General features: G+C 69.0%; 51 protein-coding genes and 4 pseudogenes (1 of these 55 running past the window's edge). 23 read left to right on the forward strand and 32 right to left on the reverse strand.

Going from position 1 to position 55,650, the window contains the following annotated elements:
* Positions 1-32: 32 nt before the first annotated feature.
* From MJQ72_RS04870 to MJQ72_RS04880, 3 genes are all read right to left on the reverse strand, one after another.
* Positions 33-794, reverse strand: a complete 762-nt coding sequence (locus MJQ72_RS04870) for a glucose 1-dehydrogenase (RefSeq protein WP_240597947.1) — start codon at positions 792-794, stop codon at positions 33-35.
* A gap of 17 nt (positions 795-811) precedes the next feature.
* A complete protein-coding gene (locus tag MJQ72_RS04875; protein WP_240597948.1) occupies positions 812-1,696 on the reverse strand; it encodes a 3-oxoacyl-ACP reductase in 885 nt (294 codons plus the stop codon).
* Positions 1,697-1,767: 71 nt separating this feature from the next.
* Positions 1,768-1,959 (reverse strand): ferredoxin, encoded by a 192-nt coding sequence (locus tag MJQ72_RS04880; RefSeq protein WP_038516236.1) that lies wholly within the window; start codon positions 1,957-1,959, stop codon positions 1,768-1,770.
* 103 nt (positions 1,960-2,062) lie between these two features.
* Between MJQ72_RS04880 and MJQ72_RS04885 the strand changes: the two genes are divergently transcribed.
* From MJQ72_RS04885 to MJQ72_RS04900, 4 genes and pseudogenes are all read left to right on the forward strand, one after another.
* A complete protein-coding gene (locus tag MJQ72_RS04885) occupies positions 2,063-3,244 on the forward strand; it encodes an acyl-CoA dehydrogenase family protein (protein WP_240597949.1) in 1,182 nt (393 codons plus the stop codon).
* A gap of 9 nt (positions 3,245-3,253) precedes the next feature.
* A complete protein-coding gene (locus MJQ72_RS04890; protein WP_240597950.1) occupies positions 3,254-4,327 on the forward strand; it encodes an acyl-CoA dehydrogenase family protein in 1,074 nt (357 codons plus the stop codon).
* Positions 4,324-5,834: pseudogene (locus MJQ72_RS04895) on the forward strand (long-chain-fatty-acid--CoA ligase). Before MJQ72_RS04890 ends, MJQ72_RS04895 begins: the two are co-directional and overlap by 4 nt.
* 97 nt (positions 5,835-5,931) lie before the next feature.
* Positions 5,932-7,029, forward strand: coding sequence for an alpha/beta hydrolase (locus MJQ72_RS04900; protein ID WP_240597951.1), 1,098 nt, complete (start codon positions 5,932-5,934; stop codon positions 7,027-7,029).
* On the opposite strand, the gene MJQ72_RS04905 is transcribed toward MJQ72_RS04900, so the two are convergent.
* Complete coding sequence (locus MJQ72_RS04905) at positions 6,981-7,586, reverse strand: TetR/AcrR family transcriptional regulator (RefSeq protein WP_240597952.1); 606 nt, start codon at positions 7,584-7,586, stop codon at positions 6,981-6,983. The two genes, MJQ72_RS04900 and MJQ72_RS04905, sit on opposite strands and share 49 nt — an antisense overlap.
* Positions 7,587-7,649: 63 nt before the next feature.
* Here MJQ72_RS04905 and MJQ72_RS04910 point away from each other — a divergent pair, with 63 nt between their 5' ends.
* On the forward strand, positions 7,650-8,075 hold the full coding sequence (locus MJQ72_RS04910; protein ID WP_240597953.1) for an SgcJ/EcaC family oxidoreductase: 426 nt from the start codon (positions 7,650-7,652) through the stop codon (positions 8,073-8,075).
* 28 nt (positions 8,076-8,103) lie between these two features.
* Entirely contained in the window at positions 8,104-9,015 is a 912-nt protein-coding gene (locus MJQ72_RS04915) for a hypothetical protein (protein ID WP_240597954.1), read from the forward strand.
* Here the strand turns inward: MJQ72_RS04915 and MJQ72_RS04920 are convergent.
* The 3 genes and pseudogenes from MJQ72_RS04920 to MJQ72_RS04930 all read right to left on the reverse strand — a co-directional run bounded on the left by MJQ72_RS04920 (position 9,008) and on the right by MJQ72_RS04930 (position 13,780).
* Positions 9,008-11,701: a bifunctional GNAT family N-acetyltransferase/acetate--CoA ligase family protein gene (locus MJQ72_RS04920; protein ID WP_240597955.1), complete on the reverse strand. Its 2,694-nt coding sequence runs from the start codon at positions 11,699-11,701 to the stop codon at positions 9,008-9,010. The genes MJQ72_RS04915 and MJQ72_RS04920 overlap by 8 nt on opposite strands.
* A gap of 2 nt (positions 11,702-11,703) precedes the next feature.
* Positions 11,704-12,875, reverse strand: a pseudogene (locus tag MJQ72_RS04925) (acetoin utilization protein AcuC).
* Positions 12,876-12,931: 56 nt separating this feature from the next.
* Entirely contained in the window at positions 12,932-13,780 is an 849-nt protein-coding gene (locus MJQ72_RS04930; RefSeq protein ID WP_240597956.1) for a sulfurtransferase, read from the reverse strand.
* A gap of 108 nt (positions 13,781-13,888) precedes the next feature.
* Between MJQ72_RS04930 and MJQ72_RS04935 the strand changes: the two genes are divergently transcribed.
* The 3 genes from MJQ72_RS04935 to galE all read left to right on the forward strand — a co-directional run bounded on the left by MJQ72_RS04935 (position 13,889) and on the right by galE (position 16,857).
* Positions 13,889-14,608 (forward strand): metal-dependent transcriptional regulator, encoded by a 720-nt coding sequence (locus MJQ72_RS04935; RefSeq protein WP_016332755.1) that lies wholly within the window; start codon positions 13,889-13,891, stop codon positions 14,606-14,608.
* Positions 14,605-15,786 carry a galactokinase gene (gene galK / locus MJQ72_RS04940; RefSeq protein ID WP_240597957.1) on the forward strand — a complete coding sequence of 394 codons (1,182 nt, stop codon included), beginning with the start codon at positions 14,605-14,607 and terminating at the stop codon, positions 15,784-15,786. Before MJQ72_RS04935 ends, galK begins: the two co-directional genes overlap by 4 nt.
* A gap of 117 nt (positions 15,787-15,903) precedes the next feature.
* Positions 15,904-16,857, forward strand: coding sequence for a UDP-glucose 4-epimerase GalE (gene galE / locus MJQ72_RS04945; protein WP_396426975.1), 954 nt, complete (start codon positions 15,904-15,906; stop codon positions 16,855-16,857).
* Here the strand turns inward: galE and MJQ72_RS04950 are convergent.
* From MJQ72_RS04950 to MJQ72_RS04960, 3 genes are all read right to left on the reverse strand, one after another.
* Positions 16,832-17,896 (reverse strand): DUF4192 domain-containing protein, encoded by a 1,065-nt coding sequence (locus tag MJQ72_RS04950; protein ID WP_240597959.1) that lies wholly within the window; start codon positions 17,894-17,896, stop codon positions 16,832-16,834. The genes galE and MJQ72_RS04950 overlap by 26 nt on opposite strands.
* A 148-nt stretch (positions 17,897-18,044) precedes the next feature.
* Positions 18,045-18,899, reverse strand: a complete 855-nt coding sequence (locus tag MJQ72_RS04955; RefSeq protein WP_038516271.1) for a M23 family metallopeptidase — start codon at positions 18,897-18,899, stop codon at positions 18,045-18,047.
* A gap of 243 nt (positions 18,900-19,142) precedes the next feature.
* Entirely contained in the window at positions 19,143-20,954 is a 1,812-nt protein-coding gene (locus tag MJQ72_RS04960) for a Xaa-Pro dipeptidyl-peptidase (RefSeq protein ID WP_240597960.1), read from the reverse strand.
* An 82-nt stretch (positions 20,955-21,036) separates the two neighbouring features.
* Between MJQ72_RS04960 and MJQ72_RS04965 the strand changes: the two are divergent.
* Positions 21,037-22,601 (forward strand): annotated as a pseudogene (locus MJQ72_RS04965) (DUF4139 domain-containing protein).
* Positions 22,602-22,687: 86 nt separating this feature from the next.
* Here the strand turns inward: MJQ72_RS04965 and MJQ72_RS45005 are convergent.
* From MJQ72_RS45005 to MJQ72_RS04970, 3 genes are all read right to left on the reverse strand, one after another.
* Entirely contained in the window at positions 22,688-23,149 is a 462-nt protein-coding gene (locus MJQ72_RS45005) for a helix-turn-helix domain-containing protein (RefSeq protein WP_396426929.1), read from the reverse strand.
* Positions 23,052-23,453, reverse strand: a complete 402-nt coding sequence (locus MJQ72_RS45010; RefSeq protein WP_396426976.1) for a helix-turn-helix domain-containing protein — start codon at positions 23,451-23,453, stop codon at positions 23,052-23,054. Before MJQ72_RS45010 ends, MJQ72_RS45005 begins: the two co-directional genes overlap by 98 nt.
* Positions 23,454-23,543: 90 nt before the next feature.
* Entirely contained in the window at positions 23,544-23,855 is a 312-nt protein-coding gene (locus MJQ72_RS04970) for a hypothetical protein (protein ID WP_240597961.1), read from the reverse strand.
* A 485-nt stretch (positions 23,856-24,340) separates the two neighbouring features.
* On the opposite strand from MJQ72_RS04970, the gene MJQ72_RS04975 reads away from it, so the two are divergent.
* Complete coding sequence (locus MJQ72_RS04975) at positions 24,341-25,285, forward strand: hypothetical protein (protein ID WP_240597962.1); 945 nt, start codon at positions 24,341-24,343, stop codon at positions 25,283-25,285.
* Between the two features lie 22 nt (positions 25,286-25,307).
* Here MJQ72_RS04975 and MJQ72_RS04980 read toward each other — a convergent pair whose 3' ends face one another.
* Entirely contained in the window at positions 25,308-26,180 is an 873-nt protein-coding gene (locus MJQ72_RS04980; RefSeq protein WP_240597963.1) for a 1-aminocyclopropane-1-carboxylate deaminase/D-cysteine desulfhydrase, read from the reverse strand.
* Positions 26,181-26,893: 713 nt separating this feature from the next.
* On the opposite strand from MJQ72_RS04980, the gene MJQ72_RS04985 reads away from it, so the two are divergent.
* The 4 genes from MJQ72_RS04985 (at position 26,894) to MJQ72_RS05000 (ending at position 31,412) form a co-directional block, all read left to right on the forward strand.
* On the forward strand, positions 26,894-28,204 hold the full coding sequence (locus MJQ72_RS04985) for a hypothetical protein (RefSeq protein WP_240597964.1): 1,311 nt from the start codon (positions 26,894-26,896) through the stop codon (positions 28,202-28,204).
* Complete coding sequence (locus tag MJQ72_RS04990) at positions 28,194-29,678, forward strand: type IV secretory system conjugative DNA transfer family protein (RefSeq protein WP_240597965.1); 1,485 nt, start codon at positions 28,194-28,196, stop codon at positions 29,676-29,678. The genes MJQ72_RS04985 and MJQ72_RS04990 overlap by 11 nt, the downstream gene beginning before the upstream one ends.
* 65 nt (positions 29,679-29,743) lie before the next feature.
* Positions 29,744-30,640, forward strand: a complete 897-nt coding sequence (locus tag MJQ72_RS04995) for a replication-relaxation family protein (protein WP_396426930.1) — start codon at positions 29,744-29,746, stop codon at positions 30,638-30,640.
* Between the two features lie 496 nt (positions 30,641-31,136).
* On the forward strand, positions 31,137-31,412 hold the full coding sequence (locus MJQ72_RS05000; protein ID WP_240597967.1) for a hypothetical protein: 276 nt from the start codon (positions 31,137-31,139) through the stop codon (positions 31,410-31,412).
* A 67-nt stretch (positions 31,413-31,479) separates the two neighbouring features.
* Here the strand turns inward: MJQ72_RS05000 and MJQ72_RS05005 are convergent, their stop codons facing one another.
* The 4 genes from MJQ72_RS05005 to MJQ72_RS05020 form a co-directional block, all read right to left on the reverse strand.
* Positions 31,480-33,042 carry a recombinase family protein gene (locus MJQ72_RS05005; protein ID WP_240597968.1) on the reverse strand — a complete coding sequence of 521 codons (1,563 nt, stop codon included), beginning with the start codon at positions 33,040-33,042 and terminating at the stop codon, positions 31,480-31,482.
* Positions 33,043-33,104: 62 nt separating this feature from the next.
* Positions 33,105-33,536: a CBS domain-containing protein gene (locus MJQ72_RS05010; RefSeq protein ID WP_037304170.1), complete on the reverse strand. Its 432-nt coding sequence runs from the start codon at positions 33,534-33,536 to the stop codon at positions 33,105-33,107.
* 47 nt (positions 33,537-33,583) lie between these two features.
* Positions 33,584-34,066 (reverse strand): hypothetical protein, encoded by a 483-nt coding sequence (locus MJQ72_RS05015; protein WP_240597969.1) that lies wholly within the window; start codon positions 34,064-34,066, stop codon positions 33,584-33,586.
* The gene (locus tag MJQ72_RS05020; RefSeq protein WP_240597970.1) at positions 34,063-34,983 is read right to left on the reverse strand and encodes a neutral zinc metallopeptidase; all 921 of its coding nucleotides are present in this window, start codon (positions 34,981-34,983) and stop codon (positions 34,063-34,065) included. Before MJQ72_RS05020 ends, MJQ72_RS05015 begins: the two co-directional genes overlap by 4 nt.
* An 85-nt stretch (positions 34,984-35,068) precedes the next feature.
* On the opposite strand from MJQ72_RS05020, the pseudogene MJQ72_RS05025 reads away from it, so the two are divergent.
* Positions 35,069-37,074: pseudogene (locus MJQ72_RS05025) on the forward strand (prolyl oligopeptidase family protein).
* Positions 37,075-37,120: 46 nt separating this feature from the next.
* On the opposite strand, the gene MJQ72_RS05030 reads toward MJQ72_RS05025, so the two are convergent.
* Positions 37,121-37,435: a multidrug efflux SMR transporter gene (locus tag MJQ72_RS05030; protein WP_240597971.1), complete on the reverse strand. Its 315-nt coding sequence runs from the start codon at positions 37,433-37,435 to the stop codon at positions 37,121-37,123.
* A complete protein-coding gene (locus MJQ72_RS05035; RefSeq protein ID WP_240597972.1) occupies positions 37,435-38,082 on the reverse strand; it encodes an FMN-dependent NADH-azoreductase in 648 nt (215 codons plus the stop codon). Before MJQ72_RS05035 ends, MJQ72_RS05030 begins: the two co-directional genes overlap by 1 nt.
* Before the next feature lie 94 nt (positions 38,083-38,176).
* Between MJQ72_RS05035 and MJQ72_RS05040 the strand changes: the two genes are divergently transcribed.
* Positions 38,177-38,761 carry a TetR/AcrR family transcriptional regulator gene (locus tag MJQ72_RS05040; protein ID WP_240597973.1) on the forward strand — a complete coding sequence of 195 codons (585 nt, stop codon included), beginning with the start codon at positions 38,177-38,179 and terminating at the stop codon, positions 38,759-38,761.
* Here MJQ72_RS05040 and MJQ72_RS05045 read toward each other — a convergent pair whose 3' ends face one another.
* Positions 38,762-39,160 carry an SRPBCC domain-containing protein gene (locus MJQ72_RS05045; RefSeq protein ID WP_240597974.1) on the reverse strand — a complete coding sequence of 133 codons (399 nt, stop codon included), beginning with the start codon at positions 39,158-39,160 and terminating at the stop codon, positions 38,762-38,764.
* A 55-nt stretch (positions 39,161-39,215) separates the two neighbouring features.
* On the opposite strand from MJQ72_RS05045, the gene MJQ72_RS05050 reads away from it, so the two are divergent.
* Genes MJQ72_RS05050 through MJQ72_RS05060 form a run of 3 tightly spaced genes read left to right on the forward strand, consistent with a single transcriptional unit; the run spans position 39,216 to position 41,279 of the window.
* Positions 39,216-39,815: an ABATE domain-containing protein gene (locus tag MJQ72_RS05050; RefSeq protein ID WP_240597975.1), complete on the forward strand. Its 600-nt coding sequence runs from the start codon at positions 39,216-39,218 to the stop codon at positions 39,813-39,815.
* Between the two features lie 18 nt (positions 39,816-39,833).
* Positions 39,834-40,883 (forward strand): DUF2293 domain-containing protein, encoded by a 1,050-nt coding sequence (locus tag MJQ72_RS05055; protein ID WP_240597976.1) that lies wholly within the window; start codon positions 39,834-39,836, stop codon positions 40,881-40,883.
* A gap of 39 nt (positions 40,884-40,922) precedes the next feature.
* Positions 40,923-41,279: a DoxX family protein gene (locus tag MJQ72_RS05060; protein ID WP_240597977.1), complete on the forward strand. Its 357-nt coding sequence runs from the start codon at positions 40,923-40,925 to the stop codon at positions 41,277-41,279.
* On the opposite strand, the gene MJQ72_RS05065 is transcribed toward MJQ72_RS05060, so the two are convergent.
* The 4 genes from MJQ72_RS05065 to MJQ72_RS05080 form a co-directional block, all read right to left on the reverse strand.
* Positions 41,267-41,917 carry a hypothetical protein gene (locus MJQ72_RS05065; RefSeq protein ID WP_240597978.1) on the reverse strand — a complete coding sequence of 217 codons (651 nt, stop codon included), beginning with the start codon at positions 41,915-41,917 and terminating at the stop codon, positions 41,267-41,269. The genes MJQ72_RS05060 and MJQ72_RS05065 overlap by 13 nt on opposite strands.
* Positions 41,918-41,997: 80 nt before the next feature.
* A complete protein-coding gene (locus MJQ72_RS05070; RefSeq protein WP_240597979.1) occupies positions 41,998-44,814 on the reverse strand; it encodes a vitamin B12-dependent ribonucleotide reductase in 2,817 nt (938 codons plus the stop codon).
* 34 nt (positions 44,815-44,848) lie between these two features.
* Complete coding sequence (nrdR, locus tag MJQ72_RS05075) at positions 44,849-45,337, reverse strand: transcriptional regulator NrdR (protein ID WP_240597980.1); 489 nt, start codon at positions 45,335-45,337, stop codon at positions 44,849-44,851.
* Between the two features lie 300 nt (positions 45,338-45,637).
* The gene (locus tag MJQ72_RS05080) at positions 45,638-46,132 is read right to left on the reverse strand and encodes a LysM peptidoglycan-binding domain-containing protein (RefSeq protein ID WP_240597981.1); all 495 of its coding nucleotides are present in this window, start codon (positions 46,130-46,132) and stop codon (positions 45,638-45,640) included.
* A gap of 318 nt (positions 46,133-46,450) precedes the next feature.
* Here MJQ72_RS05080 and lexA point away from each other — a divergent pair, with 318 nt between their 5' ends.
* Positions 46,451-47,167 (forward strand): transcriptional repressor LexA, encoded by a 717-nt coding sequence (lexA, locus tag MJQ72_RS05085; RefSeq protein ID WP_037343289.1) that lies wholly within the window; start codon positions 46,451-46,453, stop codon positions 47,165-47,167.
* Positions 47,168-47,243: 76 nt separating this feature from the next.
* Here lexA and MJQ72_RS05090 read toward each other — a convergent pair whose 3' ends face one another.
* The 4 genes from MJQ72_RS05090 to MJQ72_RS05105 form a co-directional block, all read right to left on the reverse strand.
* Positions 47,244-48,257 (reverse strand): esterase-like activity of phytase family protein, encoded by a 1,014-nt coding sequence (locus MJQ72_RS05090; RefSeq protein WP_240597982.1) that lies wholly within the window; start codon positions 48,255-48,257, stop codon positions 47,244-47,246.
* Positions 48,258-48,368: 111 nt separating this feature from the next.
* On the reverse strand, positions 48,369-48,620 hold the full coding sequence (locus MJQ72_RS05095) for a hypothetical protein (RefSeq protein WP_240597983.1): 252 nt from the start codon (positions 48,618-48,620) through the stop codon (positions 48,369-48,371).
* Between the two features lie 72 nt (positions 48,621-48,692).
* Complete coding sequence (gene hflX / locus MJQ72_RS05100) at positions 48,693-50,129, reverse strand: GTPase HflX (RefSeq protein WP_240597984.1); 1,437 nt, start codon at positions 50,127-50,129, stop codon at positions 48,693-48,695.
* 43 nt (positions 50,130-50,172) lie between these two features.
* Positions 50,173-50,670, reverse strand: a complete 498-nt coding sequence (locus MJQ72_RS05105) for a transcriptional regulator (protein ID WP_240597985.1) — start codon at positions 50,668-50,670, stop codon at positions 50,173-50,175.
* A 61-nt stretch (positions 50,671-50,731) separates the two neighbouring features.
* Between MJQ72_RS05105 and MJQ72_RS05110 the strand changes: the two genes are divergently transcribed.
* Positions 50,732-51,976, forward strand: coding sequence for an MFS transporter (locus tag MJQ72_RS05110; protein ID WP_240597986.1), 1,245 nt, complete (start codon positions 50,732-50,734; stop codon positions 51,974-51,976).
* Here the strand turns inward: MJQ72_RS05110 and dapF are convergent.
* From dapF to MJQ72_RS05125, 3 genes are read right to left on the reverse strand one after another with little or no spacing between them, the layout of a single operon-like run.
* On the reverse strand, positions 51,973-52,797 hold the full coding sequence (gene dapF, locus MJQ72_RS05115) for a diaminopimelate epimerase (protein WP_240597987.1): 825 nt from the start codon (positions 52,795-52,797) through the stop codon (positions 51,973-51,975). The genes MJQ72_RS05110 and dapF overlap by 4 nt on opposite strands.
* Before the next feature lie 10 nt (positions 52,798-52,807).
* On the reverse strand, positions 52,808-53,710 hold the full coding sequence (gene miaA, locus MJQ72_RS05120) for a tRNA (adenosine(37)-N6)-dimethylallyltransferase MiaA (RefSeq protein ID WP_240597988.1): 903 nt from the start codon (positions 53,708-53,710) through the stop codon (positions 52,808-52,810).
* Entirely contained in the window at positions 53,707-54,396 is a 690-nt protein-coding gene (locus tag MJQ72_RS05125; RefSeq protein ID WP_240597989.1) for a class III extradiol dioxygenase subunit B-like domain-containing protein, read from the reverse strand. The genes miaA and MJQ72_RS05125 overlap by 4 nt, the downstream gene beginning before the upstream one ends.
* A gap of 235 nt (positions 54,397-54,631) precedes the next feature.
* On the opposite strand from MJQ72_RS05125, the gene MJQ72_RS05130 reads away from it, so the two are divergent.
* A protein-coding gene (locus MJQ72_RS05130; RefSeq protein ID WP_240597990.1) for a DUF349 domain-containing protein crosses the window boundary here: on the forward strand, positions 54,632-55,650 show its 5' portion. 295 nt of this gene lie beyond the right edge of the window; 1,019 of the gene's 1,314 nt are visible here — the first part of the coding sequence; its start codon is at positions 54,632-54,634; its stop codon lies beyond the right edge, outside the window.

The raw sequence follows: 55,650 nt of genomic DNA on the forward strand, positions 1-55,650 counted from the left end.
GCGGTGTTCACTTTGCTCTCGGCACCTCCGCGTCAGAACTTGAGAGCGTGCGTCGCGGTCGCGCCGCCGTCGGCGACGAACTCCGCGCCCGTGCTGTACGAACTTTCGTCACTGGCCAGGAACAACACGAGTTTCGCGATGTCCTCCGGCTGCCCGACGCGGCCGAGGGCGACCTTCTTGCCCACCCACGACATGTCGACTTTCTGCCCGCCCGCGGCGGCGGCGACCATCGGGGTGTCGATCGCGCCGGGGTGGACCGAATTGACCCGGATGTTCTTCGCGCCGAGTTCGAGCGCGGCGACCTTCGTCATCCCGCGGATCGCGAACTTGCTCGCGGTGTAGGCGACGAGGAACGGCATCCCGGCGAGCCCCTCCACTGAGGACACGTTGACGATGGAGCCGCCTCCGGCCCCGGTCATCGGTTCAACGACCGAACGCATCCCGAGAAACGCCCCGATCTGGTTGACCCGGATGACGCGTTCGTAGTCGGCGAGCGTGGTCTTGCCCAGTTCCGAGAAGTGCAGGATGCCCGCGTTGTTCACCAGCACGGTCGGCGGGCCGAACTCCGCGCGGGTGCGCTCGATCGCGGCGTCCCATTCGGCCTCGTCACCGACGTCGAGGTGCTGGTAGACGGCCGATTCGCCGAGTTCCGTGGCGAGCTTCTTGCCGTCGAGGTCGTTGATGTCGGCGATCACCACGCGCGCGCCCTCGGCGACGAACAGCCGCGCGGCCGCCTCGCCCTGCCCGCGGGCGCCGCCGGTGATCAGCGCTACCTTGCCGTCGAGCCTGCCCATCGTCTATCTCCTCCGGTTCACGGCAGCGACATGATCTCGGACGCGGAGAACATCCGTTCCGGATCGCGGTCGGCGAAGTAGCCGCCCACGCTGGTGGCGAGTTCTTCGGGGGTCCAGGTGCCGTTGGCGGTGTCGAACCGCTGTTCCACCGACGGTGGCCGCATCAGCGCGACCATCCCGCCGTAGACGAGGAACACCTGGCCGTTGACGCGATCGGCGTCCGGCGAGCAGAGGAAGGACACGAACGGCGCGACGTGGTCCACCGAAAGCGGGTCGATCCCCTCCGGCGCGTCGGCGCCGAAGACGCCTTCGGTCATCGCCGTGCGGGCACGCGGGCAGATCGCGTTGGCGCGGACGCCGTAACGGGACAGGCCGCGCGCGGTGGAGACGGTGAGCGCTGCGATGCCCGCCTTGGCCGCGCCGTAGTTCGGCTGGCCGGGAGCGCCGAGCAGGAACGACTCCGACGCGGTGTTGACCACCCGGCCGTACACCGGCGCGCCGTCCACTTTGGACTTGTCGCGCCAGTACGCCCCCGCGTTGCGAGAAAGCAGGAAATGCCCGCGCAGGTGGACGCGGAGCACCGTGTCCCATTCGTCGTCGGTCATCGAGAAGAGCATCCGGTCGCGCAGCACGCCCGCGTTGTTGACCAGGACGTGCAGCCCGCCGAAGTGGTCGACGGCGGCGGTGAGCAGCGCGTCCGCGGTCGAGGACTCCGACACGTCGCCGGTGACCGCGATGGCCTTGCCGCCCTCGGCCTCGATCTCGTCGGCCACCGCCCGCGCCGCGGCCGACACGTCGTTGACCACCACCGACGCCCCCGCGGCGGCCAGCGCCAGCGCCTCGGCCCGGCCGAGTCCCGCGCCGGCGCCGGTCACGATGGCCGTCTTGCCGTCCAAACTCACTCCGGGCCTCCTTGTCTCTTCCCACACACTAGAATCTGTTCTTGCTCGATGCAAGCGGCAAATAAACGGTGCTAACCGCGTATGAGCAGGGCGTTTTTCGGACAGCTCGCCACGGCTTGAGTAACACGTTCTACCTGATTCTGCGGAACTTCGTCCGACGCGAGGACAAGCTCCTCGTCGTCGTCGAGATCGAAGACCTCGGGCGCGAAGCCGACACAGATCGCGTTCGCCTCGCAGAGCGAGCGGTCGACGTCGATCTCCATATTCCCTCCTCGCCGCCATACCTGGTACAACTAGAACAGGTTCTACCTTAGCGCCGCGAGCGGCCATGGCACCAGTAACGAGCACCGACGGCAGAGGTGACGGATGCGGATCGACTACACGCCGGAGCAGCGGGCACTGGCAGGCGAACTCCGGGAGTACTTCGCCGGGCTGATGACCCCGGAACGCCGCGAAGCCCTCGCAGGCGACGGCGGCGAATACGGCAACGGCCTGGTGTACAAGGAGATCGTTCGCGACCTCGGCAGTTCGGGCTGGCTCGCGATCGGCTGGCCCCGCGAGTACGGCGGGCAGGACCGGCCGATGCTCGACCAGCTCATCTTCACCGACGAGGCGGCCGCGGCCGGGGTGCCCGTCCCGTTCCTCACGGTGAACACCGTCGGGCCGACCATCATGCGCTACGGCACCGAAGAACAGAAGGCGTTCTACCTGCCGAAGATCGCCGCGGGTGAGCTGCATTTCGCGATCGGCTACTCCGAGCCGGGCGCGGGCACCGACCTGGCGGCCCTGCGCACCCGCGCGATCCGCGACGGCGACGACTACGTCATCAACGGCCAGAAGATGTGGACGAGCCTGATCGAATACGCCGACTACATCTGGCTGGCCGCCCGCACCGACCCCGAGGCGCATCGGCACAAGGGCCTGAGCATGCTGATCGTGCCGACCTCGGCCCCCGGTTTCTCCTGGACGAAGGTGCACACCGTCGCCGGCCCGGGCACGAGCGCGACCTACTACGACGACGTCCGCGTCCCGGTGACCTCCCGGGTCGCCGGGGAGAACGAGGGCTGGCCGCTCATCACGAACCAGCTCAACCACGAGCGGGTCGCGCTGACCTCGGCCGCGCCGATCCAGACGTCGCTGCGCGAGGTGCGGACCTGGGCGCAGACCACGAAGCTGCCCGACGGCACCCGCGTCGCCGACCAGCCGTGGGTGCGGCTGCACCTGGCGCGGATCCACACGCACGCCGAGTACCTCAAACTGCGGAACTGGCGGATCGCCTGGGCCGCCGCGAGCAGCGAGCTGGGCCCCGAAGAGGCGTCGGCGACCAAGGTGTTCGGCACGGAGTTCGCGACCGAGGCCTACCGGCTGATGATGGAGATCCTCGGCGCGGGCGCGGTGGTCCGCGAGGGCTCCCCCGGCGCCCAGCTGCGCGGCCGGATCGAACGGCTGCACCGCTCGTCGCTGATCCTCACCTTCGGCGGCGGCGCCAACGAGATCCAGCGGGACATGATCGCCGCGACCGCCCTCGGCCTGCCCGTCACGCGCTAGGAGATATCGATGGACTTCACGCTCACCGAAGCGCAGCGAGACCTCGCGTCGCTCACGCGCCGGATCCTGACGGACAAGGTCACCCCCGACGTGCTGGGGCCGCACGGTTCCGGCGGCTTCGACGCTCCACTGTGGACTTCGCTGGCCCAGGCCGGCGTGCTCGACGCCGCCCTTCCGCAGTCGGTCGGCGGTGGCGGCTTCGGACTGCTGGAGCAGTGTTCCGTACTCGCCGAGATCGGCCGCGCGGTCGCGCCCGTGCCGTATCTGACGTCGGTGGTCATGGGCGCGGCGGCGGTGGCCGCCTTCGGAGACGGGCGGCTGGCCGAGCGCTGGATCGTCCCGGTCCTGCGCGGTGACCACGTCCTCGCGGTGGCTCTGCCGGACTACGGCGTGCCGTGCGGGTTCACCGCCGAGGCCGACGGCGACGGCTGGCGGCTGACCGGCGCGCAGACCGCGGTGCCGTCGGGCGCGTTCGCGCACGGTTTCCTCGTCGAAGCCGCCATCGACGGCGGGCGTCAGGTGTTCCTGCTCGACCGCGACGCGGTGACGGTCTCGCCGCAGCGGACCGTCGACCACGCCGACGCGGCACTAGTCGAACTGTCCGGCGCGAAGGCCACGGCCTCGCTGGGCGACGTCGGCGAATGGCTGCGGCTTCGGGGCACGATCGGTGTCTGCGCGCAGCAGCTCGGCGTCGTCGAACGGGCACTGGAGCTGACCGCGGCGTACGCGCGGGAGCGCAAGCAGTTCGGTCATCTGATCGGGAGTTTCCAAGCCGTGCGGCAGCGGCTGGCCGACGCCTACGTCGACGTCGAAGCCGTCCGGCTGACGTTGTGGCAGGCCGCCTGGCGGCTGAGCGAAGGACTTCCGGCGGCCGAAGAGGCCGCGACGGCGAAGTTCTGGGCGGCCGAGGCGGGACATCGTGTCGCGCACACCGCCGTGCACATCCACGGCGGGGTCGGCATCGACGTCGACCACACCCTGCATCGCTACTTCGTCGCGGCGAAGCGGCTCGAGTTCACCTTCGGCGGGGCGACCGCGCAGCTGAGCGGGCTCGGCGATCTCCTGGCCGCGGATCCGGCATGACCCCCACGGTCACGGAACTCCTGCTCGCGCGGGCGGAGGACCACTCGACCGGGTTGCTGTTCGAGGACCGGCGCTGGACCTGGGCCGAGCACGTCCGGGCCTGCGCCGGATACGCGGCCGCGCTCACCGGGATCCTGCGTCCCGGCGGGCATTTCGGGGTGCTCGCGGACAACGTCCCGAGTTCTCGTTCCTGCTCGGCGGTGCGGCGCTCTCGGGACACGTGCTGGTCGGCCTGAACCCGACGCGCCGGGGCGCGGCGCTGGCCCGTGATATCGCACTGGCCGACTGCGAGCTGGTGTTCGCTGAGGAAAAGTACCTCCCGCTGCTGTCCGAGGCCGGTGTGCCGGTGCTGCCGCTGAGCGATCTCGAGCCGGCGCGGGAGGCCGTCGTCCCCGTCGCCGCGAAACCCGAAGACCTGCTCATGCTGATCTTCACCTCCGGCACCAGCGGAGACCCGAAGGCCGTCCGGTGCACCCACGGCAAGATCGCCTATCCCGGCGAGATGCTGGCCACCCGGTTCGGTCTGTCCACAGAGGACACCGTCTACGTGTCGATGCCGATGTTCCACTCCAACGCCGTCATGGCGGGCTGGTCGGTGGGGCTCGCCGCGGGCGCGGGGATCGCGCTGCGACGTCGGTTCTCGGCCTCCGGTTTCCTGCCGGACGTCCGGCGGTTCGGGGCGACCTACGCCAACTACGTCGGCAAGCCGCTGTCCTATGTGCTCACCACTCCCGCACGGGACGACGACGCCGACAATCCGCTGAAACTGGTCTATGGCAACGAAGGCGCGGAAGCCGACCTCTCCGCTTTCGCCACGCGATTCGGCTGTCACGTGGTCGACGCCTTCGGCTCGACCGAGGGTGGCGTGAACTTCGGCAGGGACGCCACCACCCCGCCCGGTTCGCTCGGCCGTCTGCTCGACGGCGTCGCCGTCCTCCACCCGGAGACCGGGAAACCCTGTCCCCCGGCGGAATTCGGCGAAGGCGGGAAGCTGCTCAACGCCGCCGAGGCGGTCGGCGAACTGGTCAACACCGGTGGTCCCGGGTTCTTCGCCGGGTACTACGGCGATCCCGCCGCCGAAGCCGAGCGGATGCGCGACGGGATGTACCACACCGGCGACCTGGCATACCTCGACACGGACGGCTACTGCTATTTCGCGGGCCGGTTGGGCGATTGGCTGCGCGTCGACGGCGAGAACCTCGGCACCGCCCCGATCGAACGCGCGCTCCTGCGGCATCCCGCCGTCAGCGAGGCCGCCGTGTACGGCGTCCCGGATCCGCGCGTCGGCGACCAGGTGCTGGCCGCACTGGTCTGCCGGGAGCCGATCGACGCGCACGAGTTCGCCGCTTTCGTCGCCGCACAAGGAGATCTCGGGCCGAAACAGCGGCCGAAGTTCGTGCGGGTGCTCGAAAGCTTGCCGCGGACGGCGACGCACAAGGTGCTCAAACGAGAGCTGGCCGCGGACGGCACGACCAACGCCTGGGAAGTCCGCTACCCCCGCGTTTAGTCCTCTGAATGCGGTGCTCACCCCGGGGCCGATCCCAGGGTCGCCACCGGTGATCTTCCCGATGTCCAGGACCGGTTCGCTCCCTAAGTTCGGTGCCATGAAACGAACTTCGCGCCGGATCGGCGTACTGGCGACCACTCTCGCCCTGCCCGCCGTCCTCCTCGCACCGTCCGCGTCGGCGTCGCCCGTCCGCTTGAGCCTTCCCGCGCCGACGGGCCCGTTCGCGGTCGGCAGCACCGACCTCCACCTGATCGACCATTCCCGCCAGGACCCGTGGGTTCCCGGTACGGCAAGGGAATTGATGGTCACCGTGCGGTACCCGGCGCTGCCGAGCGGAAAGCCGAAAGCGCCGTACATGGCGCCGGGTGTCGCGAAGGTGGTGGCCGAAGGCGACGCCGTCAAACTGGGGATGCCGCCGGATCGGCTCGACTACCGCTTCCCCACCCACTCCCGGATCGGCGCGCCCGCGATCGGCGGCAAGCGGCCTGTCGTGCTGTATTCGCCCGGCGGCACGTTGTCGCGTTCGCACGGCACCACCCACCAGGAACAGCTCGCGAGCGAGGGCTACGTCGTGGTGGCCATCGACCACACCCACGAAGCGGAAGCGGTGGAGTTCCCCGGCGGCCGTGTCGCGAAGAAGGCCTTGCCGCCGTCGAGTATCGAGGTGTCGAAGCGCGTGATCGAGACCCGCGTGCAGGACACGCGTTTCGTCCTCGACTCGCTCGGCCTCGCCCGGGCCGGCATGTTCGGTCACTCCGCCGGCGGGTTCACCGCGGGTGAGACGATGGTGAGCGATCGGCGCATCGTCGCGGGGGCGAACCTGGACGGCAGCATGGCCCACTCGCAGTCGCAGCGGATCTTCGGCCGCGTCGCCGACGAAGGGCTGGACCGGCCGTTCCTGCTGATGAGCGCCGGCGACCACAGCGCGGCGTCGGACGCGTCCTGGCAGGAATTCCAGCGCAATCAGCGCGGCTGGACAGGGGAAACGCGCCTGCCGGACGGTGAGCACTTCAGCTTCACCGATTACCAGACGCTGTTGCCGCAGCTGGGGAACGCTCCGGCCGCGTTCGTGGGCACCATCGACCCGGCGCGGAGCGTCGCCGTCCAGCGCGCCCGGCTCACGGCGTTCTTCGACGACCACCTGCGTCACCGAAGCAGCGACACGACCAAGGTCTCCTTGAGCCAGGCTTCGTAGTCGTCGTGACTCCACCCGGCCTCGGTGACGAGGCTGGTGTGGACGTCGGCGCTCATCAGGGCGACGGCGATGTCCGTGGCCCTGGGCACCAGGGTGCGGCCGCTCTTCCCGACGCGGTCCATGAGCATCTCGACGCCGAGCCGGTTGCGCCGCGCGCCCTCCGCCTGGGTCGCGGCGATGTCCGGATCGACGGCGGCACCGGAGCTCAGCATCGCGACGATGTCGCCGCAGCGTTCCCGGACTTGGCGGGCGACCGTGGCCAGCAGGCCGAGCAGCGCGACCGGATCCTCGGTCCGCTGCGCCTCGGCGACGACGTCGGGAATCCCGGCCTCGTCGTCGAGGAGGTCGACGAGACCGCCGAGGACGCCGGCCTTCGAGCCGAAGTGGGCGTAGATGGTCTGAGGGGAGACCCCCGCTTCCTGGGCGATGAGGCGGATCGGCGTCCGCGCGTACCCACGCTCGGCGAACAGGCCGCGGGCCGCCGTCAGGATCGTGCGCAGCGTCAGCGCCTCACGGCGATCGCGCAACCGGACGATGCCGGGAAGGTCCGCCGACATGTATGCTCCTCGAAAGTTGGAACGTTGTTCTAACAAATGGATCGTTGTTATAGGAGGATAGCGATGACCACCGAAGAGATCATCACCGCACTGGAACGTGCCTGGAACGCGGGCGACGGCGAGGCCTGGGCCGCGAACTTCGCCGAGGACGCGGACTTCGTCGACGTCGTCGGCCGGATCCAGCGCGGCCGGGCGACGATCGCGCGCGAGAGCCAGAACATCTTCGACACCATCTACCGGGGCAGCACGCTGCGGATCCGCCAGGTGTCGAGCCGCCCGCTCGGCGGCGGGTTCGACCTCGTGCACACCGCGACCAAGCTGGCCATCCCCGCCGGTCCCCTCGCCGGGGAAGCGCAAGCGGTGCAGACGATGGTCGTCCACGGCGAGCGGGTCGTCGCGTTCCACAACACGATCCGGGGCGATATCGCGGCGTTCACCGGCCACGACGCGGACCTCGCGGCCCGCTCGCCCCAAGAGTGGGATTCCTGAGCGGCGCCGTTCCCGGCAGACTCACGCTGTGACGCGTCTGAGAAAGCACTGGCTCTGGCCGCTCGTGATCAGTGTGCTCGCGCTCGGCGCCTTCGCCGGGCTCGGCCTGCTGACCCGGGCGGTGCTCGGCTCACGCGGTAACCGCGCTCTGGCGGACACCGGCGAATTCGGGGTGTGGTCGGCGCTGATCGCGGCGTCGGCGGTGCTCTTCGCCTTCCTGTTCGCGCATGCGATCCCCCTGACGGACTGGCGCCGCGTGGCCGGGATCGCGGTCTGGAAACCGGCTCTGGCGTATGGGATCTTCGCGGCGATCCTGTTCGCGTTCCAGTGGAAGACCGTTTCGCCGATCGGGAACCTCAAGCCCACGACGGCGATCGGGGTGTCACGGACGCTGCTCGCCCTCGGCCTGATCGCGGCGGCGCCCGCGGTGCTGGGCCTGTGGCTCAACCACACCCGGTTGCGCCGGATCTCGCGCGTGTTCGGCGGTGAGGCACGGGGGCAAGCCGCCGACGTCCTCGGCGAACTCCTCGAATGCAAGCGAGCCAACGGGATCTGTCTCGCCGTACTGGCGCTCATCGTGTCCACGGCAGTCATCGACGCCGGGGCCCAGCGCCGCGCCTTCCTCGCGACCGGAACACCGAAAGAGGCCTTCCCGCCCGAATCCGTGCTGCTCTACGGCGCGCTGTTCACCGCGATCTCGCTCCTGCTCTACGTCCCGGTGTTCCTCGCGTGGAAGACGCGGTGCCTGCGGCTGGTCGACGAGGTTTATCCACTGCCGTCCGACGCGCGGCCCGGCGAGGACTGGCTCGCCGGACGCGCCCGCCTGACCCAGCTGCTCGGCACCGACGCCACGGTGGGCAAGACCGTCACGGCGGCGTTCGGGATCCTCGCGCCACTGGCGGCGAGTGTGCTCAGCGTGGTGCTGCCCGGGCTCAAGTAGGGGCGTTGATCGGCCGCAGCCGTCGCGGCCCGGTGTCGGGGCGGGACGGTGGCGGGCCCAGCACGATCCGGGCGTTGGCCACGAAAGCGCCGTCCGGGGAGGCCAGGATCGGGTCGAGCGTCATCGACCGGACCTCGGGGTTGTCCTCGGCGAGCGCCGCGACACGCAACACGATGTCCTGGAGCGCGGCCAGATCCGCCGGTTCGTCGCCGCGGTAGCCGGTGAGCAGCGGCGAGGTCCGCGGTTCGCGCAGCAGGGTGGCGGCGTCGACGTCGGTCAGCGGGACGGCGCGATAGGCCCGGTCCCCCAGCAGCGTGCTGACCAGACCGGAGAGCCCGAACGACACGAGCGTGCCGAACGAAGGGTCGTCCTGCAGCCCGATCACGCAGGACAGGCCCTTGGGCGCCATCCGCTGGACGTAGACCTCGTCGTCGCCGGAGATCTCCCGCAGATCGAGGTACGCCCGGCGCACTCCGTCCACAGAGGACAGATCGAGCCGCACCCCGGCGAGGTCCGGCCTGCCGCGCAACCGTTCGTCGACGGCCTTGAGGGTGACCGGGAAACCGAGGTCTTCGGCCGCTTTCACCGCTTCGTCGGCGGACGTCACGACCCGGAACGGGACGACGTCGATGCCGTAGCAGCCCAGCAGCCGCACGACGTCGTCGTCGGAGAGCAGCGTCGTCTTGCCGTCCTCGGCCGCCAGCAGCTCGCCGACGATCACCTGCGCCTGCTCGGCGTGCAGCCCGGCGGGCCGCACCAGGTTGCCTTGCGGCCGCTGTCGCCAGGCGGCGTACCGCACGACCCGCGCGAGGGCGTTCACGGCGCGTTCCGGACTCGGGTACGACGGGACCGAACCCCGCGTCGGCACGCCGTCCTCCGACAGCACGGCCAGCTCGTCCGGCACCCCCTCGACGGCGAGGAAGGTCGACACGATCGGTTTGTTCTTGTCCATCTCGACGACGGCCTCCCGCAGCGCGCGGGCGTACGCGGTCCCCGGGATCGCCAAGGGCGGCACGAAGACCACGACGAGCGCGTCGGTCTCCGGCGAGTTGAGCGCCTCGCGCACGGCGGCGGCGAATTCCTCCGGGCTCGCCTGCGGCCCGACGTCGACCGGGTCGGCGGTCAGCCGGAGGCCGTGCGCCCGCGCCGTGTCGGCGGCGAGCAACCCGATGGCGCTGGAGTTGCCCACGATGGCGATCCGCGGCCCGGCGGGCAGTGGCTGGTGGGCGAAGACCAGCGCGGTGTCGAAGAGCTGCGCGAGCGTGTCGACGCGGACGACGCCCGCCTGCTCGAACAGGGCCTGGACGCTGGATTCGTCGACCTCCGCCGACGTCGCGGCGAGCTGCGGGCGGACGGCGTGCCTGCCGGATTTCACCGCGACCACCGGTTTCGTCCGCGCCAGCCGCCGCGCGAGCCGCGCGAACTTACGCGGGTTGCCGAACGATTCCAGGTACAGCAGGACGAGGTCGGTCGCCGGATCGGTCTCCCAGTACTGGAGCAGGTCGTTGCCGGAGACGTCGGCCCGGTTCCCCGCCGAGACGAACGTGGAAAGCCCGAGGCCGCGCGCTTCGGCGTCGGCCAGGATCGCGGTGCCCAGCGCGCCGGACTGACAGAAGAACCCGGTGCGGCCGCGCGCGGGCAGGCGGGGCGCGAGGGTGGCGTTGAGCCGGACCGAGGCGTCGGTGTTGAGCACACCCAGCGCGTTCGGGCCGACGACACGCATACCGTGCGCCCTGGCCTCCCCGACCAGCCTCAGTTCGGCGTGCAGCCCGTGCGGACCGGCCTCGGCGAACCCACCGGAGACGATCAGGAGGGTCTTGACCCCTTTGGCCAGCGCACCGTCCAAAACGGACTCGACGGCCTCGGCGGGCACGGCGACCAGCGCGAGGTCGACGTCTTCCGGAATGTCCACGACGGACGGATAGGCACGGACGCCGCGGACGGATTTGTGCTCCGGGTTGACCGGGTAGACCGTGCCGGCGAAGTCCGCGCTGAGCAGGTTCGTGAGGGCGACGTAGCCGATCTTGGTCGGATCGGTGGACGCGCCGATCACCGCGACCGACTTCGGATGCAGCAGGTTGTGCACACTGCGGGCCTCGGCGGCCTGCTCCCGGGAGCGGGCGACCGCGAGCGACTCCTCGGTCGGGTCGATGTCGAACTCCAGGTGCAGCACGCCTTCTTCGATCTCGCGGCTGACCTGGTAGCCCGCGTCACGGAACACCCGGACCATGCCCGCGTTCTCGGCGAGCACCTCGGCGACGAAACGGCGCAGCCCGGATTCCGAGGCGGCCGCGGCCAGATGCTCCAGCAGGATCGACCCGAGCCCGCGGCCCTGATGGGCGTCGTCGACGACGAACGCGACCTCGGCCGACGGTCCCTGTTCGAGCCGTTCGTACCGGCCGACCGCGACGATGTCGTCGCCCAGCAGCGCGACGAACGCGACCCTGTCGTGATGGTCGACGACGGAGAACCGTTCGAGGTCGCGCTGCGGGATCCGCGGATAGGCGCCGAAGTACCGGAAGTACCGGGTGCGTTCGGACAACCGGCCGTGGAAGGCGACCAGGCCGTCGGCGTCGCTCGGGATCACCGGGCGCAGGTGCACCGTCCCGCCGTCGGAGAGCAGGACGTCGGCCTCCCACTCACGCGGGTAGTCGTAGGGGTCGCGTTTGGTGTCCTCACTGACCATGTTCAGTCCCTCGGATCGTCCGGATCGAGGCCGTGCAGGGGGAAGATCGCGCGGCGGGTGTCGCGGATGGCGATGTCGACCGGCTCGTCCTCTCCGTCCCCCAAGGGACGAAGGCGGTGTCGCGGCCGTCGGACATGCCTGCCGGGATCTCGGCCTTCGGCGCCGCCCTGGAGATCGACGCGACCCAGTTCGGCGGCAGCGACGTCGCCGGGTCGACGTCGCGGTCGAGCACGGTGGCGAGCAGATGGGTCCAGGACCGAGGCACCACCCGGATCAGCTGGTAGCCACCGCCGCCCACGGCCAGCCAGCGGCCGCCGGTATGCGTCTCGGCCAGCTCGCGCAGCCGCCGGTAGATGGCGCGATGGCCGTCCACCGACAGCGAGAGATCCGCCAGCGGGTCTTCCTCGTGCGAGTCGACACCGCACTGGGTGACGAGGATCTGCGGCCGGAACTGCTCCAGCAGCGACGGCACCACCGCCTCGAACGCCCGCAGCCAGCCGCCGTCACGGGTGCCGGGCGGCAGCGGGAGGTTGACCGCCGTGCCCTCGGCCCCGCCCTTGCCGATCTCCGCCGAGTAGCCCGTGCCCGGCCACAACGTGAACGGGTGCTGGTGCAGGGAAACGGTCAGCACCCGCGGGTCGTCGTAGAACGACGTCTGCACACCGTCGCCGTGGTGGACGTCGGTGTCGACGTACGCGACGCGCTCGAAGCCGTGGTCCAGCAGCCACGAGATCGCCACCGAGCAGTCGTTGTAGACGCAGAAGCCCGACGCCTTGCCCGGCATCGCGTGGTGCAGCCCGCCGGCGATGTTCACCGCCCGGGTCGCCCCGCCCTCGGCGATCTTCCGCGCGGCCAGCAGCGTCGAGCCGACGACCAGCGCGGACGCCTCGTGCATCCCGCTGAAGACCGGGTTGTCCTCGGTGCCGAGCCCGTGCGCGAAATCGGCACCGGTCATCGGCGCCTGCCGGACGGCTTCGATGTACTCGCCGAGGTGCACGCGGCGTAACTCGTCCTCGCCCGCCGGGCCGGGGATCAGCAGTTCGACCCCGTCGAGCACGCCGAGTTCGGTGGCGAGCCGGATGGTCAGTTCGAGCCGCACCGGATTGAACGGATGCTCGCCGCCGAGGTCGTAACCCAGCAGCGAGGAGTCCCATACGACGGCCGGTGCTCGCATGGTCCGAACTCTAGTGCCCGGAAGCGGCTCGCGCGTCGCTCCGGACCGCCCGCGGGTCAGCCGGGCAGATCCCCCGTGGCCACCGGGCGCTCCGGATCGCGGGACCAGTGCGACCACGAACCCGCGTACAGCGCGGCGGGCGCGGGGTGACCGGCGACCTCGAGCGCGAGCACCACGGACGAGGCGGTGACGCCCGATCCACAGTAGACACCGACCGGTGTCTCCGGGGCCACGCCGAGCCCTTCGAACCGCTCCGCCAGCTCCGAGGCGTCACGCCAGCGGCCGTCCTCCCCGACGTGCCCGGAGAACGGCGCGTTGACCGCGCCGGGGATATGCCCGGCACGCGGATCGATCGGCTCGGTCTCCCCCGCGTACCTCGGCCGCGCCCGCGCGTCGAAGAGCAGCCCGTCCCTGGCGAGCTTGGCGGCCTCGGCCGCGTCGAGCACCGGCATGCCACCGGGCTTCACGACGATGTCGCCCTCCGCGGGCGAAGGGATCTCGCCGGTGAGCGGGCGGTCCTCGTCGGCCCAGGCGGCGAACCCTCCGTCCAGCAAGGCGACCTCGGCGTGCCCGGCCCAGCGCAGCAGCCACCACGCCCGGGCCGCGACCGAACCGTCGGAGTCGTCGTAGACCACGACCGGGTGACCGGCACGGACCCCGGCCGCCCGCAGGTGCCGCTGCAGCGTCTCCGGTTCGGGCAGCGGGTGACGGCCGCCCTCCCCCGGCTCCCCGGCGAGCGCCGTGTCGAGATCGACGTACACCGCACCTGGGAGATGCGCCTCACGGTAGGAATCGGCGCCGGGCGGCCCGGCGAGCCGCCAGCGGACATCGAGGACTACGGAGCGTGCGGATTCCGGCCCGGAGAGCTGCTCCGCGAGTTCGCTGGTGGTGATCATGGGGCGCATGGGCCCATCTTCCCGTGACTCGCGGCTCCATGCCCAGCTTGGGGGACTTTTCCCGCCTCGGCGCTTGTTCTCCCCACGCCTGCGTCGCTGTCGGTGCCAGCGACTACGATGAGCAACGCGGACGAAGGGGACAGCGTGAACGATCTCATCGACACCACAGAGATGTACTTGCGTACCATCTACGAGCTCGAAGAAGAAGGTGTCGTCCCGCTGCGGGCCCGGATCGCGGAGCGGCTGCAGCAGAGCGGCCCGACCGTGAGCCAGACCGTCGCCAGGATGGAACGCGACGGACTGGTCGTGGTCGCGGACGACAGGCACCTGCAGCTGACCGAGCACGGGCGCGAGCTCGCCATCGCGGTCATGCGCAAGCACCGGCTGGCCGAGCGCCTCCTGGTCGACGTCATCGGCCTGGAATGGGAGCACGTCCACAACGAGGCCTGCCGCTGGGAACACGTGATGAGCGAGGCCGTCGAGCGCAAGCTGGTCAAGCTGCTCGACCACCCCACCACGTCGCCCTACGGCAACCCGATCCCGGGGCTGGACAAGCTCGGCGACGGCGATCCCGCCCCGCCCGCCGAAGCCGACCTCGTGCGGCTCGACGAGTTCGCCCGCATGGGTGGCGGCGAGGTCGAGATCCGCCGCATCGCCGAGCACGTGCAGCTGGACGAGACGCTGATGACCGAGCTCAAGTCGGTCGGCATCGTGCCCGGCAGCCGGGTCAAGGTCGGCAAGACGGCGCCCGGCGGGACCATCGAGGTCACCGGCGGGAGCAGCACCGCGCAGGTGCCCGTCTCGGCGCTGCACGCCGTGCTGGCGCAGGCCAGGTGAGCGCCGCGTCCGACGCCGCGGAGACCTTCCAGGCCCTCCACGGCCGGGCTCCGGCCGGCGTCTGGTCCGCACCGGGCCGGGTGAACCTGATCGGTGAGCACACCGACTACAACGACGGTTTCGTGCTGCCGTTCGCCCTCCCGCACCGGCTCGCCGCCGCGGCGACGCCGCGCGAGGACGGTGTGCTGACCGTGGCCACCCTCGGCTCGGACGGCCGGGTGCAGGAGTCCGGCCCGCTCACCATCGCCGATCTGCGGCCCGGCTCGGTCGAGGGGTGGGCCGCGTACCCGGCCGGGGTCGCGTGGGTCCTGCGGGACCAGGGCCTCGGCGGCGGCGCGGACGTGGCGATCGCGGGGGACGTGCCCTCGGGGGCGGGGCTGTCCTCCTCCCACGCGCTCGAATGCGCCGTCGCGCTCGCCTTCCTGGGGCTGGCGGGCATCACCCCGGGGACCGGCGCGGGTTCGCCGACCCTGCACGAGGTGGCGCGCTGGGTGCAGCGTTCGGAGAACGACTTCGTCGGGGCGCCGACCGGCCTGCTCGACCAGACCGCTTCCCTGTGCTGCACGGAATCGAACGTGCTGTTCCTCGACGTCCGCTCCGGCGAGATGGAGCAGGTGCCGTTCCCGCTGGAGGAATCCGGCGTCCGGATCCTGATCATGGACAGCCGCACGAAGCATTCGCACGCCGAGGGCGGCTACGGCGAACGCCGCAGGGGCTGTGAGCGCGCCGCCGAGCTGCTCGGGGTGAAGGCGCTGAGGGACATCGGCGTCGACGGGCTGGACACCGCGCTCGCCAAGCTGCCGGACGAGCTCGTGCCGCTGGTGCGTCACGTCGTGACCGAGAACCAGCGCGTCCTCGACACCGTGGACCTGTTGCGCGCGGGCCGGATCACCGAGATCGGCCCTCAGCTGGACGCCTCGCACGTGAGCATGCGCGACGACTACCGGATCTCCACCCGCGAGCTCGACCTCGCCGTCGATTCGGCCCGTGCGGCCGGGGCGCTCGGCGCGCGGATGACCGGCGGCGGCTTCGGCGGGTCGGCGATCGCACTGGTCCGCGAGTCCGATGTGGACGCCGTGGGCCGAGCGGTGAAAGCCGCGTACGAAGCGGCGGATCTGCGCCACCCCAGGCTGTTCACCGCCGTGCCGTCGCGTGGCGCGGGCCGCGACACGCTTTAGCCGCCGCACCACCCCCGGGCGCGCACCGTGCCCGGGGGCGAGGACACTGGGCCGCGACCGCATCCGCAGCAGAAAGGCGCGAACGTGACCGACGAACCGACCAAGACCCTGAAACTGATGGTGACGGGCGGAGCCGGTTATGTGGGCAGCGTCTGCGCGGCCCGTCTCATCGAGGCCGGGCACGACGTCACCGTGGTCGACGACCTCTCCACCGGGCACGCCGACGCGGTGCACCCGGACGCCACCTTCGTCGAAGGCGACGCCGCCGAGGTCGCCCGGCGCCTGCTCGGCGACGGCTTCGACGGTGTCCTCCACTTCGCCGCCAAGTCGCTGGTCGGCGAATCGATGACGGATCCGGCGAAGTACTGGGAAGGCAACGTCCTCACCTCGCTCCGCCTGCTCGAGGCGATGCGCGACCACGGCACGAAGCGGCTGGTGTTCTCCTCCACCGCGGCCACCTACGGCGAACCCGAGTCCTCCCCCATCCCGGAGACGGCCCCGACCCAGCCGACCAACACCTACGGCGCGACGAAGCTGGCCATCGACCACGCGATCACGTCGTTCTCGCGCGCCCACGGCATCGCCGCGGTCAGCCTGCGCTACTTCAACGTCGCCGGCGCCTACGGCTCCTTCGGCGAGCGGCACACCACCGAAACCCACCTGATCCCCCTCGTGCTCCAGGTCGCCACCGGGGACCGCGAGCGGATCCAGATCTTCGGTGACGACTATCCGACCGCGGACGGCACCGCCATCCGCGACTACATCCACGTGGTCGACCTCGCCGACGCGCACCTGCTGGCCCTGCGGCACGCGGCCGACGGCGAACACCGCATCTACAACCTCGGCAGCGGCACCGGTTTCTCGGTGCTCGAGGTGATCGAGGCGTGCCGCCGCACCACCGGCCACGAAATCCCCGCCGCGGTCGCGCCGCGCCGCGCGGGCGACCCGTCGGTCCTGGTCGCCTCCAGCGAGCGGGCCGGCGACGAACTCGGCTGGAAGCCCGAGCGCACCGACCTCGACGGCATCGTGGCCGACGCCTGGGCGTTCACCCGGTCCCGCCGGAACGCCTGAGCCTGATCTCCGGTGGTCCTTCGGCCTGCTGCCGCAGGATCACCTCGATCAGGTCGTCCGGCGGCACCATCGCGTTGAGGGCCGTGCTCAGCAGCTTCGCCAGCCGGTGCTCAGGGTCGGCCTCTGCGGCCCTGGCCAAGGCCATCCCGGCGGTCGCCAGGTCGCCTCGGACATAGGCGGCGTGCGCCTTCAGGACGAGCGCCTCGGCCGCTTCGGGCGCCGGGAGCTCCCTGGCCAGGATGAGCCAGAGGTCCTCCGCCGCGCGGGCGAGCGACGAGTCCGCGGGGACGGCGGTGAGCAGGCAGGCGCCGCGGACCTCGACCAGGGACAGCGCCCAGGCCAGCCGGACGGCCTGGTCGTCGGTGATCGACGGGTCGCCGCCGTCGGCGCGGGTGAGGGCGGCGTTCACCTCGGCGACCCCGGCCGCGACGGGATCTTCCCCTCGCCACGGCGGATCGGCCATCCTGATGAGGAGATCGGCCCGTCTGGCGAGCGTCTCCGGCGCGACGGGGTCGAAGAGCCGCTCGAGCTCGTCCCGGCTCGCGTGGGTGATCTGCCCGGCACCGGTGACGATCGCGGCGGCCACCGAGTCCCGCGGATCCGGCAGGGTTCCGCCGCAGGTCCTTTCCCGGTAGCAGCCCCAGCGCACGTCGGCGGCGATCCGGGGCGCCCACACCGAATGCGTCACCGAGATCTCGTACTCGGCCAGCGAGGCTTCCAGGCGCCGGACGAACCGGCGCCGCGGTGGCCGTCCCGCCTTGTTCGCGGTGCCACCGCCGACCACCGCGAGGGTGGCTCCGGTGTGGCCGGACACGGCGAGCCTGATCGCCAGGTCACGCGCCTGGTCTTGTTCCAGGCCGGGCGGCGGCAGGTCCACGCGCATGACGAGGCCTTGCTTCATACGTCCAGGGCCGCGCAGGCCGAAGACGACGACGGAGTCCTCGGGGTGGAATCCGAGGAGGTACGGGATCGCGACGAGCAGGTCCGCCGGATCCGTCAGATCGACCTTGGTCCTGCCGGTCGGGGTGGAAGTGGTCATGCCCCCACCCTGCGGCGGGAATGGGGCCGCTGGGTGGGGCGGGACACATCTGTGGACAGCCGGGGCCGTTGTGGACAACCGCCGCGGGACCGATCGCGGGAGGCCGATCCTGTCGGTGGGGTGATCTACAGTGCCCGGCCCCGCGGGATCAGTCGCAGTGCTCGAACGGGCTCTCGTAGGCGTTCGACCCGACCGAACCGCCCCACTTGACGCAGGTCGAGGCGGCCGTCTTCTTCACCGGTCCGGCGTAGTAGGTGAAGCTGCCGGAGTCGGTCACGCGAGCCGAACCCTGCACCTCGAGGAAGGCCGAAACCGGCGAAGCGGTGCCGAGCGAAACAGCCTTCAGCGTGGTGACGCAGTTGGCCTTGGTCGAAGCGTTGTACAGCAGGTACGCCGTACCCGAACCGTTCGCGAGTCCCTGCGAGTCGACGACCGAGAAGCCGCTGCCGCATACCTCGGTGGCCTCGTACGGGTTGCCGCCGCACGAGTTCTTGCTGGTGAAGTTCGTGTGGCCGTAGTACGGCACCGCGACCCCGTTCAGCACCGCCTTCTGCGCCACTCCGTTGAGCCGCTCTTCGAAGTGCAGGTGGGGGCCGGTCACGCCGCCGGTCGCGCCGGCCGTGCCGATCTGCTTGCCGAGGCTGACGGCCTGGCCGACCGACACGGACTGGGTCGAAAGGTGCGCGTACCGGGTACGCCAGCCGCCACCGTGGTCGATCTCGACCCAGCGCCCGTAGCTCGTGCTGCCTTCGTTGGCGACGCGGGTGACGGTGCCGCCCGCCGACGCCAGCACCGGCATCCCGGTGATCCCGGACTTCTGGAAGTCGACCGAGTTCGCCGGGCTGTGCCCGCTGAACGTCGCCGCCGTGACCGTGACGCCGCATTTGAAGGGGACCTGGAAGTTCGGGGCGGCCGACGCCTGCGTCGTGCCGGCGAGGGTCAGGCCGAGCGCGGGGAGAACGGCGGCCGCGGCGAGCACTGCGAAACGGCGCAACCTGGACATGGAGACCTCCATCAGGTGGGGAAGCCGGACAGGACGGAGCAAAGCCGGGGGAAATACATTTTCCGTACAAGCCCGAGGTCGGGTCGGTGTTTTCCATCCGAAACGCCTGATGCCACGTCCCGCGGCAACGCCTGTCGTCGGTCGTGAGTGCTTCTCTGGCCGATGGACGTATCGGTGACGTAGTGAAGGCCTCCTTCCCTACCCTCAAGGTAAGGAAGGAGGCCTTCACGGACGTCGGCTCGCTCAGCCGAAGGCGGCACGCAGCGCGGGCTTGCCACCCGCCACCGGCAGCACCAGCGAAGAGCGGTTCAGCTCGACCGAGACAGCGGCGCCCGGCTTCGGGCGGAGCGTGTAGTCGTGATCGCTGGAGGCCACCAGGAACTCGATCTTGTGCCCGGCCGCGAGCAGGTAGTCCTTGGCGACCAGTTCCACCTCGACCTTGTAGTTCTCGCCGGGGGTGATCGGGTCGGTGCGGGCGGGGTCGCGCCGGTTCTGCGGGTCGGTCCAGCCCCGCGTGATCACCTTCGCCGTCCCGTCCGGGGCGCGGTCGAGGAGCACCGCGGTCACGTTCGCGGCCGGCTTGTCGAAGGACAGCGACAGGTCGGTCTTCACGGTTCCGGAAAGCCGCACGGGCTGCTTCGCCTCGGTGGTCGAGTACAGCAGGCGGTTGCCCGACGACGCGGCGGCCGCCAGCTGTTCGATCGTCTTGCTCGCGTCGTCCGCCAGCGTCTCGACGGCCGCCTTGCCCGGAACGGGGTTGCGCGTGTCGAGCTTGCCCTTCGAGGAACCGCCGGGCCACGGGTAGAGCCTGACGTCCTGGGTGCCGGGCAGCGGCCACTCCGGCTCGTCCACCCACGACTTGTCCTCGCGCTGGATGGTGGCCTTCGGCTCACGCTCGATGCCGTTGTCGATGCCGTAGAGGTAGTGCGACATCCACTTGTTCAGCGTGGCGAGCCAGACGTCGCGGCGGAGGCTGTACGGATCGGAGTGCCCGGACTGGTGCAGCCAGATCTTGTGCTCGACACCGCGCGCCTTGAGCATCTCGTACCAGCGGGTGCCTTGGTCGGTCTTGACGTTCCAGTCGCCGAGGCCGTGCACCACGAGCACCGAGGCGCGCACCTTGTTCACGTCGTTGCGGTAGTTCCGCGCGTCCCAGAAGGGGCTGTAGTCACCGGTCACCCGGTCCTGGTCGACCGTGATGCCGTCGATCAGCGGACGGCAGACGGCGCGATCCTGGCGCGTGTAGACGTAATCCGCGAGTACGTCCGCGTCTTCGCCCTGGAATCCGCCGGCCGCGACGACGGCGCCGTCGTTGCGGTAGTAGTCGTACCAGCTGGAGATCGCCGCGATCGGGACGATCGTCTCCAGGCCTTCGACACCCGTGCTGGCCACCGCGTTGGGCAGTGTCCCGTTGTAGGACACGCCCATCATGCCGGTCTTGCCGGTGCTCCAGTCCGCGACCGCGGCCTTGCCCGCCGCGTCCCGCGCCGTCGCGCGGCCGTTCAACCAGTCCACAATGGACTTCGCGCCGATGGTCTCGTTGACGTCGCCGCTGCTCGGGCAGCCGGTGGACTGGCCGCTGCCGAGCGACTCCCCGTAGACCACGGCGAAGCCGCGGGCGGTGAAGTAGTCCTGGTAACGCCAGCTGATCGGTGCCGCGTTCGGGCCGACGGTCTTCGTGGCGATCCGCGGGCCGGCCGGGGCGCGCTTCGCGCCGGGCACGTACAGCTCGACGTCGACGTTGTGGTTCGCGACGTCGTTGCCGCCCGCGTAGTACGGGCTAGCCTGGTAGACGACCGGGACCTTCATGCCCTGCTGCGTCGCGCGGGGCCGCACGACCTCCGCGTGCACGAGGTCGTCCTTGCCGTCGCGGTCGCTGTCGACCGGTGCGGTGACCCAGACGTTCTCCCGGATGACGTCCGCCGGGTCGAACACCGGCTGCGCTTGGCCGTCCTTGAAGACCGGCGTTGGCGGCGCGTCGGCTTGGGCGGGCAACGCCGTCGCCGGAAGGACCAGGACGGCGGTGAACAGGGCGGCGAGCCTGGCGACTCTCACAGGACCCCCAAGGGCAGGCGGGCAAGACGCAGCTGAGGCTTCCGGCCACCCGAACGAGAGTCAAGAGACTAACGTCGGAGGCATGCCGAGCACCCTGGAAGCACCGATCGTCGCCGTCACCGTCTACCCGCACCACGCCCGGATCACAAGGCGGGCTTCGGCGGCCCTCGACGGGGAAACGCGTTTCGCCTTCGCGGGCCTGCCGTGGAACCTGGACACCGATTCGGTCCGCGTCACCGGTTCCGGCCCCGCGGTCATCGCCGGGGTCGACGTCGCCGTCGAGCGCCATCCCGCGCCCGCGGACGCTTCCCTGCGCGCGCTGACCGAACAGCGGAAGACCGATCAGGCGGTGATCGACGAGGTCGCGGACGCGGTCTCCGCCGAGACGGCGAAGGTCGATCTGCTGACCGGCCTGGCGACGCGCAGCGGCAAGAGTTTCGCGAAGGCGCTCGCGGCGGGCACGGCGGAACCGCCCCGCGTCGCCGAGGTCACCGACGCGCTCGGCGCGCAACTGGCCGAAGCGCTGGGCAAGCGCCGCGAACTCGGCATCCGTCTCGCCCGGCTCCGTGACGACCTCAAGGCGCTCGACCGCGAGATCGAGGCGAAACAAGGCATGTCCGAAGTGGACAGCGCGACGGTCACGGTGGAGCTGGAGCCTGAGGAGGACGGCGCGGAGATCGGCCTCGAACTGTCCTATATGGTCGCGAACGCGAGCTGGGAGCCCGGTTACGACGTGCGTGTCCGCGGCGAGGACGTCTCGCTGACCTGGTACGGGCGGATCACCCAGCACACCGGCGAGGACTGGCCGGAATGCGAACTTGCCCTCTCGACCGCGCGGCCGGCGAACACCGTCGAGGTACCGGAACTCGAACCCTGGTTCCTCGACCGCGTGCGTCCGGTCCAGCCGCTGATGGCGCGCGCGGCGTACGGCAGCGCGGCACCCGCGGGCGGCGGGATGCCGGAGGCGGCGGGCCCGCCGGCACCCGGCGCCCCCGCGATGGCCGTGCGGACCGCGTCCGTCGAACAGGGCACCACCGCGGTCACCTACCGGCCGGGACGCCCGGTGGCGGTGCCGTCGGGAGCGCAGGGCCACCGCACGACGCTCGCGCAACTTGAACTGACGGCGAAACTGGGTTACATCACCGCTCCGGCGGTATCCCGGAGGCGTTCCTGCGGGCGACCGTGGTCAACACTTCGGAGCACACGCTGCGGCCGGGGAAGGCATCGGTGTTCCACGAGACGGAGTTCGTCGGCACCACGCGGCTGGACGTCTGGGCGCCGGGAGAGGAACTCGAACTCGCCCTCGGCGTGGACGACCGGATCCGGATCGAACGGGAGCTCACGCACCGCACGGCGAGCAAGGCGACGCTTTCCGGCGTCCGCAAACGGGAAGCCGCGTACACCACGACGATCGTCAACCACAGCCCGCGCGATGCCGTCGTGACCGTGCTGGACCAGGCGCCGGTCTCCCGGGACGACGCGATCACCGTCCGGGACGTGCGCACCACGCCGGAGACGGTGGAGCGGACCGAGCTGGGCGAGTTCACCTGGCGGCTGACGCTCGCTTCGGGCGCGAAGGGCGTCGTGACGCTCGGGTACCGGGTGGACGTCGCGAAGGGGGTCGAGCTGTCGGGGTGGCGCGAGTAACCCCAGGCACCTCGTGAGTGGTAAGGACGGCTAGAGCCAACCCTCTTTAAGTTACCTACTTGTGACGTGCGGTTTTGTCCTGTCGTCTAGTTCGGGTAGACGTCTCTCGGCTTGGCGGCGGGCAGGGCGGGCGGAGCTCCGCGTGAGCGGAGTCGAACGCCCGCAGCGAGGAGGACTCGACGGGTCTGGCTGTAGGTCATGCGGTGCTTGTCGGCCAGTTGCCGGATCGATCGGCCGTCGTGATAGACGTTGACCAGCCCGGCGGTGTGGGTGGGAGTTGGATCTTCGGTGGCCGCAAGGTCACACCGGCATCTAAGAGCAGCGTGCGGGCCTTGCGGTAGCTGAGGGAATACCGCAAGGCCAGGCTCTCGATGGTATCGCCGTCGGCGTATCGGCGTAGGAGTTCGGCAATCGTCGCCTGAGCGACGTTCTGACCTGGCCCGGTAGCCGTCATGGGTGAGAGCCCGGTGCGGCTTGACTGACCTGGAGTCGTTGGCCCGGTTTGCGGAGCGTGACTCCTGCGGCGAGGAGCATGCGGCGGGCGACACCGAAGCTGAGACCGTGTCGCTCGGCAAGTTCGGGGATGGTCGATCCGTTTCGGTAGGCGGCGGCCATGCCCGGCGGTATGGAGAGTGGCGTAGGGCCTACTCGCCGGAGGGTGACGCCTTCGGCGAGTAGGCGTTCGCGTGTCGCGTAGTAGGTCAGGCCAAAACGTGCGGCGAGGGCCGTAATCGTCGCTCCCGCGTGGTAGTCCTGCACCAGTGCGCATAGCTGCATCGGCGTCATGACTTGGTCGCGGTGTTCCTGCACTTCTCCTCTTCCTCCTCTGCTGTTGCTGAAACCTGGAAGCATCGGCAGCCGACCGAACACTGTCCAGCTATCCAGCGATGGCAATTCGAACGTTTCTTGCGCATGGTCCGAGAATGTAAATTCAGGGCCTGGCTAGAAATCTGCGTCATCTTCCGGCCAATCGTTGGTGCAAGCGGTCAGTCTTTTGTTGCATTCCCGTGCGAAAGCGAGCGCGTTGTAAGCCAGGTTGATCGCGAATTCTTTGGCTGCTCGCGCCTCGTGTCGCCGCGCTCCCGCAGTGAAAATGACTTCAGTCTGGCCGTCCGAGAGCATCAATCCCGGTAGCGCTTGCTGGTAGCGCGGGAAGCACTGCGACCACGTCAATCCATCCACTGCGACTTCAAAACGATCGGAGGCGGGCTCATGGTTCGTCGTCCGGCAAGTACGTAACTCAGCGTTGGTCACGGCCGTCGTCCCGCTTCCCACTCGCGCAGCATTCGCGCAGCTTCCGCCCAATCCTCGGGGGTCATGTCCGCGATCATCGTGGGGTGCTTGCGGTTCTCTATGTCGATCTCGCCACCTAGCCGATGGCCGCGATTGTCGAACATGAAGCACAACGACCCGTCAGTCGCGGAACTCTCCGGAGTCATCCTGTCCGCCCTCCCTCGGCGCTATCGACCGAACCCAGTACCTGCCACTACGAAACAGCAGGTCAGCGCGAGAGGACACCCCGTAGTACCGTGATCTTGTGGGACACTACATCCCTGTTCAACCGGTACGTCTTGCAACAGTTGGGTGTCGGGCGATCCACGCTCGCAGACGAGAGGACAGCGACCATGCCACCGGCTCTTCGAAGCTTGAGGCAAGAGCAGCGAGAACTAGCCGCCGCGCAACGGGCCGACCACAAAACATGGGTCGAAATCGCGGCTCTATTTTGCAGCCGTTACGGCGTGAATCTTCGGGCCGCATTGCGCATGGTTCGCGATTGGAGCCAACGTGATGCCGCCGATCAATGGAACGCGCGCTGGCCAGCTGAACCAAAGACGTTCAAGAATTTTTCTTACTGGGAGCTATGGCCAGGTCCTACCGGACACGCGCCATCCCTTGACGTTCTAGGGCGCCTCGCGGAACTCTATGAATGCAGCATTTCCGATCTGCTCGATGATTGCGCCAACTTTCGATCAAATGACTCGGCCTACAAAAACAGGAAGAGTCTCGCCCGTATTTCAAGAGTCTCAAAAGCAAATACTCTTTCGGCAGAAGCAGGCGAGGCGCAAGGCGTAGGCGAACTAATATCAACCTTGGAGTTGATTGACGTGAATGAACTGGCACGTCTCGCTACCGAATGGTCAGGCGCGCTCGGGACATACTCAAATCGTCGATCACTACTGCTCAAGTTAAGCGCTGGCCTATCTCTTGCTGCCGCCTCGCCTGCTCTCGCAGACGACATAAAGCCCGCAGATTCTGCGACGGAATTGTCGTCAGACAGGGAGGGATTGGCGGGTATTTGGCACAGTCAATATACGTATTCCAGCAGCGGCCGAGGGAAGGACTTCATTGGTCAGCACTATGTTGTGATCCGCCAGCAGGGCAACAAGCTAATAGGGCAGAGTCTACCGCATTCAACCGGCTCCAGCCTTCGACTTGAGCTCGCCGTTGACGGCTCCGTGGCGACCGGAAGCTGGCGAGAAACGACATCCCCGCACGGTTACTATAAAGGTGCAACATACCATGGGACCTTGCAATTGATTGTCGATCCTAGTGCACGACGCATGCACGGCATGTGGCTTGGATTCGGTCGGGAGTTTGTCATCAACAGTGGCCAGTGGGCACTCAGTCTGGAAAGCTCTTCCATTGGAAAGAGTTCCCAGCGTGAGTACCACAACAAGGCGTAGTGCGACTACTATCAAGAACTTGTCAACCAGCGATCAGGGCAACTATGGACGTTCCGGTTTTGAAGTGACCACGATCAACTAAGTCCATTAGTCCATACATCATCTTCGCTTCATAAATCCAGTCCAATTGAAGACCGAAGCGTCGCTCACAGTCGGCAATAAAAGTCTTTAACTCCGGCCTTGTTTTGGCGTACCCGCCAAAGTGATAGTCAAGTTCAATTGACCAGTTGTCGCTATCGTGCCCGAACGCCTTCTCTTGCAGTTCTCGAACGTTGTCCACCAGAAATTCGGCACCTTTGAGAACTGCAAACCCAATAGCTCGTTGATCTCCTCGCAGCGCGCTAGCGATACCCGCGAGCGTGCCACCCGTGCCGCAGGCGCAGCAGATAACATCAAAGTCTACCGTGATTTCTTCAATCAATTCTGCACAGCCGGGCAGGGCGAGAGCATTGCTTCCGCCTTCTGGAATGAGGTAGAACGGTCCGAACTCGTCAGCTAGGCGCCCGATCACATCCGATTCATCCTTGTGTCTATAGGTCTCGCGATCCATATACGTCAGCGTCATTCCGCAATCGATGGCGTACTCTAGAGTGCGGTTGAGCGGCCTATGCTCCTCGCCTCTGATGACGCCAACGGTACTGAATCCAAAGTGTTTACCGGCGGCCGCTACGGCTCGAACATGATTCGAGTAGGCGCCGCCAAAAGTCAAGAGTTTGGAGTGGCCCGCCTTCGTTGCCGCAGCCAGATTATATTTTAATTTGCGCCACTTGTTGCCTGGAAACTCTGAGTGAATCAGGTCATCACGCTTAAGGTAGAGGCGAATGCCATTGGCATCTAAACGTCCATCGCGGGCCTCAGTAAGAGGCGATGGTAGGCGCAGGTTCAAGCCGGTCATGAAGCCACATGCTATGGGACTGTTTCCGCCATGCCAGCGTGTCGATGACCTGAGGCTCCGGTGCAGCGAGCCGGGTGCCTGCTCCAGCGATGCACGTAACGTACAGTGACGAGAACCAACGCCATGATCACTCGAATGATCTATTGCGCTTCAGATTTGATCATGGGAATACTGGAAGGTCCTAGGTTGCGTCGGCGAGTTGCCCGCGAGAGGACTGGAAGGAGCGTAGCAGGGTGACCGGGCTAGCGCGACCGGGCGTCACTTTGGTTGATCGGCTGGAATAGCTCCGGAGTAGAGATCCCAGTGGCGCGCAGCGTCCCGATCGTGTCCAGTGCACGCGGCACCCGCGTGGTGTGGGTGTCAGTTTCTTGGGCCTAGGGTTCATGAACCGGAGAAGTGAGCCGGACCCCTTGTTTGCTCGTACCCTCGAATAGTGCCCGTGGCCGGATGATCCCCGCGCTGCTGAACATGTCCCGCCGAACGGCATCCGCTGACCGATGTCCGCGTCTGAGGTGCGCGTGTTTCCGGTCAGCTTCTGCCATCGTCGGCTAATTCCCTTTTGTGCCAAGCGAAACAGCTATCCCGCTGTTGTCGGCTTGCTGTACCCGCGCACTGCCGTGCGCTGGTTCGGCGTCGATACGGGCGGGGTTGCATCGTGCTGCGCCGCATTCTGCATGCCTGCAACACGGTGCCCTAAGAGGAGTTGATGCAACATGTTCAAGACAGTTCAGCAGTGGGACGCCTTCGCGCTGGCGGACCCGTGTACGGGGTCACCGCTGGCCCGGTTGGTATGTGATCCCTCGGCCGAGTTCAACGCGTTCATGGCGTGGTTGTCCTACACCTTGTGGGCATGGATCACGGTGTGGTGGCCGCTGCTCGTGATGGTCGCTGTGCTGGCGTTGGTGGCAGGTGCGGTGCTGGCCCAGGTGGTGCGGTTGCGCCGTAAGCGGGAGATGGAAGGAGCGCGGTTTTTCGAGATCACTCCGCCGCATCGTCTGCCCGCTGATGGGGCGGTGCCGTTGTGGCGGCTGCTCGCGTCGACGCTGGCCGGGGTGTCGGCGCGGACGCGGGTCGCGATGGTGTTGTGGGCCGATGATCCGGACGGCCGGATCCGTGCGGGGTTGTGGGTTCCGGGTGGTGGCCCGGCGCGGTCGGTAGCGCGGGCGGTCGAACACGCGTGGCCCGGATGCGGACTGACCCCGACCGAGCCGCCCCGGCCGCCTGCGGGCGCGGTCGGAGCGACGGAACTGGTACCGAGTGAGGGGCCGTGGGCTCCGCTGGTCGATCACCTGCATCGCCCGGAACGCGGCGTGGTGGCGGTCGAGGACGAACCGTTGCGCGCCGTGCTGGAAGGGATTTCCGACCACGCGGTGGCGGGTCGTTTCGCGTCGGTTCAGGTCGTGATTTCCCCTTCCCGCGGAGGCCGCCGGCGTGGCCGCGGGACGGGTCGCCGGCGCGGTCTGACCAGCCTGATCGGCGCCGCTCTGCTCGCGGTCATGCGTGGTGTGGTCGGCGCGGTGGAACTCATGTTGTCGTCGTCTTCGTCGCACGATTCTCGACGTGACACGCGGTCGTCCACACGGCGTGAGGACGACCCGGTGACCGTGGCGCGACGGCGGGCGCGGGAGGCAAAACAGAAAGCAGGACCGCACCTTCGCGCAACGGTCAGGTTGGTCGTCGCGGGCACGGTCACGCCGCGCACGGCGCGGCGTTCGTCGGGTGAGCTGGCCGCCGTGCTGGCGGCACTGGCCACCGACGAACACGACACCGCGAGACTGCGGGTGTGGCGTCCGGCGGGCAAGGTTGCGCGGTACGCGCACGGGCACGGTTTCGTCGCGAGTGTGCGGGAGCTGGCGTCGGTGTGGCACCTGCCGCACCAGCCCGGTAGCCACGGCTTGCCCCACCCGGAGGCGCCGTTGCGGAAGGCCGACCGCGCCTTGCCCCGGCTCGACGGCGACCGCTACCGGCGCCGTCCCGGACGGCGCGGGTTCGACGGGTTCGGCGGTGATCGCAATGCGGCCTGACACCACCCTCCACGATGACAGCGGGACCGGTCGGCGCGAACTGCTCGTGTCGCCGTGGGACGACCCACGCCGCCAGGCACCGAAGCTGCTCGGCGCGACCACGACCGGGGTGTCCGAACTGGTGGGCGTGAGCGTCGCGGATGCCCGGCATCACCTTCACGTGCAAGGCGTGACCGGGGTTGGCAAGTCCACCTGGCTCGCCCACCACGTCCTCGGTGAAGCCGAAGCCGGACGCGGGGTGGTGCTGCTCGATCCGCAAGGCGACCTCGCCGCGAACGTGATCGACCGGCTGCCCGCCGACTGCGGGGATCGGCTGGTGATCCTCGACCCGGACGAACGCGACGCACCTGCCGCGTTCAACGTCCTCGACGCCACCGACCCTGCACAACGGGAACTCGTGGCGGACGGGGTGGTGTCGGTGTTCCGGCGTCTCTACGCCGCGTCGTGGGGACCGCGCATGGACGACCTGATGCGCGCCGCCTGCCTCACGCTGATCCGGCGTGAGGGTTCGACGCTGGCCGATATCCCGCCGCTGCTGCATCACGCGCCGTTCCGGCGTGCGGTGCTGGCGGAAGTCGGGGAACCGGACGGGCTGGAAGGGTTCTGGGCCGCGTTCGATGAGGCCACCCCGGCACAACGTGCCCAGTTGTGCGCACCCGTCGTGTCCCGTCTGCGCGGGGTGCTGACCCGGCGGTTCGCCCGCGCCCTGCTCGGCGCTCCTCGGTCGAGTTTCACGCTTGCCGATGTGCTGGACGGCGGCATCCTGATCGCCCGCCTGCCGAAAGGAAACATCGGTGAGGACGCGTCGCGGTTGGTGGGGTCGCTGCTGATCGCCGGACTGTGGCAGGAGATCACCCGCCGCGCCGTCCGGCCGCCCGAACAGCGGCCGGACGCGACGGTCGTGGTGGACGAGTGTCACAACTTCCTGCACCTCCCGATCGGCGTCGAAGACGCGCTAGCCGAAGCACGCGGCTACCGGGTGTCGCTGGTACTGGCCCACCAGCACCAGGCACAGCTACAGCCGGATGTGCGGGAAGGGATCGACGCCAACGCCCGCACCAAGGTGTACTTCACCGTGTCGCCGGACGACGCCCGCCGCCTAGTGCGGCACGTCGCCCCCGATATCGACGAACACGGCCTGCGGCGACGCCCCGCGTTCCAGATCGTGGCCCGCGCCGTGGCAGGTGGCCGGGACACCCCGGCGTGCACCTTGGACACGCTCCCGATGCCCCCCGCCCCGCCCGGCCGTGGCGAGCTGGTACGGCGTGCGGCGCGGGCACGAACCGGACTGTCACACCGGGAACGGGACGGCAGCGCCTCGGCGCGCAGGCTCGACACCACGCCCGCCTCCAGCGGCGCGGCACAAGCCCTGCGGCATCACTGGAACACCAGTGAGGGCAACGCTTTCGGCGATGGCAACTCAGTGGGCAGCTCTATGGACAACTCGGTGGGCAACTCCAGGGGCAACTTATGAGTGGACCACCGAGTTGCCGCCTGAGGCGCCCTGAAACCCCTGCGTACGGCCACCGTGGAGGAACCATGCCCGCACCCCGACTTCCTAGGAACAGCAACACCCACCCCCTCAAAGTGGAAATAGAACCGGTCAGCACCGGCGACGCTCTCGCCCGCTCACGCGGGCTCACCGGCCGGGACCTGTCCCTGCTCGGCTACCTCGATCAGCACCGTGTGCTGACCGCCCTTCAGGTCACGCGGCTGCTGTTCGGGTCACCGCACCACGCCCGTCACCGGCTGGCCGCGCTGTACCACCGTGGCGTGCTCGCGCGGTTCCGGCGCGAGGTCTGGCCCGGCTCCCAGTCGTGGCGCTACACCCTCGGGCACGTCGGCGCGGCGGTGCACGCCGCAGCGACCGACACGCCACTACCGAAACCGTCGGCAGTCACGGAGAAAGTTCTCCGGCTGGCGCACTCGCCACACACCGAACACCTGCTTGGCGTGAACGAATTCTTCACTGCCCTCGCCGGACACGCCCGCACTCGTCCCGGCTGCCAGCTACGCACATGGACGCCCGAAGCCGTCACCGCCGACGCGTGCGGCGGCATCGTCCGCCCGGACGGCTACGGCGAATACAGCGACCCCCACGGAACCGTGGGCTTCTTTTACGAACACGACACCGGAACCGAAACCCTCGACACCCTCACCGACAAGATCACCAAATACGCCGAACTCGCCCGCTCCGGAATCCGGCAACCCGTCCTGTTCGGACTCCCCGGACCCGGCCGTGAACGTAACCTTCACGACGCGTGGGCGCGCCGCTGGCCAACCGGTCCGCCCGTCGCCGTGGCCACCACCGCAACCGGCGATACGGCGGTCGCGACAGACCCGGTATGGCTGCCCGCAGGACACCGGCAACGCCGCACCCTGACTCAAGTCGCGACGCCCGCACGCCGCCACTCACCGCGCCGGGAGGCGGCATGAACCAGCACACCCACAATCACGAAAGCACGGGCGGGTTGTCGGTGGCGCGGCTGGCCGCGATGGCCGACGCACTGACCGTTCCGGACGGCGGGTTCACCGTCGATCCCGCGACCGGTGCCGACGCCCGCACGGGTTACGCCGTCGCCGTACACCCGGAGTGCGAACACATCTGCGACGGCCGTGTCACTGCCGATGATCTCGCCGACTATCTCACCCGCACCCGGCACGCCCTCGCACTGCCGGGGCGGGTGTTCGGCGGATGGTGCGACCCCGGCACACGGCGGGTGTATCTCGACGTGTCCGCCGTCGTCGCCACACTCCCCGCCGCGCTGGAACTCGGACGCGACAACGGGCAGCGCGCCGTGTTCGACCTCGACGCCGCCACGTCGATACCCGTACCTCCCGCACCCATCCCCGTCACAGGAAAGGAGACGCCAGACAGCACCATCACGCACCCGCCGATTCCCGCACCGCGCAGCGAAAGGAGGAAGCGGACATGCCCACCCGGCCACAACCGCCCCCGCGCCGATCGCCGAACGCACGCCGCCACCTCACCGCCGTCCCATCCCCGCACGACAAGCCCACCAGGAAGGAAACCTACGCCGAAGAACAAGCACGGCTCGACGCGGAAGCGCTCGACAGGTGGGCGGCCATCGTCGCCGACCTGCCGCCGCTCACCGATGACCAGATCACCTCACTCGCGGTGATCCTCAACCGCATCGACAAACGACGCCGCGCCGCCCAAGACACCGAACAGAAACGCGCGGCCTGACACACCGACGACCGAGGACACACCCACCCCTTTTCCGGGGTGTGGTGTGGCCTCGGTCGTTGCTCTATCAGGCCACCGCCTGTTTCCCGCCCGTGCGGTGCTTGCCGGGCTTGTACGGGTCGATCCTTACTCGCTTCGGGTCGAACTGGCGTTGCCCGGTCTTGGCGGCGGGATAGAGATACAGGGTGTCCCGCCCCAGCGCGTCCGCCAGCATCGCGGCGCGTTCGGCGACCTCGGCGCCGTCCCACTGTTCGGCCGCGTCGTCCCGGCTCATCGCCTCGGTGGGGCCTTCCGGGTTCCCGCCGGTCAAGGCGTCCCGCTCGGCTTCCAACCGCGCGTGCGTGGCCATCAGCGGTTCGTTGGCCGTGTCGTAGGCAGCTTCGGTCATCCGCCCGGCACCGAGTTTCGCCGCGATAGAGGTCATCAGACGTTCGCATTCGGTGATCTCGGTGTGCAGCTCCGCCAGCCGTTCCGAGACACGCGCCCGTGCGGCACGGATCGCCGCCGCGTGCTTGGCATCCGACAACCGCGACACCACCAGCGACCGCAACTCACGATCCACCCGCCGGAAATCCGCACTCACCTTGCCGCACCCACCGGAACCTTTCACACACGCGTACTGCCGCCGCCGCTCACCATCCGGATAGGTCCCCTTGTGCGGACGCCCCGTCAACCCCTTGCCACACAACCGGCACCGCAGAATCCCCGACCCCACATAGATCCCGAACGGCCGCGCACCCCGCGTCCGCCCCGCATACAAACCACGCAGCTTGACGAAGTCCGCCGGGTCCACGATCGGCTCACCCGGCATCGTGCCCACCACCACGCCGCCATGCTCGACCAAACCGGCATTCACCGGACGCAACAGCGCCGCACCCACCAGCGACGCCGTCCACCTCTTCCCCGTGGTCGTCAGCAACCCTTCGGCGTTCCACTCATCAGCGATCGTGGTCTGAAACACCCCCGCCAGAACCGCCGCCGTGGCATCCCGCAACGCCCGCCGTTCCCGTTCCACCAACGACAACGGAACAGGCTTACGGGTGTCTTCCCCGTTCTCGTCCATCGCCTCATCCTTGGGCACCGTCCGGTCCAGACCGGGGAACCCGAACGTCCGGCCCTGGTGATGCGGAACCCCACGCTTACGCAACACCTCGAACTGTTTCGAGATCCGCTGTGACGCCTCATCGGAGTTGCGCTGGTTGTGCGCGACCTCCTGCCGCAACTGGTACCGATCGTTGTAGTCGGTCAGGTCATAACGGCCGTGCGAGGACGCCACCGTGAACGACTCGAACCCCTCGATCAGCTTGAACAGGTCCTCAAGGTCCGGCGACTGCCGCCAACCCCGGTCGGTGTTCCACAACACCACCCCGTCACACGCCCGCGCCGCGATCCGCTTCATGATCCGTTCCCACCCCGGACGATGAACCTTCGGGTTCCACGCCGACAGCTTCGGATCCGAGATCTCCTCACCCAGCACGCCGCCCAACCGGTTGATCACCTCCCGGTTGTCGGCGTGCTGGGTCTCGCACTTCTCGATCTTCCGCTTGTGGTTACGAGACAGCCGCGCATACGAGTCCAAGATCGGCTGGCGCCCGCCCTGACCTGCATTAACCTGGTGACTGGTAGCCATAGATCAACTGTAGGTAACTTAAACAGGGTTGGCTAGAACCGTCCTTACCACTCACGAGCAGGTCAGCCCTGCGAGATGTACGCCTCCAGCTGTTCCTGACTCTTCTCCAGCTGTTCCATCCGGGTCTTCACGACGTCGCCGATACTCACGATCCCCGCCAGCCTGCCGTCCACCACGACCGGGACGTGCCGGATGCGGCGTTCGGTCATCAGGACGGACAGCTGGTCCACCGAGTCCTCGGGGGTGCAGCTCGCGACCATCTTCGTCATGATCGCGGACACCGATCCGTCGAGCAGCTGGGGTCCGCGCTCGTTGAGCCGTCGCACGACGTCCCGTTCGGAGACGATCCCGACGATCCCGCCCTCGGCGTCGACGACCACCAGGGCACCGACGTTGTGCTCCGCCAGTCTCTCGAGCAGTTCGGTGACGTTCGTCTCCGGCGAGACGGTCGCGACGGCCGCCCCCTTGTTCCGCAACAGATCGGAAATCCGCATACGCGCTCCTCCCGGATGGGTGACCTGAGTCACTCCAGGTTATGGCCTCACCGCCCTGCGCGAAAGTCCGGAGAGTCCGGTTCGATACCGAGCCGGGAGGCGAGCGCTTCGTACGCCTCGATGATCCCGAGGCCGTAAGGGTCGTCGCCGAGCGCGCCGAGTGTCCCCCGCCCGAGTTCCCAGTGCGTCTTCGCGGACTCGTGATCACCGAGTTTGCGGTAGTCCTCGGCGAGGTTCAGGTGCAGCGACGGGTAGAACCCGCGCACGGCGAGCGTCGCGTGGTACTCCTGGGCGCGCTCGTCGGTGAGCGAATCGGCCGCGGCGAGCGCGCGGAGATCCCAGGCGAGCTCGTCGGCCGGTTCGTCCTGCACGTCGGCCATGTAGTGCGCGAGCGCGCACCGGTGCAGCGGGTCGCCGTCCTCGCCGATCCGTTCCCACAACGCGGCGAACTTCTCGCGCGCGCCGGCGCGGTCGCCGGAGATGTGCAGCTGGAGGCCGGTGTTGATCTCGGCCATCACCTCGTCGGTCATTTGATGTCCGAGGCGGGCGCCGCCCAGGTGTTGCACGCCGACGTCGTCTTCCCGGAGAACCCGGCCTTCGCCCATTTCAGCTGGTTACGACGGCTGCCGTGGGTGTCGCTGTCGTCGGCGCGGCCGTAGTCGTCGAGGGCCGCGTTGGCCAGCGACTTGCTGATCGAACCGCGACCGGCGGCTGCCGCGAGGGCGAGCGCGCCGAAACAGTTCGCCTGCAGTTCGATGCGGCGGACCAGTTCCTTGTCGGCCGGGCTGTCCTCGCCCGGCGACGACATCTTCTCCGCCGCCGCCGACAGGATCCCGCTGGAACGCTGGACGTGATGCCCGTACTCGTGGGCCATCGTCGCGAGGTGACGAGACCGTTCGAGCCCCGCGTCGCCCAGCATCCACTGGGTCGGCGCGTAGATCGTGGTGTCGCCGCCGCAGTAGTAGGCGACGGCCTCGTCCTCGCCCGGCGCCTTCCCGCACGCGCTGGTCTCGGGCAGCGTCACCTGCACGGTCACCGTCAACGCGGGCTCGTTCGCCTGGTCCAGGGCCGGCTTCCAGGATTCGGCGAGACAGGACACGAGGGTCTTGTAGTACGTCTCCAGTTTCGCGGGCTCGCGGCTGATCGCGGGCAGGCGGCAGGTGACGGCGCCGAGCGCGATCCCCTCCGCCAGCAGTGGGTTCGTCTCCAGTTCCCGCACCTCCTTGGGCGCGGGTTTCGCGTTCCCGGCGGGCGCTTTCGCCCCTTCGGAGGTGTACCCGCCGGACACCGGGAGGGCCTGACCGTCGATCTGGCGCGGCCCGCCGGCCATCGCCATCCCGGTGGTGGTCAGCGCGGCGACGATGAGGAGGCCGACCACGGCGGCCCCCGGGTTGCGGCGAGGCGGCGCAGGCGCGAACGGTCTGGGTACCTCGTCGGTGCCGGTCATGGTGTCCCCCAAACGTGCGAGCCCACAGCATACGGAATGCCACACCTGGTGGCGCCGGGACGGAGCACCCGGCAAGACTGTGTGCATGAGTGACGAGGACCCGTACCTGTGGTTGGAAGACGTGACCGGCGAGGAAGCGCTGGACTGGGTGCGAGCCCGCAACGCCGAGGCGCTGGCGGATCTGTCCACCAGTGAGCGGTTCGCCGGGATCCGCGACGAGGTCCGCGAGGTCCTCGACGCCGACGACCGGATCCCCTACATCCGCCGTCGCGGCGAGTATCTGTACAACTTCTGGCAGGACTCGGCCAACCCGCGCGGCCTGTGGCGCCGCACCACCCTGGAGCAGTACCGGCTCGACACACCGGAGTGGGAGCTCCTGCTCGACGTCGACGCCTTGGCCGAGGCCGACGGAGAGAACTGGGTCTGGCAGGGCGCGGCTGTCCTCCGTCCGGGGTACCACCGCGCTTTGGTCGAGCTGTCGCGCGGCGGCGCCGACGCGACCGTGGTCCGCGAGTTCGACCTCGACGAGCGCCGTTTCGTCGAAGACGGGTTCTTCGTCCCCGAGGCCAAGACCAGGATCGGCTGGATCGACCATGACCGCGTCTACATCGGCACCGATTTCGGCCCGGGGACGCTGACCAGTTCGGGCTATCCGAGGCTGGCGAAGGAATGGCGGCGCGGCACGCCGCTCGAAGAGGCGACGGTGGTCTTCGAGGGCAAGCCGGACGACGTCTCGGTGTCCGCGCACCACGACCCGACCGAGGGATGGGAGCGCGACTTCGTCTACCGGTCGATCGACTTCTACCGCACGGAAAGGTACGTCCGGACGGCCGCCGGTCTCGACCGCATCGAGGTCCCCGAAGACGCCCAGACGTCCTCACACCGCGAGTGGCTGCTGATCCGCCTTCGCTCGGACTGGACCGTCGAAGGCACGACGTACCCCTCCGGAACCCTGCTCGCCTCCGGCTTCGACGCGTTCATGGCGGGCGAGCGCACCTTCACGACCCTCTTCACCCCGGACGCGCACACGTCGCTGGAGTACTGGGTGTGGACGCACAACCATCTGCTGCTCTCGACGCTGTCCGACGTCCGGACGGAACTGCGCGTGCTCACGCCGTCCGACGGCTGGACCTCGCGGCCGCTCGCCGGTGCCCCGGAGCTGGGCACCGCGGAGATCACCGGTACCGACCCCGACGTAAGCGACGAGTACCTGCTCGACTCGAGCGGGTACACCCAGCCGTCGACGCTGAGCTACGGGCACGTCGGCGGTGAGGTCGAGGTGCTCAAGCGCGCTCCGTCGTTCTTCGACAGCGAAGGCATGGCGGTCTCGCAGTACTTCGCGACATCCGAAGACGGCACGAAGATCCCGTACTTCGTCGTACGCCCGTCCGGCGCCGAAGGCGGGCCGACGCTGCTGACCGGTTACGGCGGCTTCGAGGTCTCGTTGACCCCGGCTACAGCGGCGTCATCGGCCGCGGCTGGCTCGCGCGGGGCGGCACCTACGTCGTCGCGAACATCCGCGGCGGCGGCGAATACGGGCCGGACTGGCACACTTCGGTGACCAAAGCCAAGCGCTACAAGGTCTACGAGGACTTCTCGGCCGTCGCCGCCGACCTCGTCGAGCGCGGCATCAGCGAGCCGTCCCGGCTCGGCATCCAGGGCGGCAGCAACGGCGGGCTGCTGATGGGCGTCATGCTGACGCGCTACCCGCACCTGTTCGGCGCCATCGTGAGCCAGGTGCCGCTACTCGATATGAAGCGCTATCACAAGCTCCTCGCGGGCGCGTCGTGGATGGCCGAGTACGGCGACCCCGACGACCCGGCGGAATGGGACTTCATCGGCAAGTACTCGCCGTACCAGAACGTCCGCGGTGACGGCGAATACCCGCCGGTCCTGTTCGTCACCTCCACCCGGGACGACCGGGTACATCCCGCGCACGCGCGCAAGATGGTCGCGCGGATGGTGGAGCAGGGACACGACGTGCGGTACCACGAGAACATCGAGGGCGGGCACGGCGCGGCGGCCGACAACGAGCAGCTGGCGTTCAAATGGGCGCTGATGTTCGAATTCCTGTGGGAGAAGCTCTCCTGACCCGCTCGGAAGGGGACTTTCCGGCGAGAAAGTCCCCTTCCTGAGCTCACTCGGCCACTTTGGCGAGCACCACCCCGCCCACGATCAGCGCCATCGCCGCGAACCGGCCGAAACCGACCGGATCCTTGTGGATCACGATGCCGAACACGATCGCGCCGACCGCGCCGATGCCGGTGAAAACGGCGTACGCGGTCCCCACCGGGATCGAGTCCATCGCCTTCGACAGCAGGTACACCGCGGCGACGCCGAGCACGAAGCACAGCACGGTCGGCCAGAACCGGCTGAAGTTCTCGGTCGGCTTGATGCTCTGCGACCAGGCGACCTCGACGGCTCCCGCCAGGAGCAGGATTCCCCAGCCCATCAGGCTCCCCTTCCGGCCTTTTCGGCGCCGAGGAGCGCCTGCTCCCGCGACGCGATCCGGTCGGGATCGCGTGGGCTCAGCCGCGGGTCGACCAGGGCGTTCGTCAGTTCGGAGTGCAGGAAGGTGACGTCCCGGACGTCGTAGTGCCCGGCGAAGAAATCGCGCAGGTAGCGCTCGTGGTGGTCGACCGGCTCGCGCGGCGTGCCGGGCAGATAGGTGCCGCCACGCGCTCCCGCGACCACGAAAGCCTTGCCCGCCAAGGACATCTTCGGGAATGTCACCTGGTCGATCCACAGCTTGAGCGTCGCGGGGATCGAGAAGTTGTACATCGGCGCCCCGATCAGCACGACGTCGGCGGCGAGCAGTTCGGCCAGCAGCGGCTCGATGACCGCCCAAGCCTCGCGCTGCTCCGGCGTCTTCACCACGGAGGCGTAGCCCTCGGGATCGGTGATCCCGGCCTGGAGGAGGGCGTCGCAGATCTCGGTCCAGGCCTGGCCGATCGGCGGCACCGGGTCGGCGGCCAGGTCGCGGTAGGTGTAACCCGCGCCCGGGTTCGCGGCACGCCAGACCTCGGCGAACCGTGCGCTCAGTTCTCGGGAGAACGACGCGCTGCGGGCACTGGAGTCGAGGTGGAGAAGGTGGCTCATCGAGGCCTCCCGAACCAGGAAGTGGACACGGCGTCCACTTGCTTCGCCGGGTACAAGTGGACACCGCGTCCGGATATTCCCTAGGCTGCGGCACATGCCGGAAGATCTGCTCGCGAACGGCCGGGGACGGGAACGCTCGGACGCCGCCCGTAACCGCGCGAAGATCCTGGAGGCCGCCGAAGGGCTCTTCGCCGCACGTCCAGCGGCCGACGTCACCATGGAGGACATCGCCAAAGCGGCCCGGGTCGGCCGCGCGACGCTGTACCGCCGCTACCCGGACCGCTCGGCGATCGCCGTGGCCCTACTGGACGAGCACGAGCGGGAACTCCAGGAGCGGCTGCTCACCGGCCCTCCCCCGCTGGGTCCCGGCGCGCCGCCCGCCGAGCGGCTGGCCGCGTTCTACGCGGCGATGATCGGGCTGCTCGCCCGGCACGCGCATCTCGTCCTCGGCACCGAGGTCGGGCATTCGCGCTTCACCAGCGGGCCGTACCGGCTGTGGCGCACCCATGTCCGCCATCTCGCCGAACAGGCGGACACCCCGGATCCGGACGCGCTCGCCGACGTCCTGCTGGCACCGCTCGCCGCCGAGGTGTTCCTGTACCAAACAGGCGAGCTCGGCCTGAGCGCCGAACGGATCACCGACACCCTGGCCGAGCTCGCCCGGCGAACCCTCTCCTGATCAGCCTGCGAGACCGTCGACGACCAGCTTCATCACGGCCTGCCAGTGCTCGCGCTGCGCGGCGCGCTCTTCCGGGCCGGTGAGCCGTTCCTGATGGAAGACCACGGTCGTCTTGCCCGGCCCAGCCGGACGGAGGCCGACCTGGACCGTGCTCTCGTGATCCCAGTCCTTCGGACGCCAGGTGAGGCGGATCTTCTCGCGTTCCCGATAGCCGCGAACCTCGCCGACGGTGCCCTCGGCCGTCTCGTACGGCGCGCCCTTCTCCGGCTCCAGCCGCACATCGCCCAGCCAGGCCGCCAGGCCCGAACCCGAGAGGTACTCCCAAACCTGATCCAGCGGGTACGCCACCGTCTTGGACACGCCGATCTCCCAGCCCGCGTCCTTCGTCTTGCCGATCATCACGCCTCCGCCGTAACCGTCTTACCTGGTTTCTGAAACCGACTATAGTGGTTACATGACTCCGGGAACAAGAGTGCTCGTCGACGTTCAGGGCGAGCGGTACCGGTTCGATCCGGGCAGCCTCAGCCTCGAACTCATGCTGACCGGCGGTCCCGGCCCGTACGAGCGCTACGAGATCGCGCATACGCCGTCCGCCCTCGCCGACTGGTTCACCGGTTGCCGGCTGGCGCTGACCGCTCCCCTGACCGACGTCCGGATCCGGCCCGCCGAACTCACCGCGCTCAAGGAACTGCGGGACACGCTCTACCGCGTCGCACCCGCCCTCGCGCGGGGCGAAGCACCGTCGGAAGACGACCTCGCCGTGCTGAACGACGCGACCGAAGCCACCCCGAGGCCGCTCGTGGATCCGGAGACGCGGCGGCTCGCCTGGGCGCCGCCCGTCACCGGGAAGCAACTCCTCGGCGCCGTCGCCCGCGACGCCATCGGCCTGGTCGCGGGCGAACGCTCCGGCCGCGTCCGCGAATGTTCCGCGAGCGACTGCTACCTGCTGTTCTTCGACACCTCGCGGTCGGGCAACCGCCGCTGGTGCTCGATGGAGCGCTGCGGCAACCGCGCCAAGATCCGGGCGTACCGGGCCCGCGCCGAAACCGCGTGATCGCTAGGATTCCCGGCGATGCAGGGTGAAGCGAAACTGGAACAACGCGTCGTCGAGACGGCGGAGAAGCTGCTGGCCAAGAAGAAGTCGGTGACCGCGCTCGGTATCCTCACCGGGATCGGCTGGCTGCCGGAGAACGTCGTCGACGCCTGGCAGCGCGGCCGGATCCCCGTGCTGACGGGGGCGCTGCCGGTGGCACCGGAGAAGCTGACCTTCGCGCTCGGTGCCCTGCAACGCTGGGTCGCGGCGAACGGCCTCGAAGGGTCGGAGATCGAGCACGTCGGCGCGACCCGGGACCGGGCGGCCCTCCAGGTGACCTCCGGCGAGCTCGCCGGTCTCGAACCGCTGTTCCGGACACACTGGATCATGCCGGGGCTGTCCGATGCCAAACGCGCGCAAGTCGAGGCCAGGCAACGGAAAGCACCCGACCTCATCGTCTCGGTGGCACTCACGGCGTGGACGTGCGCCGACTGCGGCGGCACCGGCGACCTCCTGTTCCTGGAGGGTGAAAAGCCGCATTGCCTCGACTGCGCCGACCTCGGCCACCTGGTCTTCCTGCCGTCCGGCGACGCCACCCTGACCCGCCGGGCGAAGAAGGCGAGCCGGCTTTCCGCCGTCGTCACCAAGTTCAACCGGTCGCGGAAACGTCATGAGCGGCAAGGGATCCTGGTCGAAGAATCGGCACTGCGCGACGCCGAGGAGCAATGCTTCGCCGACGAAGACGTCCGGGAACGGCGCCGCGACCGCGACCGCGAACGGCGCGCCCGCGAAGACGTCGAGTTCACCGCCCGGTTCCACACCGCGATCACGGAGCTGTTCCCCGGCTGCCCGCCGGATCGGGCGCGAGCCATCGCCGAACACGCGGGCCTGCGCGGCAGCGGCCGGGTCGGCCGGTCCGCCGCCGGGCGGGAACTGGCCGAACGCGCGGTGTTCCTCGCCGTCGTCGCCTCGATCCGGCATCTGGACACCGAGTACGACGACCTCCTCATGGCGGGCGTGGAACGCCAGGCCGCCCGCGATCGCATCCGGCCGGCCATCGACGCGGTGCTCGACCGCTGGCGATCCTGACCGCTGTCACATTCCGGGCGCGGGCCTCGTCCAGTGGGCATGTTCACCGCATATCTCACCCTGGCCATCATGACGATCGTGATCAACGCCGGGATCGCCGCCGCCGACTTCGCGCGGATCCCGTTCGTTCTCAAGAACTCCGCCGAGGTCAACGTGCCTCAGTCCTGGATTCCGCCGTTGGCCTCGCTGAAGGCCGCGGGCGCGGCCGGGCTGCTGCTCGGCCTGCTCGGGGTGCCTTACCTCGGGACCGCGGCGGCCGCCGGGCTCGTGCTGTTCTACCTCGGCGCCGTCATCACCCACGTGCGCGCCCGCGTGTTCTACAACATCGCCTTCCCCGGCGGATTCCTCGCGCTGGCGGTGGCGACCTTCGTCCTCGATCTCGCTCAGGCCAAATAGGGGCCGAAGTGCTCAGCGACGACGTCCGCGACCGCTTCGGCGTCTCGTGAGCCGTCGATCTCCAGCACCCGGATGCCGAGTTCCTTCGCGGAACGGACGGCGTCCCCGGCGACGAGCCGGTCCCGCTCGATCCGGTTGCGCTGCGCGCGTTCGGGATCGCTGACCCGGTGCGCCACCGCGGCGGCCCGGGGCAGCACGCGGAGCTGGTGCTCACGGAAATCGTCGGTGGGCACCATCACGATCATCCGGCGCGGTGAGTCCAGCAGGGGCGCGACCAGCTCCGGGCGCAATCCCCAGCCCTCGGCGAGGATCGGCCGCCCGGAGACCAGCGCGCGCAGATCGTCCAGCGCCCATTCGAACCGCACCGGGAAACCCGCGATCGTGTCGGCGGCCATCCGCTCGGGTGCGGGGTCGACCCAGACGGTCTCCGGGTCCGGATCCGCGGTGGGCAGATTTTCCCGGACGCGGTGGGCGATGCGACGGTCCTGATGGGCGCGGGCGTCGTGGAAGTCGTAGTGGTAGACGGTGATGCCGTGGCGGCGGGCGAGCAGGCGGGAGACGGTGGACTTCCCCGCCCATTGACCGCCGCAGATCCAGAGTGCCTGCTTGAGTGTGCCGAAGGGATCAACGATGGTCACGCACGCGCCTCCGGTGTCATGAAAGGGCCGTTCAGGACATATATCGTCCTGAACGACCCTTTCATGACCTTCGTTATGACCTAGCTGCAGCCGGAGGTCGCGCCGCACCCTTCACAGGCGTAGCACGAACCGGCGGGCCGCATCTTCGTACCGCAGGTCATGCAGAGCGGCGCGTCGGACGCGGTGCCAAGGTTCAGCTCCACCAGTTCCGCCGTCGAGTGCGCGACCTTGGCGGGTTCCGCGGACGACGAGTCCACAGTGGACCGAAGGGCGTCGATGTCGACGTTCTCCGGTTCCGCGGCGGGCGCGGTGCCGTAGCTCGCCTCGACCTGTGCCGAGCGTTCGTCGGCGGTGAAGATGCCGAGCTGCGAACGCTTCTCGTACGGCAGGTAGTCCAGCGCCAGCCTGCGGAACAGGTAGTCCATGACGCTGGTGGCGATCCGGATGTCCGGGTCGTCGGTCATGCCGGCGGGCTCGAAGCGCAGGTTGGAGAACTTCGAAACGTAGAACTCCAGCGGGATCCCGTGCTGCAGGCCGACGGAGATCGACATCGAGAACGCGTCCATCACGCCGGAGAGGGTCGACCCCTGCTTGCCGAGCTTCACGAAGATCTCGCCGAGGCCGTCGTCCGGGTACGAACCAGCGTGCAGGTACCCCTCGGCGCCGCCGACGGTGAACGACACCGTCTGGCTCGGGCGCTTCTTCGGCAGGCGCTTGCGGACCGGCCGGTACTCGACGACCTTTTCGGCCTCGGGCTCGGCCTTCTCCTTCTTGCCGGTGGACAGCGGCTGGCCGACCTTGCAGTTGTCGCGGTAGATCGCGAGCGCCTTGAGGCCGTACTTCCAGCCCTGGAAGTAGATCTCCTCGACCTCTTCGACGGTCGCCGACTCCGGCATGTTGACCGTCTTGGAGATCGCGCCCGACAGGAACGGCTGCACCGCGGCCATCATCCGGACATGTCCCATCGGCGCGATGGACCGCTCCCCCACCGCGCAGTCGAACACCTCGTAGTGCTCCTGGCGCAGGCCGGGGGCGTCGACGACGTGGCCGTGCTGAGCGATGTACTCGACGATCGCTTCGATCTGCTCGCCCTGGTAGCCGAGCGCGGCCAGCGCGCGCGGGATCGTCTGGTTGACGATCTGCATCGAGCCGCCGCCGACCAGCTTCTTGAACTTGACCAGCGAGAAGTCCGGCTCGATGCCGGTCGTGTCGCAGTCCATCATGAAGCCGATGGTGCCGGTGGGCGCGAGCACGGAGGCCTGCGCGTTGCGCCAGCCGCTCTTCTCGCCCAGCTCGATGCCGTGCTTCCATTCCTGGGTCGCGAGCGCGCGGACCGCGGCGTCGTTCGAGTGGTAGGTCCGCACGAGTTCGTTGGCGGCGGCGTGCTTGCGCATGACCCGCTGGTGCGCTTCGGCGTTGCGCGCGTAGCCCTCGTACGGCCCGACGACCGCGGCGAGTTCTGCCGAACGCCGGTACGAGACGCCCGTCATCAGCGAGGTGATCGCGGCGGCGAGCGCGCGGCCGCCGTCGGAGTCGTATGCGTGGCCGAGCGCCATCAGCAGCGCGCCGAGGTTCGCGTACCCGATGCCCAGCTGGCGGAACTTGCGGGTGGTGTCGCCGATCGCCTCGGTCGGGAAGTCGGCGAAGCAGATCGAGATGTCCATCGCGGTGATGACCAGCTCGACGGCCTTCGCGAACAGCGGCGCGTCGAAACCGCCGTCCTCGGTGGCGAACTTGAGCAGGTTCAGCGAGGCGAGGTTGCAGCTGGAGTTGTCCAGGTGCATGTACTCCGAGCACGGGTTGGACGCGGTGATCCGGCCCGACTCGGGGCAGGTGTGCCAGTCGTTGATCGTGTCGTCGTACTGCAGGCCAGGATCGGCGCATTCCCAGGCGGCCTGCGCGATGGTGCGGAACAGCTTCTTGGCGTCGACCCGGTCGATGACCTCGCCGGTCGTCCGGGACCGCAGGCCGAAGTCGCCCTCGGTCTCGACGGCCTGCATGAACTCGTCGGAGACGCGGACCGAGTTGTTCGCGTTCTGGTACTGGACGGAGGCGATGTCCGAGCCGGACAGGTCCATGTCGAACCCGGCGTCGCGGAGGACCTTGATCTTCTCCTCTTCGCGTGCCTTGGTCTGCACGAACTCCTCGACGTCCGGGTGGTCGACGTCGAGGACTACCATCTTCGCCGCGCGGCGGGTGGCTCCGCCGGATTTGATGGTGCCCGCGGAGGCGTCGGCGCCGCGCATGAAGGAGACCGGACCGGACGCGGTGCCGCCGGAGGACAGCAGCTCACGCGAGGACCGGATGCGGGAGAGGTTCAGGCCGGCACCGGAGCCGCCCTTGAAGATCAGGCCCTCCTCGCGGTACCAGTTGAGGATCGACTCCATGGTGTCGTCGACCGCGAGGATGAAGCACGCGCTGACCTGCTGCTTCGACGTCGTGCCGACGTTGAACCACACCGGCGAGTTGAAGCTGAACACCTGGTGCAGCAGCATCCAGGTCAGTTCGTGTTCGAAGATCTCGGCGTCCGCGGGGCTCGCGAAGTAGCCGTGTTCGCGGCCGGCGTTCACGTAGGAGTGGACGACGCGGTCGATCAGCTGCTTCAGGCTCTGCTCGCGCTGAGGCGTGCCCACGGCGCCGCGGAAGTACTTGCTCGTGACGATGTTCGTCGCGTTGACCGACCAGAAGCCGGGGAACTCGACACCGCGCTGCTCGAAGTTGACCGTGCCGTCGCGCCAGTTCGTCATCACGACGTCCCGGTTCTCCCAGGTGACCTGGTCGTACGGGTGGACGCCCTCGGTGGTGAAGACGCGGCGCACGGTGAGCCCGCCCGCCTGCTTCTTCTTCCCGTTCGCCCGCGCTGTGGCCGGGTTGCCTGTTCCCACGGTCTCGGTCATGGGTCTTTCCCTCACTCCCACGCGGGAGGCGGCATCAGCCGTCTTTCGCGTCTCGATCGCTCTCGTCCGGTGTGGCAGCCATGGCCTCGCGGAGGTCCGAGATCTCCTTCTCGAAGTCCTCGACCGAGGAGAAGGAGCGGTAGACACTGGCGAACCGGAGATAGGCGACGCCGTCGAGTTCGCGCAGGGGGCCCAGGATCGCCAGGCCGACCTCGTGACTCGGGATCTCCGCCAGCCCCGCCGACCGGATCGATTCCTCGACCCGCTGCGCGAGCTGCTGCAACGCGTCGTCGTCGACCGGCCTGCCCTGGCAGGCGCGTCGCACCCCCCGGACCACCTTGTCCCGGCTGAACTGCTCGGTGACCCCGGATCGTTTGACGACGGCGAGCACCATCGTCTCCGAAGTGGTGAAGCGCCGGCCGCAAGCGGCGCAGGAGCGCCTCCGCCGGATCGCCTGACCCTCATCCACCTCTCGGGAGTCGACGACCCGAGAGTCCGCATGCCGGCAGAACGGGCACCTCATCCGCCGATCACCTTCCCCTCCGCGCCGGCCGGCCCCGAGTGGACGCCCGCCCCGTCGCCACGCAACGACGGAAAAGATCGACATGTGGATCGATCTGTGGACATCCGGTGGGTGAACACCGGCCAGCTGTGGACAACTGGTACCGAGTCTACCCCAAGCTATGGACCAACTACAGCCATGTAACTACTACATATAGCGGTGGAGACTAGATCGCTGGTCGGACGCACGCAAGCGCAACCGCCGGGCCGATCGGACACGAAAGAGGAGCTCACCCACGACGGGTGAGAGCGCCCTCCGGGATCACCTCCCGCCTTCCGCGACCTCGGCCGCGACGGGCACCGTGAGCGGCAGCCCGGGCACGAGAACGGCGTTTTCCAGGGAGTTGAGCTCCTTGATCCTGGCGACGACCGCGCCAGTGTCGCTGCCTGGCGCGAATCGCGCCGCGATATCCGTCAGCGTCTCGCCCTCGGAAACGGACACCGTCGTGGTCCGTTCGGGCACCGCGGCTCCGGGAACACCGGCCAAGAACAGACCCAATCCGGTGACGACCCCGGCGACGAGCAAGGCCATCCCGGCGAGCGACGGCCACCTGAGCGGGAGCCGCCGCGGCGCCGGGCACGCCGGGGCGACGGTGGCGACGCCGGGGCGGCGGCCCGCCACGACCCGCGCCCTGGTGGGCGGACGCAAGGGCTCGGCACGCCTGCCCCGCACCACCCGCACGGGCCGGGTCACCCCTGCCGGAACGGGCCCGGGGGAACTGGGCCGCACCAGTCCTCGATCGGCCAGAATCGACATCGGAACCTCCTCGCAGTCCTGCTGCACTCGCCGCCGGGCCGGGACCCGGCATCAAGATCGAACACGCGTTCTATCGAACGCCCGTGCGAATGTGTACCACCTCCCACCGACAAAAATCGAGCGACACGGCGTGTCCATCGAACAGATGTTTGAAATCGTCGTCCCGGCGGGCTAACGTCGTTGACCAGGGCGTCTGCTGCGCGGACGCCGCCGGTGCCGTGGGCGGGGAAGATCGTCCGCCACCGGCGAAGACACGCGAAGTCGGTCCGGGCGACCGGACGCACTGGGAGGCGACGCAGGAGATGAAGGAGCGAGACGGTGGCTAAGGAGAGCAAGGCGGGGAACGCGCCTAGGGGCTCGGGCAAGGTGCGCGCCTTGCCCGAGGTCTACGAGGTGGACGAGACCCTGACCGTGCGGCAGCAGCAGGTGCTCGACGTGATCAAACTGTGGGTGAGCCGGTTCGGCTACCCGCCGAGTGTGCGTGAGATCGGCGAGGCGGTCGGGCTGACCTCCACCTCGTCGGTGTCGCACCAGTTGCAGGCCCTGCAGCGCAAGGGTTATCTGCGACGCGACCCGAACCGCCCGCGTGCGGTGGGGGTGCTCGCCACGACGGACGACAACCCGATGGGCATCGACGTCGAGCAGCCGCAGTCGGCCGCGAAGGCCGCGTACGTACCGCTCGTCGGCCGGATCGCGGCCGGTGGCCCGGTGCTGGCGGAGCAGGCGATCGAAGACGTCTTCCCGCTGCCGAGGGAGATCGTCGGCGAGGGTGAGCTGTTCCTGCTCAGCGTCACCGGCGACTCGATGGTCGACGCCGCCATCACCGACGGCGACTGGGTCGTCGTGCGCCAGCAGCCCACGGCCGACCCCGGCGAGATCGTGGCGGCGATGATCGACGGCGAAGCGACGGTCAAGACGTTCAAGCGCAAGGACGGCCACATCTGGCTGATGCCGCACAACGAGGCGTACGAGCCCATCCCGGGTGACGACGCCACGATCCTCGGCAAGGTCGTCGCCGTTCTTCGCAGGCTGTAGCCCGGAGCCGGAGCACGCCGGGATCCCGGGTCACCCGACCCGGGTCAGGCTCGGCAGCTTCGGCAGCCTCACTCGGTCAGGCGCGCCGCTTGCGCAGCCTGCCGACCAGGAGAAGGCCGCCGATCACGACGATCGCGGCGATACCGACCTGCACGTACGGGAAGTCGGCCCCCTGGCCCGTGCCACCGGCCGCGGAGGTCCCGCCCGACGTGCTGCCCTCGGCTTTCGCCGCGTCCACGGCGAGTGCGGCCGCGCCCTTCACCGCCCGGATCTGCTCGCCGACGCCCTCCCCGCCGGACAGCAGCGTCCCGTCCGGATCGAAGGCGATCGCCTCGCCCTGTTTCTCGTTCGGCAAGGGCACGCGCACGGGTTCACGCTGCAGCGCGCTCTTGAGGTCTCCGTCGGTGACGGCGTAGAGGTAGGCGTCGGTGTAGGTACGCAACGCGACCACCGAGCCGTCGGCCATCGAGGCCGCGCCGGTGACGGTCATCGAGCCGATGGATCCGACGGGACCGCCCGGAGTCGAGGTTTCCTTGATCTGTAAAGACCCCACGTTCTCCAGCGGAGTCGGGCCGGGACTGGCGAGCGGTCCTGTCGGCCGGTAGACCTTGGAGCTGCCGAAGGGGTCCTTGGTGATCAGGTACGGCGTGCCCGAGCGGTCCATGATCAGCGCTTCGACGTCGTGCTGCCCGTCGGGATAGGTGAGCCGGTGCAGTGTCGCTTTGCCCTGCGGTGTCAGCGAGATCAGCGCGACCGTGTCCCGCTTCTTGCGGTTGTCGCCGGTGTCGGAAAGCCAGAAGGTGCCGTCCGCGGTACGGGCGAGGTCCTCGGGGTCGTACGGGTCCGTGGCGGCCGAGACGACCTTCTGGACCTTGCAGTCGCGGCCGAGGACGAAGACCTGCGTCTTGGTTCCGCCGTCGTTGAGGGCGTACAGACGCTCGCCGTCGGAAACCAGCCCGGAAAGCTCGCTGAGCCGGGAGTCGCTGTTCTTGCACACCGGCTGCGGCGCCGGGACCTCCTGCGCCAGGGCGGGAGCCGCCCCGCCGATGAAGGCCGCCAGCACGACCGTCGCCGCGACAATCCCCCGCACATCCACCTCCGTACCGTGGAACCCCTGAAGCCCCACACTACGGAGACGTCCGGGGCGGCGCGCAGTTCGGTGCGAACGCCGAGTTGGGGCGGAATGTCGTGAAGGCCACTTTCAGTGTTGAGCGTCGAACTCCTCCAGCCATGCCCGGAAGTCGGCCGGGCCGTGCAGGTAACTCGACGGCGAGGCCATCAGGTCGGCACCGAACAGCCGGCTGAGTGCCTGCAGGACCAGTTCGTCCTCGATCCGGATGCCGTCCTCGACCATCCAGGGGCGGGCCCAGTCGTCGGCTTGCGCAGGCGTGATCGCGCCCTCGGCGAGGGCCCGCAGCACTTCGCGAACTTCAGCACGAGACGGCACAGTCACGAATTCACCACCAACAGCAGGAGGCCCCCTTCACCGCGTCCAGCGCGATGAAGGGGGCCTTCACGTACTTGCCTACAGGGCCGAGCCGTCCGTCTGGAAGTCGCTCAGCGCCGCGGCCAGCTCCGGCCTGCCGCGGACGACCAGCCGCGTACCGGTCTCGACGTGCTCTTCCTCCAGCACCTCGCCGTCGGCGTGGGCGCGGGAGACGAGTTCGCCTCGCGAGTACGGGATCAGCACCTCGACCACGACCTCCGGCCTCGGCAGCCGCTCCGCGATCACCTCGGCCAGCTCCGTGATGCCGGTGCCGGTCCGCGCCGACACCTGCACCGAACCGGCCAGCTGGTGCCGCAACCGGGCCAGCGACACCTCGTCGGCGGCGTCGGCCTTGTTGATCACCAGCAGCTCCGGCGGGAGCGGCTCGGAACGGCGCTTCGTGATCTCGGCGAGCACTTCGCGCACCGCGTTGACCTGCTCCTCCGGCGTCGGGTCGGCCCCGTCGACGACGTGCACGAGCAGGTCGGCGCTCGCCGCCTCCTCCAGCGTCGACCGGAACGCGTCCACCAGCTGGTGCGGCAGGTGCCGGACGAAACCGACGGTGTCGGTCAGCGTGTAGGTGCGGCCGTCGGGGGTCTGCGCCCGCCGGGTCGTCGGATCCAGCGTGGCGAACAGCGCGTCCTCGACCAGCACCCCGGCGCCGGTCAGCGCGTTGAGCAGGCTCGACTTGCCGGCGTTGGTGTAACCGACGATCGCGACGCTCGGCACCTCGTTGGCCACCCGGCGACCGCGTTTGGTCTCGCGGATGGTGTCCATCGCGGCGATCTCGCGGCGCAGCTTGGCCACGCGCTTGTTAATCCGGCGGCGGTCGGTTTCGAGCTTCGTCTCACCGGGACCACGCAGACCCACACCACCGTTGGCGCCACCGGCCCGGCCACCGGCCTGCCGGGACAGCGCCGCACCCCACCCGCGAAGCCGCGGGATCAGGTACTGAAGCTGGGCCAGCTCGACCTGTGCCTTGCCCTCCTTGGAGCGGGCGTGCTGCGCGAAGATGTCGAGGATCAGGGCGGTGCGGTCGATGACCTTCACCTTGACCTTCTCCTCCAGCTGGCGCAGCTGACCGGGCGAAAGCTCACCGTCGCAGATCACCGTGTCGGCACCGGTGGCCGCCACGATGTCCCGCAGCTCCTTGACCTTGCCCGAGCCGATGTAGGTGGCGGGATCCGGGCGGATCCGCCGCTGCACCAGGCCTTCCAGCACCTCGGAGCCGGCCGTTTCGGCCAGTCGCGCGAGCTCGGCGAGCGAGGCCTCGGACTGGAGGGCGCTGCCCTCGGTCCACACACCGACCAGAACGACGCGCTCCAGGCGCAACTGCCGGTATTCGACCTCGGTGACATCCGCGAGTTCGGTGGACAGGCCCGCTACCCGGCGGAGCGAGGCGCGGTCCTCGAGCTCCAGTTCGCCGGTCGATGGGTCCATGTCGTCGTTCAGATCGTTGTGTGTCAGTTCCGTCATCGTGCCTCCATGGTCCCACGTTTCGGCGGCGGGACCGAATTCATTACCTGCTGGGATACTTCGACAGGTAGATGGCCGTGCGTTTCGCTTCCGGGTCGGCCGGCCGGGAGATGAAGTCGTCGACGAGCTCCATCAGCCGTGTTTCGAACTCGGCGATCTGCTCGTCCGGTACCTGGACGACCAGGCGCGTCTGCTGCACCTCGTCGAATCCCACCTCGGCGATCTCGGCCAGATAAGCCTCGAAGATCGCCTGATCGATCCCCCTGTCGCGGGAATCAAGATGCCACGACAACCCGGTCGAGCGATACGGAATTTCTTTCGCACCGCGCGTGCCGCGTCGCGGCGGGAGCGCTTCGAGGAACCCTGTGTCGACGAGCTTGCGCACATGGTGCAGCGTCGTCGCCGGGTCACGATCGAGCCGTTCGGCGAGTTCCTTGTTGGTCAGCGCCTCGGAGTAGGTCAACCGGATGATGCGCAGCCTTATTCCGGAGGCCATCGCGGCGATCTCGGCCTCGGTGGCGGCGCGTCGTGGAGTGGGCACCGGGACAGCCTAGAGCGATAAGTGATTGACAGTTTCCAATCACTCACGCCAAGGTGGCGTCGTGCGCAGAGACTCCCTCTTCTTCCACGCGGACTTCCGGCGGCTCTGGGCGGGTGACACGGCCAGCCAAATGGGGGCTTTCGCCGGTCACACGGTGATTCCCCTGCTCGCGGCCACCGTGCTGGCCGCGACGCCGTTCCAGATGGGACTGCTGACCGCGGCCGAGACCGTCGCGTTCCTGATCATCGGGCTGCCCGCCGGGGTGTGGGTCGACCGGATGCGGCGGCGGATGCTGATGCTGCGGGCCGACTTCGTCCGCGCGGCGTTGCTGTTCACCGTTCCGCTCGCCTGGTGGGTGGGGGTCCTGTCGCTGACGCAGCTGATCGTGGTCGCCACGCTCGTCGGCGTCGCGACGGTGTTCTTCGACGTCGCCTACCAGTCGTATCTGCCGTCGCTGGTCGGCCGGGAACACCTGCTCGAAGGCAACGCGAAACTCCAGGCGAGCCAGTCGGTCGCGTTCCTGACCGGACCGGGTGTCGGCGGCGGGCTCGTGCAGCTGGCGGGCGCGGCCAACGCCGTCCTGATGACCGGGGTGGGCTTCCTGACCTCCGCGCTCTGCCTGCTGCGGATCCGCACCGTCGAAGAAGTTCCCGAGCAGCATGAAGACGCGAAGCTGCTCCCCCAGATCGCCGAGGGACTGCGGTTCGTGTTCACCGACGCGGCTCTGCGCTCGATCGTCGCCTGCACCGCGACGGCCAACCTGGCCAACGGAGCCTTCACCACCGTGCAGATCCTGTTCCTGAACCGGGAACTCGGCCTGTCACCGGCGATCATCGGCGTCGTGCTGGCGACCGGTGGCGTGGGCGGGATCATCGGGGCGATCCTGGCCGGGCGCATCACCCGGCGGATCGGGCAAGCCCGCTCGATCTGGTTCGTCCCCTTGCTGACCTGGCCGTTCCACTTGCTGCTGCCGCTCGCCGCGCCGGGCTGGCGGATCGTGCTGTTCCCCGCGGCGCTGGCGATCGCGGGGTTCGGGATCATCGTCTACAACGTCGCGCAGGTGTCGTACCGGCAGGCCGTCTGCCCGGACCGGCTGCTCGGCCGCATGAACGCCAGCGTGCGCTTCGTGGTGTGGGGGATGCTGCCGCTGGGCGGGCTGATCGGCGGTGTGCTCGGCGAGGCGATCGGGATCCGGGGAACGCTGTGGTTCGCCGCGGCCGGAGAGGCGGCCGCGGTGTTGTGGGTGGTCTTCTCGCCGATCCGGAAACTGCGCGACCTGCCGCGCGAACCGATCGCGGTCGGCTAACCGAGCCCGGCCCACCAGGTTTCGTCGAGTTCGCCGCGCGCGACGATCTCCGCCGGCCCGGTCAGCGTGGATCCGCCTCGGCGGACCTCGACCACCACGCGGCCGCCGGGGATGTCGACGGTCGCCTCACCGGTGTCGGTGCCCGCGAGGTGCAGGGCGGCGGCGACCGCGGCGACCGTGCCGGTGCCGCAGGACCGCGTCTCGCCGACGCCGCGTTCGTGGACGCGCATCTTCAGCGCGTCTTCGCCCAGCAGGTTGATGAACTCGAGGTTCACGCCGTCGGGGAACACGTCGGAGTCGAAGTCGGGCTGGTCGCGCAGATCGAGCACGTCGACGTCGTCGTCGACGACCGACACCAGGTGCGGATTGCCGACGTTCACCGCGACCCCGGAGAACGGCTTGCCCGCGACCACGGTGACCGAGGTGCCGGTGATCGTCGCCGGTCCCATCTGCACGGTCACCGAACCGTCCGCGTGCATCCGCACCGGCCGGTCACCGGCGCGGGTGCCGATGACGAAGTCGCGCTCGGACACGAGCCCGGAATCGACGAGGTGGCGGACGAAGACGCGGACACCGTTGCCGCACATCTCCGCGATGGACCCGTCGGCGTTGCGGTAGTCCATGAACCATTCGCCCTCGGACTCGACCCCCAAGGCGGCCGAGCGCACGACACGAAGCACACCGTCGGCACCGAGACCACGCTGACGGTCGCACAACGCGGCCACCCGCGCTTCGGTCAGCTCGAGGCGGCCGTCGGGGTCGGGAAGCAGCACGAAATCGTTCTGTGTGCCGTGTCCCTTGAGGAATTCGATGCCGCCCATGGCCCCAAGATTACTGGGCCACCGCTTCGAGGACGCGTGCGGCCAGCCGCTCCGAACCGCCGTCGAACCAGCGGATGCGCTTGTCCCGCCGGAACCAGGAACGTTGTCTCCGCACGAACCTCCGGGTGGCCTGCGCGGTGGCCGCCGAGGCGGCCTGGAAGTCGCCGTCGCCGTCGATGGCGGCGATCACCTGGTGGTAGCCCAGTGCCCTCGACGCGGTGAGCCCGTCACGGAGTCCCCGGCCCAGCAACGTCCGGACCTCGTCGACCAGTCCGGCCTCGAACATGAGCTCCACCCGGCGATCGACGCGGACGTCGAGTTCCGCCGGTTCGCGGTCGATGCCGATCAGGACGGTGTCGTAGCGCGCGGGTCCCGGTTTCGGCAGGTTCGCCGAGAACGGTTCGCCGGTGATCTCGATGACCTCCAGCGCGCGCACGATCCGGCGGCTGTTGGTCGGCAGGATGGCCGTGGCGGCGACGGGGTCCAGTTCCGTGAGCCGGGCGTGCATCGCGGCGACCCCGATTTCGTCGGCTTCGGCGGTCAGCCGGGCACGCACGTCCGGATCGGTGCCCGGGAACTTGAGGTCGTCGAGCACGGCTTGGACGTACAGCCCCGACCCGCCGGCGAGGATCGGCACGCGGCCGGCGGCGAGGAGTTCTTCGATGCGTTGACGTGCGTCGCGCTGGTACGCGGCGACGGACGCCGTCTCGGTGACGTCGAGGACGTCCAGCAGGTGATGCGGAACGCCTCGCCGCTCCTCGACGGTCGCCTTGGCCGTCCCGATGTCCATCCCGCGGTAGAGCTGCAGCGCGTCGGCGTTGACCACCTCACCCCCGAGGGTGAGGGCGAGTTCGACCGCCAGCGCGGTCTTCCCGGTCGCCGTGGGCCCGACGACCGCGACCGGCCGGATCACGCGTGTTCCCAGACCGCGACGTGGTAGCCGACGCCGAACGGCGCGGCCGAGTAGAGGACCTCGGCCGTCCAGTCCCCGTCCGCCGCCAGACCGGCGAGGACCTGCCAGGGCACGCGGCCCCCGGCCCCGAGTTCGGCGGCCAAGGCGGGGTCGAGCGCGGCCAGCGCCTCCGTGTCGGCCTTGGCCAGTGCGTCGCGGACCCCGGCGTCGAAACCCTCCGCGCGCGCGTCCTCACCCCCGGGGGAACGGGGCCCGTGCCTGCTCGAACCGTCGCCGAGAACGAGCACCGCGGGGTGGTCCCCCACCGCACGGGCGAACTGTTCGCACTGGTCGGCGGGAGTGGCGGGATCCACGAGGTGGACCCGGACGGACGACGCGCCGCCCTGTTCACGAAGCCAGCCGGCGACGAGCGCGGGCAACGGCAGCTCGGTTTCGGGCGCCGTCACCCGGCTGAGTGAGACTCCGAGGTCGACGCCGAAACCGCGGAAAGAGCCGCTCGCGTGTTCCGGCACTTCGGGCGCGCCGGCGGCCGCGCCGATGACGACCCAGTCCGGCGAAGCACTGGTCAGGCGCCTCGCCGCGGCGAGGCAGGCTTCGCGCAGCTCGGCGCACTCGTCCGCCGCTCCGGCGGCGAGTTCGGGGATGAGCAACGGGGGCTGCGGGAGCATGGCGACACGGCGGATCACGGCCGCCGACGTTACCTTCCCCGCCTCCGGAGACGGGCAACCGACCGACACAGGGGGTCCACCGGAAGTAGGATCACTGCCCTCTGGTGATTCATCCGGTTCCACGGTGGACGCTGAGCTGCTTGAATGCCGCAAGGGGTTGATACCCCCGAAGCAAGACGGCAACGCATTACCCGGCCCCGCCGCTAGGCGGGGCGCCCGCGCCAGCGGGCGTACAGGCGATAAGGAGCCTGCGATGGCCCAGGAGAACACGTCCACCGGTACCCCGGCACCGCACCCGGTACCGCACGCGCTCGGTGGCGGGCATCCCGCACCCCCCGTGCCGCCCGCCGAGCCCAGCCCGTCCGCTTGGGGCAGGGTCGACGAAGAAGGAACGGTCTACGTGACCACACCCGACGGCGAGCGCGCGGTCGGTGTCTGGCAGGCCGGGAGCCCGGACGAGGGTCTGCTCCACTACGCGCGCCGCTTCGACGACCTGCGCACCGAGGTCGAGCTGCTGGAGACGCGGCTGGAGTCCGGCGCGGGCGACCCGAAGCACGCGCTGGCGACGGCCACGCAGCTGCGTGACGGCCTCGCCGAAGCCGCCGTCGTCGGCGACATCGCCGCGCTGAACGGCCGCATCGAGCAGGTCATCGCCCACGCCGAGAAGGCGCTGGCCTCGGCCAAGCAGGAGCGTGAGGAAGCCCGCGCGGCCGCCGTCGTCCGCAAGCAGGCCCTCGCCGACGAGGCCGAGAAGCTCGCCGCCGAGTCGACCCAGTGGAAGGCGGCCGGCGACCGGCTGCGCGCGATCCTGGACGAGTGGAAGACCGTCAAGGGTGTCGACCGCAAGACCGACGACGAACTGTGGAAGCGGTTCTCCAAGGCCCGTGAGGCGTTCAACCGCCGCCGCGGCTCGCATTTCGCCGAGCTCGACAAGCAGCGCGCGGGCGCCAAGCACCGCAAGGAAGAGCTGATCGCCGAGGCCGAATCGCTCTCGGAGTCGTCGGACTGGGGCGAGACGGCGGGTCGCTACAAGGACCTGATGACCGAGTGGAAGGCCGCCGGCCGGGCCCCCAAGGACAGCGACGAGGCGCTCTGGCAGCGGTTCCGCGCCGCGCAGGACAAGTTCTTCGCCCGGCGGTCCGCGGTGTTCTCCGAGCGGGACGCCGAGTTCGCGACCAACGCGCAGCAGAAGGAAGAACTCCTCGTCGAGGCCGAGAAGATCGATCCCGCCTCGAACCTGGAGGCGGCGAAGCAGCACATGCGGCGCATCCA

The sequence above is a fragment of the Amycolatopsis sp. EV170708-02-1 genome, from assembly GCF_022479115.1.
Taxonomy (GTDB): domain Bacteria; phylum Actinomycetota; class Actinomycetes; order Mycobacteriales; family Pseudonocardiaceae; genus Amycolatopsis.

What these genes read in the sequence shown, in the direction of transcription:
- MJQ72_RS04870 (WP_240597947.1), bottom strand. Translation starts at nt 794, where the DNA reads ATGGGCAGGCTCGACGGCAAGGTAGCGCTGATCACCGGCGGCGCCCGC.
- MJQ72_RS04880 (WP_038516236.1), bottom strand. Translation starts at nt 1,959, where the DNA reads ATGGAGATCGACGTCGACCGCTCGCTCTGCGAGGCGAACGCGATCTGT.
- MJQ72_RS04885 (WP_240597949.1), top strand. Translation starts at nt 2,063, where the DNA reads ATGCGGATCGACTACACGCCGGAGCAGCGGGCACTGGCAGGCGAACTC.
- MJQ72_RS04890 (WP_240597950.1), top strand. Translation starts at nt 3,254, where the DNA reads ATGGACTTCACGCTCACCGAAGCGCAGCGAGACCTCGCGTCGCTCACG.
- MJQ72_RS04900 (WP_240597951.1), top strand. Translation starts at nt 5,932, where the DNA reads ATGAAACGAACTTCGCGCCGGATCGGCGTACTGGCGACCACTCTCGCC.
- MJQ72_RS04905 (WP_240597952.1), bottom strand. Translation starts at nt 7,586, where the DNA reads ATGTCGGCGGACCTTCCCGGCATCGTCCGGTTGCGCGATCGCCGTGAG.
- MJQ72_RS04910 (WP_240597953.1), top strand. Translation starts at nt 7,650, where the DNA reads ATGACCACCGAAGAGATCATCACCGCACTGGAACGTGCCTGGAACGCG.
- MJQ72_RS04920 (WP_240597955.1), bottom strand. Translation starts at nt 11,701, where the DNA reads ATGGTCAGTGAGGACACCAAACGCGACCCCTACGACTACCCGCGTGAG.
- MJQ72_RS04930 (WP_240597956.1), bottom strand. Translation starts at nt 13,780, where the DNA reads ATGCGCCCCATGATCACCACCAGCGAACTCGCGGAGCAGCTCTCCGGG.
- MJQ72_RS04935 (WP_016332755.1), top strand. Translation starts at nt 13,889, where the DNA reads ATGAGCAACGCGGACGAAGGGGACAGCGTGAACGATCTCATCGACACC.
- galE (WP_396426975.1), top strand. Translation starts at nt 15,904, where the DNA reads ATGGTGACGGGCGGAGCCGGTTATGTGGGCAGCGTCTGCGCGGCCCGT.
- MJQ72_RS04950 (WP_240597959.1), bottom strand. Translation starts at nt 17,896, where the DNA reads ATGACCACTTCCACCCCGACCGGCAGGACCAAGGTCGATCTGACGGAT.
- MJQ72_RS04955 (WP_038516271.1), bottom strand. Translation starts at nt 18,899, where the DNA reads ATGTCCAGGTTGCGCCGTTTCGCAGTGCTCGCCGCGGCCGCCGTTCTC.
- MJQ72_RS45010 (WP_396426976.1), bottom strand. Translation starts at nt 23,453, where the DNA reads ATGCTTCCAGGTTTCAGCAACAGCAGAGGAGGAAGAGGAGAAGTGCAG.
- MJQ72_RS04980 (WP_240597963.1), bottom strand. Translation starts at nt 26,180, where the DNA reads ATGACCGGCTTGAACCTGCGCCTACCATCGCCTCTTACTGAGGCCCGC.
- MJQ72_RS04985 (WP_240597964.1), top strand. Translation starts at nt 26,894, where the DNA reads ATGTTCAAGACAGTTCAGCAGTGGGACGCCTTCGCGCTGGCGGACCCG.
- MJQ72_RS04990 (WP_240597965.1), top strand. Translation starts at nt 28,194, where the DNA reads ATGCGGCCTGACACCACCCTCCACGATGACAGCGGGACCGGTCGGCGC.
- MJQ72_RS04995 (WP_396426930.1), top strand. Translation starts at nt 29,744, where the DNA reads ATGCCCGCACCCCGACTTCCTAGGAACAGCAACACCCACCCCCTCAAA.
- MJQ72_RS05000 (WP_240597967.1), top strand. Translation starts at nt 31,137, where the DNA reads ATGCCCACCCGGCCACAACCGCCCCCGCGCCGATCGCCGAACGCACGC.
- MJQ72_RS05005 (WP_240597968.1), bottom strand. Translation starts at nt 33,042, where the DNA reads ATGGCTACCAGTCACCAGGTTAATGCAGGTCAGGGCGGGCGCCAGCCG.
- MJQ72_RS05010 (WP_037304170.1), bottom strand. Translation starts at nt 33,536, where the DNA reads ATGCGGATTTCCGATCTGTTGCGGAACAAGGGGGCGGCCGTCGCGACC.
- MJQ72_RS05015 (WP_240597969.1), bottom strand. Translation starts at nt 34,066, where the DNA reads ATGACCGACGAGGTGATGGCCGAGATCAACACCGGCCTCCAGCTGCAC.
- MJQ72_RS05020 (WP_240597970.1), bottom strand. Translation starts at nt 34,983, where the DNA reads ATGACCGGCACCGACGAGGTACCCAGACCGTTCGCGCCTGCGCCGCCT.
- MJQ72_RS05030 (WP_240597971.1), bottom strand. Translation starts at nt 37,435, where the DNA reads ATGGGCTGGGGAATCCTGCTCCTGGCGGGAGCCGTCGAGGTCGCCTGG.
- MJQ72_RS05035 (WP_240597972.1), bottom strand. Translation starts at nt 38,082, where the DNA reads ATGAGCCACCTTCTCCACCTCGACTCCAGTGCCCGCAGCGCGTCGTTC.
- MJQ72_RS05040 (WP_240597973.1), top strand. Translation starts at nt 38,177, where the DNA reads ATGCCGGAAGATCTGCTCGCGAACGGCCGGGGACGGGAACGCTCGGAC.
- MJQ72_RS05045 (WP_240597974.1), bottom strand. Translation starts at nt 39,160, where the DNA reads ATGATCGGCAAGACGAAGGACGCGGGCTGGGAGATCGGCGTGTCCAAG.
- MJQ72_RS05050 (WP_240597975.1), top strand. Translation starts at nt 39,216, where the DNA reads ATGACTCCGGGAACAAGAGTGCTCGTCGACGTTCAGGGCGAGCGGTAC.
- MJQ72_RS05055 (WP_240597976.1), top strand. Translation starts at nt 39,834, where the DNA reads ATGCAGGGTGAAGCGAAACTGGAACAACGCGTCGTCGAGACGGCGGAG.
- MJQ72_RS05060 (WP_240597977.1), top strand. Translation starts at nt 40,923, where the DNA reads ATGTTCACCGCATATCTCACCCTGGCCATCATGACGATCGTGATCAAC.
- MJQ72_RS05070 (WP_240597979.1), bottom strand. Translation starts at nt 44,814, where the DNA reads ATGACCGAGACCGTGGGAACAGGCAACCCGGCCACAGCGCGGGCGAAC.
- nrdR (WP_240597980.1), bottom strand. Translation starts at nt 45,337, where the DNA reads ATGAGGTGCCCGTTCTGCCGGCATGCGGACTCTCGGGTCGTCGACTCC.
- MJQ72_RS05080 (WP_240597981.1), bottom strand. Translation starts at nt 46,132, where the DNA reads ATGTCGATTCTGGCCGATCGAGGACTGGTGCGGCCCAGTTCCCCCGGG.
- hflX (WP_240597984.1), bottom strand. Translation starts at nt 50,129, where the DNA reads ATGACGGAACTGACACACAACGATCTGAACGACGACATGGACCCATCG.
- dapF (WP_240597987.1), bottom strand. Translation starts at nt 52,797, where the DNA reads ATGGGCGGCATCGAATTCCTCAAGGGACACGGCACACAGAACGATTTC.